General features: G+C 73.9%; 39 protein-coding genes, 1 tRNA gene and 4 pseudogenes. 21 read left to right on the plus strand and 23 right to left on the minus strand.

Annotation, left to right across the window (positions count from 1 at the left end; translation table 11 throughout):
* Both V6U82_RS28285 and V6U82_RS28290 read right to left on the minus strand, forming a co-directional pair.
* Positions 1–204 (minus strand): annotated as a pseudogene (locus V6U82_RS28285) (glycosyltransferase family 4 protein); the annotation flags it as partial.
* Positions 205–259: 55 nt separating this feature from the next.
* The gene (locus V6U82_RS28290) at positions 260–2203 is read right to left on the minus strand and encodes an amylo-alpha-1,6-glucosidase (protein ID WP_334466508.1); all 1944 of its coding nucleotides are present in this window, start codon (positions 2201–2203) and stop codon (positions 260–262) included.
* 42 nt (positions 2204–2245) lie between these two features.
* Between V6U82_RS28290 and V6U82_RS28295 the strand changes: the two genes are divergently transcribed.
* Entirely contained in the window at positions 2246–4966 is a 2721-nt protein-coding gene (locus tag V6U82_RS28295) for an MGH1-like glycoside hydrolase domain-containing protein (protein ID WP_334466511.1), read from the plus strand.
* Positions 4967–5066: 100 nt separating this feature from the next.
* On the opposite strand, the gene V6U82_RS28300 is transcribed toward V6U82_RS28295, so the two are convergent.
* The gene (locus tag V6U82_RS28300) at positions 5067–6392 is read right to left on the minus strand and encodes a hypothetical protein (protein ID WP_334466514.1); all 1326 of its coding nucleotides are present in this window, start codon (positions 6390–6392) and stop codon (positions 5067–5069) included.
* A gap of 138 nt (positions 6393–6530) precedes the next feature.
* Here V6U82_RS28300 and V6U82_RS28305 point away from each other — a divergent pair, with 138 nt between their 5' ends.
* The 3 genes from V6U82_RS28305 (at position 6531) to V6U82_RS28315 (ending at position 9127) form a co-directional block, all read left to right on the plus strand.
* The gene (locus tag V6U82_RS28305; RefSeq protein WP_334466516.1) at positions 6531–7229 is read left to right on the plus strand and encodes an HAD family hydrolase; all 699 of its coding nucleotides are present in this window, start codon (positions 6531–6533) and stop codon (positions 7227–7229) included.
* Positions 7230–7251: 22 nt separating this feature from the next.
* Positions 7252–8037, plus strand: coding sequence for a DUF4184 family protein (locus V6U82_RS28310; RefSeq protein ID WP_121685279.1), 786 nt, complete (start codon positions 7252–7254; stop codon positions 8035–8037).
* 388 nt (positions 8038–8425) lie between these two features.
* The gene (locus V6U82_RS28315; protein ID WP_334466521.1) at positions 8426–9127 is read left to right on the plus strand and encodes an AMIN-like domain-containing (lipo)protein; all 702 of its coding nucleotides are present in this window, start codon (positions 8426–8428) and stop codon (positions 9125–9127) included.
* 12 nt (positions 9128–9139) lie between these two features.
* Here V6U82_RS28315 and V6U82_RS28320 read toward each other — a convergent pair whose 3' ends face one another.
* The 3 genes from V6U82_RS28320 to V6U82_RS28330 form a co-directional block, all read right to left on the minus strand.
* Complete coding sequence (locus tag V6U82_RS28320; protein WP_258544981.1) at positions 9140–9421, minus strand: SCO0607 family lipoprotein; 282 nt, start codon at positions 9419–9421, stop codon at positions 9140–9142.
* A 70-nt stretch (positions 9422–9491) separates the two neighbouring features.
* Positions 9492–9767: a hypothetical protein gene (locus V6U82_RS28325; protein ID WP_013287312.1), complete on the minus strand. Its 276-nt coding sequence runs from the start codon at positions 9765–9767 to the stop codon at positions 9492–9494.
* A gap of 47 nt (positions 9768–9814) precedes the next feature.
* Positions 9815–10246 carry a hypothetical protein gene (locus tag V6U82_RS28330; protein WP_128137538.1) on the minus strand — a complete coding sequence of 144 codons (432 nt, stop codon included), beginning with the start codon at positions 10244–10246 and terminating at the stop codon, positions 9815–9817.
* A gap of 396 nt (positions 10247–10642) precedes the next feature.
* Here V6U82_RS28330 and V6U82_RS28335 point away from each other — a divergent pair, with 396 nt between their 5' ends.
* From V6U82_RS28335 to V6U82_RS28350, 4 genes are read left to right on the plus strand one after another with little or no spacing between them, the layout of a single operon-like run.
* Positions 10643–11926 (plus strand): ABC transporter substrate-binding protein, encoded by a 1284-nt coding sequence (locus V6U82_RS28335; RefSeq protein WP_128137537.1) that lies wholly within the window; start codon positions 10643–10645, stop codon positions 11924–11926.
* Positions 11923–12912, plus strand: a complete 990-nt coding sequence (locus tag V6U82_RS28340; RefSeq protein ID WP_334466532.1) for a carbohydrate ABC transporter permease — start codon at positions 11923–11925, stop codon at positions 12910–12912. The genes V6U82_RS28335 and V6U82_RS28340 overlap by 4 nt, the downstream gene beginning before the upstream one ends.
* Position 12913: 1 nt before the next feature.
* Positions 12914–13750, plus strand: coding sequence for a carbohydrate ABC transporter permease (locus V6U82_RS28345; RefSeq protein ID WP_026268483.1), 837 nt, complete (start codon positions 12914–12916; stop codon positions 13748–13750).
* Between the two features lie 9 nt (positions 13751–13759).
* On the plus strand, positions 13760–14968 hold the full coding sequence (locus V6U82_RS28350) for an ABC transporter ATP-binding protein (RefSeq protein ID WP_128137879.1): 1209 nt from the start codon (positions 13760–13762) through the stop codon (positions 14966–14968).
* A gap of 603 nt (positions 14969–15571) precedes the next feature.
* Here V6U82_RS28350 and V6U82_RS28355 read toward each other — a convergent pair.
* On the minus strand, positions 15572–16675 hold the full coding sequence (locus V6U82_RS28355; protein ID WP_334466537.1) for a winged helix DNA-binding domain-containing protein: 1104 nt from the start codon (positions 16673–16675) through the stop codon (positions 15572–15574).
* Positions 16676–16877: 202 nt separating this feature from the next.
* Complete coding sequence (locus V6U82_RS28360) at positions 16878–17369, minus strand: GNAT family N-acetyltransferase (RefSeq protein WP_334466540.1); 492 nt, start codon at positions 17367–17369, stop codon at positions 16878–16880.
* Positions 17370–17454: 85 nt separating this feature from the next.
* Here V6U82_RS28360 and wrbA point away from each other — a divergent pair, with 85 nt between their 5' ends.
* Positions 17455–18072, plus strand: coding sequence for an NAD(P)H:quinone oxidoreductase (wrbA, locus tag V6U82_RS28365; RefSeq protein ID WP_120569050.1), 618 nt, complete (start codon positions 17455–17457; stop codon positions 18070–18072).
* Positions 18073–18138: 66 nt separating this feature from the next.
* Here the strand turns inward: wrbA and V6U82_RS28370 are convergent, their stop codons facing one another.
* Positions 18139–20058 carry a chorismate-binding protein gene (locus tag V6U82_RS28370; RefSeq protein ID WP_334466545.1) on the minus strand — a complete coding sequence of 640 codons (1920 nt, stop codon included), beginning with the start codon at positions 20056–20058 and terminating at the stop codon, positions 18139–18141.
* A gap of 259 nt (positions 20059–20317) precedes the next feature.
* Here V6U82_RS28370 and V6U82_RS28375 point away from each other — a divergent pair, with 259 nt between their 5' ends.
* The 3 genes from V6U82_RS28375 to V6U82_RS28385 are packed head-to-tail and all read left to right on the plus strand — an operon-like array spanning position 20318 to position 24799.
* On the plus strand, positions 20318–21688 hold the full coding sequence (locus tag V6U82_RS28375) for an FGGY family carbohydrate kinase (RefSeq protein WP_334466548.1): 1371 nt from the start codon (positions 20318–20320) through the stop codon (positions 21686–21688).
* A gap of 31 nt (positions 21689–21719) precedes the next feature.
* On the plus strand, positions 21720–24380 hold the full coding sequence (locus V6U82_RS28380) for a nitrate- and nitrite sensing domain-containing protein (protein WP_436836972.1): 2661 nt from the start codon (positions 21720–21722) through the stop codon (positions 24378–24380).
* Positions 24377–24799: a roadblock/LC7 domain-containing protein gene (locus V6U82_RS28385; RefSeq protein WP_013287300.1), complete on the plus strand. Its 423-nt coding sequence runs from the start codon at positions 24377–24379 to the stop codon at positions 24797–24799. Before V6U82_RS28380 ends, V6U82_RS28385 begins: the two co-directional genes overlap by 4 nt.
* 51 nt (positions 24800–24850) lie before the next feature.
* On the opposite strand, the gene V6U82_RS28390 is transcribed toward V6U82_RS28385, so the two are convergent.
* Positions 24851–26344, minus strand: a complete 1494-nt coding sequence (locus V6U82_RS28390) for a GH1 family beta-glucosidase (protein WP_334466554.1) — start codon at positions 26342–26344, stop codon at positions 24851–24853.
* Positions 26345–27198: 854 nt separating this feature from the next.
* Between V6U82_RS28390 and V6U82_RS28395 the strand changes: the two genes are divergently transcribed.
* Entirely contained in the window at positions 27199–30096 is a 2898-nt protein-coding gene (locus tag V6U82_RS28395; protein WP_334466603.1) for a glycoside hydrolase family 48 protein, read from the plus strand.
* Positions 30097–30384: 288 nt separating this feature from the next.
* On the opposite strand, the gene V6U82_RS28400 is transcribed toward V6U82_RS28395, so the two are convergent.
* Positions 30385–31074 carry a DUF3159 domain-containing protein gene (locus V6U82_RS28400; protein ID WP_334466559.1) on the minus strand — a complete coding sequence of 230 codons (690 nt, stop codon included), beginning with the start codon at positions 31072–31074 and terminating at the stop codon, positions 30385–30387.
* Between the two features lie 93 nt (positions 31075–31167).
* Here V6U82_RS28400 and V6U82_RS28405 point away from each other — a divergent pair, with 93 nt between their 5' ends.
* Complete coding sequence (locus V6U82_RS28405) at positions 31168–32049, plus strand: phosphatase PAP2 family protein (protein WP_128139263.1); 882 nt, start codon at positions 31168–31170, stop codon at positions 32047–32049.
* A gap of 6 nt (positions 32050–32055) precedes the next feature.
* A complete protein-coding gene (locus tag V6U82_RS28410; protein WP_334466568.1) occupies positions 32056–32727 on the plus strand; it encodes a maleylpyruvate isomerase N-terminal domain-containing protein in 672 nt (223 codons plus the stop codon).
* Between the two features lie 7 nt (positions 32728–32734).
* On the opposite strand, the gene V6U82_RS28415 is transcribed toward V6U82_RS28410, so the two are convergent.
* Positions 32735–33574, minus strand: a complete 840-nt coding sequence (locus V6U82_RS28415; RefSeq protein ID WP_334466570.1) for a DUF1028 domain-containing protein — start codon at positions 33572–33574, stop codon at positions 32735–32737.
* Positions 33575–33620: 46 nt separating this feature from the next.
* The gene (locus V6U82_RS28420; protein WP_334466572.1) at positions 33621–34832 is read right to left on the minus strand and encodes a low temperature requirement protein A; all 1212 of its coding nucleotides are present in this window, start codon (positions 34830–34832) and stop codon (positions 33621–33623) included.
* A gap of 144 nt (positions 34833–34976) precedes the next feature.
* On the opposite strand from V6U82_RS28420, the gene V6U82_RS28425 reads away from it, so the two are divergent.
* Complete coding sequence (locus V6U82_RS28425) at positions 34977–35951, plus strand: LLM class F420-dependent oxidoreductase (RefSeq protein WP_334466606.1); 975 nt, start codon at positions 34977–34979, stop codon at positions 35949–35951.
* A 1-nt stretch (position 35952) separates the two neighbouring features.
* On the plus strand, positions 35953–36753 hold the full coding sequence (locus V6U82_RS28430; RefSeq protein ID WP_334466575.1) for an SDR family oxidoreductase: 801 nt from the start codon (positions 35953–35955) through the stop codon (positions 36751–36753).
* Between the two features lie 74 nt (positions 36754–36827).
* On the opposite strand, the gene V6U82_RS28435 is transcribed toward V6U82_RS28430, so the two are convergent.
* From V6U82_RS28435 to V6U82_RS31645, 6 genes and pseudogenes are all read right to left on the minus strand, one after another.
* Entirely contained in the window at positions 36828–39149 is a 2322-nt protein-coding gene (locus tag V6U82_RS28435; RefSeq protein ID WP_442933477.1) for a transglutaminaseTgpA domain-containing protein, read from the minus strand.
* Positions 39143–40297, minus strand: coding sequence for a DUF58 domain-containing protein (locus V6U82_RS28440; protein WP_334466577.1), 1155 nt, complete (start codon positions 40295–40297; stop codon positions 39143–39145). The genes V6U82_RS28435 and V6U82_RS28440 overlap by 7 nt, the downstream gene beginning before the upstream one ends.
* Positions 40298–40299: 2 nt before the next feature.
* A complete protein-coding gene (locus V6U82_RS28445) occupies positions 40300–41295 on the minus strand; it encodes an AAA family ATPase (protein WP_128138459.1) in 996 nt (331 codons plus the stop codon).
* 21 nt (positions 41296–41316) lie between these two features.
* On the minus strand, positions 41317–43881 hold the full coding sequence (locus V6U82_RS28450) for a fibronectin type III domain-containing protein (RefSeq protein ID WP_334466611.1): 2565 nt from the start codon (positions 43879–43881) through the stop codon (positions 41317–41319).
* Between the two features lie 199 nt (positions 43882–44080).
* Positions 44081–44917, minus strand: a complete 837-nt coding sequence (locus V6U82_RS28455; RefSeq protein WP_334466613.1) for a hypothetical protein — start codon at positions 44915–44917, stop codon at positions 44081–44083.
* 2757 nt (positions 44918–47674) lie between these two features.
* Positions 47675–47890, minus strand: a pseudogene (locus V6U82_RS31645) (hypothetical protein); the annotation flags it as partial.
* A 158-nt stretch (positions 47891–48048) separates the two neighbouring features.
* Between V6U82_RS31645 and V6U82_RS28465 the strand changes: the two are divergent.
* Positions 48049–48135, plus strand: a tRNA-Leu gene (locus V6U82_RS28465).
* A gap of 196 nt (positions 48136–48331) precedes the next feature.
* On the opposite strand, the gene V6U82_RS28470 is transcribed toward V6U82_RS28465, so the two are convergent.
* Positions 48332–49339: a Fic family protein gene (locus V6U82_RS28470; RefSeq protein ID WP_334466580.1), complete on the minus strand. Its 1008-nt coding sequence runs from the start codon at positions 49337–49339 to the stop codon at positions 48332–48334.
* Here V6U82_RS28470 and V6U82_RS28475 point away from each other — a divergent pair.
* Positions 49280–49504: pseudogene (locus tag V6U82_RS28475) on the plus strand (hypothetical protein); the annotation flags it as partial. The gene V6U82_RS28470 and the pseudogene V6U82_RS28475 sit on opposite strands and share 60 nt — an antisense overlap.
* A 743-nt stretch (positions 49505–50247) precedes the next feature.
* On the opposite strand, the gene V6U82_RS28480 reads toward V6U82_RS28475, so the two are convergent.
* Positions 50248–51042 carry a hypothetical protein gene (locus tag V6U82_RS28480; protein WP_013476112.1) on the minus strand — a complete coding sequence of 265 codons (795 nt, stop codon included), beginning with the start codon at positions 51040–51042 and terminating at the stop codon, positions 50248–50250.
* Between the two features lie 141 nt (positions 51043–51183).
* Here V6U82_RS28480 and V6U82_RS28485 point away from each other — a divergent pair, with 141 nt between their 5' ends.
* Together V6U82_RS28485 and V6U82_RS28490 are read left to right on the plus strand one after the other, a co-directional pair.
* Positions 51184–52455 (plus strand): sensor histidine kinase, encoded by a 1272-nt coding sequence (locus tag V6U82_RS28485; protein WP_334466586.1) that lies wholly within the window; start codon positions 51184–51186, stop codon positions 52453–52455.
* A gap of 9 nt (positions 52456–52464) precedes the next feature.
* Complete coding sequence (locus V6U82_RS28490) at positions 52465–53112, plus strand: response regulator (protein WP_030275359.1); 648 nt, start codon at positions 52465–52467, stop codon at positions 53110–53112.
* 155 nt (positions 53113–53267) lie between these two features.
* On the opposite strand, the pseudogene V6U82_RS28495 reads toward V6U82_RS28490, so the two are convergent.
* Both V6U82_RS28495 and V6U82_RS28500 read right to left on the minus strand, forming a co-directional pair.
* A pseudogene (locus tag V6U82_RS28495) lies at positions 53268–53345 on the minus strand (type B 50S ribosomal protein L31); the annotation flags it as partial.
* A 153-nt stretch (positions 53346–53498) separates the two neighbouring features.
* A complete protein-coding gene (locus tag V6U82_RS28500) occupies positions 53499–54494 on the minus strand; it encodes an alpha/beta hydrolase (RefSeq protein ID WP_334466596.1) in 996 nt (331 codons plus the stop codon).
* Positions 54495–54575: the final 81 nt, after the last annotated feature.

Below are 54575 nucleotides of genomic sequence, written 5' to 3' on the forward strand. Positions count from 1 at the left end.
GGCGACCGACAGCGCGTGGACGTGGCGGCCGAGGCCACCGACGAGCACCGGCGGGTACTCCCAGGAGAGCAGCAGCACCCGCAGGCGCCGGGCGGGCTGGATGTCGATCACTTCGGCGTCAGCTGACACGCGGCCCCCTTTGAGTTGTGGCGTCCCCACCCCGGCGGCGGCGTCGCCGCGGTGTCCGGTGGGGTCGGCACCCATCCTGCCGAGGGGTCGATAACCGGCGGCGACACGCCGGTTGCCGGTCTGTAACGCGTTACCGGCGCATCCGCCGCGCGCGCAGCAGCTCGGCCACCGACCACGCCTGGAACGGGCAGCCCGTGGCCCCGTGCGGCGGCGCGCCGTCGGCGGTCTCGCTCACCGAGCCCAGACCGTCCTCGGCGAGATGGCCCACGAGACCCACCAGCAGGTCGTCGGCGGGCAGCCCGGCCCGGCGGTACGCGTCCAGCAGCGGTCCGGTCAGCCACGGCCAGACGGTGCCCTGGTGGTAGGCGGAGTCCCGCTCGGCGGGTCCGCCCCGGTGCCGCCCGGTGAAGCCGGGGGAGTCCGGGGCGAGGCTGCGCGGCCCGAGCGGGGTGAACAGCGCCTCGGTGATCCGGCGCAGCGTGGCCTCGTCCGGCTCCAGCGGCGCGTGCGGCAGGGACCAGGCGAGCAGCTGGTTGGGGCGCAGCAGGTCGTCGTCGTGGTGCGCGGCCCCGCCCAGCGGGTACGCGGGCGCGGGGGCGTCGACCACGTCGTGGAGCCAGCCGGCCGGGGCGGGGAAGCGCTCCCGGAACGCGGTGCCGGCCCGGTGGTGCAGGTCGTGCAGCGCGGTGGCGTCGCGTCCGGCCAGCTCGGTCAGCTCGGCGAGCCCGGCCAGCCCGTTGATCCACAGCGCGTTGACCTCGACCGGTTTGCCGGTACGCGGGGTCACCGGCACCCCGTACACCCGGGCGTCCATCCAGGTGAGCGCCACGTCCGGTGGGCCGCCCTGGGCCAGCAGTCCGTCGGCCGGGTCGACGCCGATGCCGTACCGGGTGCCCGCCACGTGCGCCTCGACCACGCGGTGCAGCGAGGGCAGCAGCTCGTCGCCCAGGTCGGTGTCGCCGGTGACGGTGACGTGCCGGTGCACCGCGTGCAGGAACCACAGCGTCGCGTCGACGGTGTTGTACTCGACCCGGCCGGTGTCGGCCGTGTTCGCCAGCATGCCCTCGTTCAGCGTGGCCGCGTACGCCCGCAGCAGGTCCCGGCCCTCGTCGGCCCGGTTCGTGCACAGGAACAGGCCCTCGTAGGAGATCATCGTGTCCCGCGACCAGGCCCCGAACCACGGGTAGCCGGCGACCACGTCCGGGCCGGTGGTGGTGCGTACCACGAACGCGTCGGCGGCCAGCGCCAGCGTCGCCTCGACCGCGTCGCCGGGTTTCGCCGCGGCCACCACGGCCCGGCTGCGCCGCCGGGCCGCCTCGACCACGGCGGTCGCCGGTGGCGGCTCCTCGGCCAGGTCGTCCGCCCAGGCCAGCACCGACACGGTCGCGCCCGGCTCGTCGAGCGCGCCGGTGAACCGGCCCGCGTACCAGAGGTCCTCGTCCGGATGCAGGCCGCGCTCGGCCTCCGTGCGGTGGCGGACCCCGTGCCACCACTGCCCCTCCGGGGTCCAGTCCGGCCCGGCCAGGCGGTACGCGCCGTCGACCACGGCGCCGCCGGCCGCCGGTTCCAGCCGGGGCGCGGGGCCGTCGGCGCGCCGTTCGCCGTGCGCGTCGCGCCAGGTGCAGGCCGCGGCCAGGTCCAGCCGCACCGGGCCGCCGGAGATCAGCCGGTGCACCACCGCCACGCAGGAGCGGCCGTACGTCATGGCGATCTCCCGCTCGATCACCACGTCGCCGATGCGCCACCGCCAGCGCGGCACCCCGTCGGCGAGGTCGAAGTGCTCCAGCAGCTCGAAGCCGCGCGGGTCGACCACGCCGGAGGACCACTCGTGTGCGCCCAGACGGACCTGCCGCCCCGAGGGCAGCGTCACCGCCGGGTCGAGGCTCACCAGTCCCACCTTGCGGGACGCCGGCGTGTCAGCGGCCACCACGAGCAGCCCGTGGTACCGGCGGGTCCGCAGTCCGGCTACGGTGCCCATCGCGTACCCGCCGCGCCCGTCCGTGACCAGCCATTCCCGCGTGGCGGCGGCGGACAGCTCGCCGCAGACCTGCGGCCCGAAACGGATGTCGATCAACTTTCCTCCACCGGCAGCGAGGTGTGACATGCCACGGCGACAATGGCCGCTGTGGAGAAGTACCCCGGCGGCGTCGAAGATGTGCCAGTGATCACCGACCGGTCGACCTCCGCGTCCCCCGACCCCGAGCGGCACCGGCTCGCCCAGGCCGACGCCGGGGAGCAGGACTGGCGCGCATGGGGCCCCTATCTGTCCGAGCGGGCGTGGGGGACGGTACGGGAGGACTACAGCGAACACGGCACGGCGTGGGACTACTTCCCCCACGACCACGCGCGGTCCCGAGCGTACCGGTGGAACGAGGACGGCATGGCGGGCGTCTGCGACGACCGGCAGACGTTCTGCTTCGCGCTCGCGCTGTGGAACGGGCGCGACCCGATCCTCAAGGAGCGGATGTTCGGCCTCGGCGGCGACGGCGGCAACCACGGGGAGGACGTCAAGGAGTACTGGTGGTACCTCGACAGCACCCCGACGCACTCCTTCATGCGCTGGCGCTACCACTACCCGCAGGCCGCGTTCCCGTACGACGAGCTGGTCGCGGTGAACGCGCTGCGCGGCCGGGACGACACCGAGTACGAGCTGGTCGACACCGGCATCTTCGACGACGACAGGTACTGGGCGGTCACCGTCGACTACGCCAAGGCGTCCCCGACGGACATGTGCGTGCTGGTCACCGTGGCGAACCGGGGCGACGAGGACGCGACGCTGCACGTGCTGCCCACGCTGTGGTTCCGCAACACCTGGGCGTGGGGGCTGCCCGGCACCGACCGGATGCCGAAGCTGACCGGCGAGACGGCCGGGGAGCGGGCGGGCGCCCGGCTCGTCGGTGAGCACTGGGTGCTCGGCCAGCTCCTGCTGGAGGGCGACGGCGACCCGGTGCCGCTGCTGTGCGACAACGAGACCAACGCCGAGCGGCTGTGGGGGCTGCCCGGGCGGTCCCCGTACCCGAAGGACGGCATCAACGACCACGTCGTGGCCGGCGCGGCCACCGTCAACCCGGACCGCACCGGCACCAAGGGCGCGCTGCACTACGTGCTGGACGTGCCGGCCGGTGAGCAGCGGCAGATCCGGCTGCGGCTGACGCGTACCGCGCCGCCGCCGACCGCCGCGCCGCCAGCGCCGGCCGACCTGGGCGACGGGTTCGACACGGTGCTGTGGGCGCGCCGGGCCGAGGCGAACCGGTTCTTCGACAGCGTCATCCCGGCCGCCGCCACCGCCGACGAGGCCCTGGTCGCCCGCCAGGCCATCGCCGGGCTGATGTGGGGCAAGCAGTTCTACCACTTCGACGTCGAGCGCTGGCTGGCCGGCGACCCCGGCTCCGCGCCGCCGCCGGCCGGCCGCCGGCACGGGCGCAACAGCGCCTGGTGGCACATGAACAGCTTCGACGTGATCTCCATGCCGGACCCGTGGGAATACCCCTGGTACGCCGCCTGGGACCTGGCCTTCCACTGCGTCACCATCGCCCGGGTCGACCCGGGCTTCGCCAAGGAACAGATCCTGCTGCTGCTGCGCGAGTGGTACCTGCACCCCAACGGGCAGATCCCGGCGTACGAGTGGGCGTTCGGCGACGTGAACCCGCCGGTGCACGCCTGGGCGGCGCTGAAGGTCTTCGAGATCGACGGCGCCCGCGACCACGAGTTCCTCGCCCGGGTGATGCACAAGCTGCTGCTCAACTTCACCTGGTGGGTCAACCGCAAGGACACCGGCGGCAACAACGTCTTCGAGGGCGGCTTCCTCGGGCTGGACAACGTCGGCCCGTTCGACCGCTCGGCCGCGCTGCCGGTCGCCGGGACGCTGGAGCAGTCCGACGGCACCGGCTGGATGGCCATGTACGCGCTCAACCTGCTCGACATGGCGATCGTGCTGGCCGAGCACGACCGCGCGTACGTGGACACCGCCACCAAGTTCTTCGAGCACTTCGCGTACATCGCCGCGGCGGCGTACCACCAGGGGCTCTGGGACGCCGAGGACGCGTTCTTCTACGACGTGCTGCGGCTGGCCGACGGCACGAAGGTGCCGCTGAAGGTCCGCTCGGTGGTCGGGCTGCTGCCGCTGGCGGCGGTCACCCGGCTGACCGCCCGGACCATGCGCCGCCTGCCCGAGCTGGGCGCGCGGCTGCGGTGGTTCCTCACCAACCGCCCCGAGTACGCGGAGGTGATCGGCGCCCGCCGGCTCGGGCCGGACGGCCGCCAGCAGCGGTTGCTGTCGATGGTCGCCCCGGACCAGGTGGTGCGGCTGCTGGCGCGGATGCTCGACACCGACGAGTTCCTCTCCGAGTACGGGCTGCGTACGCTGTCCCGGGCCCACCTGGACAAGCCGTTCACGGTCACCCTCGGCGGGCAGGAGTTCAGCGTCGGCTACGAGCCGGCCGAGTCGACCAGCGGCCTGTTCGGCGGCAACTCCAACTGGCGCGGCCCGATCTGGATGCCGACGAACTTCCTGCTGATCAGCGCGCTGCGGGACTACGCCGCGTTCTTCGGCGACGACCTCCAGGTCGAGTACCCGACCCGGTCCGGGGTGAAGCGCACGCTCGACGAGATCGCCGACGACCTGTCCGCGCGGCTGATCTCCCTGTTCACCCGCGACGGCTGGGGGCGGCGGCCCATCTACGGGGCGGCGCAGCTGTTCCAGACCCACCCGGACTGGCGCGACCTGATCTGTTTCCCGGAGTACTTCCACGGCGACAACGGCGCCGGCCTGGGCGCCTGGCACCAGACCGGCTGGACCGCGCTGGTCGCCGACCTGATCCTCACCTTGCGTCGCTGACGCGGCCGATCCTCACCTTGCGTCGCTGACGCGGCCGATCCTCACCTTGCGTCGCTGACGGGCGCGGGGCGCGGCGGGAGAACCGCCGCGCCCCGCACGCTCACGGCAGCGGCAGGAACGCCAGCCGGGCGTGGTACTCCCCGGCCACCGTCACGGTGTCGCTGCCGACCCACAGGCCAGTGTCGGTGGCGTACAGCTCCTGGGTGCCGACACCCCGGTCCTTGGTCGGGTTCCAGGGCAGCGCCTTGCCCGTGGCCGGGTGGATCGCCCCGACGCCCGGCCGGGACACCGCGCCCGGACCGGCCGAGTTCCGGCCCTGCGGGTTGTCCAGCCAGCGCTGGTGGCCCCCGACGTAGACCGCCGCGCCGGTCACCGCCACCGACAGCAGCGTGTCGCCGCCGGTGTAGTTGGCCCAGGCCGGCTGCTTGCCGCCGGTGGCAGTGCCGAACTCGAAACGCGCCGCGGTGTCGCAGAGCGTGCCCGGGAACGGGCCGCCGGTGGTGACCACCGCGAACCAGGTGCCGTCCGGCGAGATGTCGACGCCGCGCATGTAGACGGGCATCGTCCTCGCGCACTGCGGCTGGTAGCGGTCGGTGGCCCAGCCGGAGAGCGTGGCGCCGGCCGCGCTCAGGTCGGCGACGGCGATCTGGTGCCGCGCCACGCCCGCGACGCTGCTGAAGCCGCCCACGAACACCAGCCGCCGGCCGTCGGCGGATACGTCCAGCGCCTCGACCTTCACCGGCGCGGTGGCGCCGGAGGTGGTCTTGCGCGGACCGGCCAGGTTCAGGCTGACCGACGCGTCGGCCGCACCGGTGGTGGCGTTCACCGCCGCCAGCCCGCGCCGGGTCACCCCGCCGACGGTCTGGAACGCGCCGCCGACGATCAGCCGGTTGCCGACCAGGCGTACGTCGTTGACCTGGTTGTTCAGCGCCGGCGTGGTGAACCCGGCGACCCGGGCGCCGGTGGCCGCGTCGATCCGGGCCAGCCGGGACGCCGCCGTGCCGTTGACAGTGGTGAACGCGCCGCCGATGTAGAGCGAGCGGCCGTCCGGCGCGGCGGCGAGCGCCTTGACCGCGCCGTTGACCTGCGGCCGGAACGTGGTGTCGATCCGTCCGGTTGTCGCGTCGAGAGCCACCAGGCGGGGCATCGCCAGCTGGGCCGACTGACCGGCGTTGCGCACCTTGGTGAACGTGCCGGCCACGTACACGCGGTTGCCGATCTGGAGGATGCGGTGGACGGTGCCGTCCAGCGCGTGCGGCGTCCAGTCGACCGGGTTCGTGCCGACCACTGTGGTGTGTGCGGCGTTGACCGCGAGCGCCGGGGATCCCGGCAGCGCCGCGCCCCCGACGGCGAGCGTCGCGGCCACCGCGACGGCCGCGCGGCGCCGGCCCCGGCGCCCGGGTGGGTGATCGGGTGAGATCGTCATGGCGGAAGCATGCCGTCCCACCAGGGATTCCGCAGTCGGGTAGGCGCCGGTAACCGCCCGCCGACCGGATAATCCGCGTGGCCCGTCCGGCGACCGGGCAGTACGGTGTGCGAGGTCCGCGAGGGGGAGGGGGACGCGATGCCGTGGCGCCGGGACGCCGCCGTGCTGGTCTTCGACGCCGACGACACGCTCTGGGAGAACAACGTCCTGTTCGAGCGCGTCATCGACGACTTCCTCACCTGGCTCGACCACCCCACGCTGGACCGGGCCCGGATCCGTGCGGTGCTCGACGACATCGAGCGCGCGAACGCCGTCGCGCACGGCTACGGCAGCAAGGTCTTCCTGCGCAGCCTCGGCGAGTGCCTGGAGAAGCTGCGCGAGCGTCCGGCCACCGTGCGGGAGCGCGCCGAGATCGAGCAGCTCGCCGCCGCGCTGGTCGGCCACCAGGTCGAGCTGATGCCGGGCGTGGCCGAGACGCTCGACGACCTGGCCGGGCGGCACGAACTGCTGCTGCTGACCAAGGGCGAGCGCGAGGAACAGCAGCGCAAGCTGGACGCGTGCGGGCTGCTGCACCACTTCCGCGCCGCGCACATCGTGCCGGAGAAGGACGCGGACACGTACCGCTGGCTGGCCCGCGAGCACGCCTTCGACCCGGCCGCCGCCTGGATGATCGGCAACTCGCCGCGCTCGGACATCCTGCCCGCGCGGGCCGCCGGGATGAACGCGGTCTTCATCCCGAACGAGAACACCTGGGTCCTGGAGCACGACGAGCTGGACCCGTCCGACCAGCGGGTGATCCGGCTGGCCGCGTTCCCCGACCTGGTCCAGCACTTCTGACCGGGCCGGTAACGTCCGGGACGTGCCGCTGACCTTCCCGTCGCACCTGGCTCCGGTGCTGCCGCTGAAGCGGTGGCGGCCGGACTGGTTCGACGGGGTGGCGCTGTGCACCGGCGCGGTCGCGCCGGACGTCGGGTACCTGGTCACCGGCACGCCGCTGGCACTGAACCTGCGGACGCACACGCTCGGCGGGCTGCTCTGGTGGTGCCTGCCGGTCGCCCTCGTGTACGCCTGGGTCGTACGCCGCGTGGTCGCCGGCATCGCGGTGCACCTGCCCGCGCAGCGGTTGTTCGGCTGGCCCTGGTACGCGACGCTGGCCCGGGTCCGTCATCCCTGGCAGGTCACCGTCTGCTCGGCGCTCATCGGCGCGTTCAGCCACGTGGCGTGGGACCGGATCAGCCACAGCGAGCGGCTGCCCCGGCTGCTCGGCGTCTCCGACTTCCACGCCGTGACCGGCGTGTACTGGTACCAGTTCGCAGACCTGGTGGCCGGGATCGGCGGCGCGCTGCTGGTGGCCGTCCTGGCCGTGCACGAGGCCCGCCGCGGGCTGCGGACCGACGGCGTACGCGAACCGGCGCCGGAGGCGAACCCGAACGTGTTCTGGCGGGTGGCGCTGGCGGTCACCGGGCTCGGTGCGTTGCTGATGCCCGCGCTGCCGGCCGCCGGTGTGCCCGCCCCGGCGGGCGTACGGGCGCTGCACGTGGCCGCGCTGGCGCTCGTCGCCGGGGCCGTCGCGGCCCGGACCGTGCCGCAGCGGCCCGCCGGGCGCAGTCCGCGTCTCGAAGTCGAACAGCGCGAAACCGGCTGACCCCGTTACGCCGACATGCCGCAATTCCGCATAGACATCAATCACAACCGCAGCCGCCGGTCGTCGCTTGTCCGGCCTGCGCGGACGCGCCTAACCTGAGCCGGCGTCCACGCCTCGTCGGGGTGAGACGGGGGCGCACCGGAGTCCGGTGGTAAGAGCACCGTGGAGCTGAGTGCGGGCAGACCGGCTCGCCGTGCGGAACCCGGCGAAAGGCGTCGTGCCACGCCTGCCGGTTCCCGCGGCGCAGACCGCTACCCAACCGGACGGCCGGGGTCAGGACCGGGGAGTTGCGGACCCGGTCCTGACCCGTCCGGCACCCCTCCACCGCCCGACGGATTCCGGTGGGACGCCTCTGGTGCGCGGGCCGGTCACGGAGCGACACTGAGTCATGACACCTCAGCGCGTACCGCTGCTCGCCGGCCTGGTCGTGCTGCTCGCGGTGGGCTGCACGGCGACCGGCCACGACGGCGCTTCCCCGGCGCCCACCCCGACGGCCGCGGCGGCGTCCGCGCCGGCCGCGAGCGAGGCGCCGGAGGCAACGCCCACCCCGCCCGTGCCGACGGAGGCCGTGTCGACCGCCGGATCCTGGCGCGTCACCTGGGGCTGGGCGGTGCCCGGCGGGCCGGTCCGGGTGACCCACCGGGTACGGGTGCCGGTCACCCCGCCGCCCGGGGAACCGCTGCCCGTCCTGGTGGCGGTCGACGTCGGCGACCATCCGGCGGAGGGGTTCAGCCGGATCACGTTCGCCTTCCGCGGACCCACCCCGTCCTACGAGGTCGCGTACGTGCCGCAGGTGGTGACCGAGGGGCGGGGTGCGCCGGTCACGCTGCCCGGCACGGCGTACCTGTCGGTGCGGTTCGACCCGGCCCAGGCGCACGACGCCCGCGGCGGCGGGACGGCGGACCTGCCGCCGGCGGCGATCCGTTTCCCGACGCTGCGTGGATGGGCCGTGGCCGGCGACTTCGAGGGCCACCTCGGCTTCGGGCTCGGCCTGCGGCCGCCCGAGGGCGGCCGGCTGCCGGTGCGGCTGGGGGAGGGCGACCGCCCCGACGGCACCCACGTCGTCTCGGTCGACGTCCGGCGGAGCTGACGCGGCCCCGCCTCAGCGGTCGATGATGTCGTTGTTCTCGTCGATGCCGTGGGTACGCCAGTAGACGTCCCACTCGTCGTCGACGTGCTTCGGCTCCTTGCCCTCCGGGTAGCGCACGTACGGCGGCATCGGTTCCTCCCCGTCCGGCACGCAGGAGCTGCCGCCCTGCGGGCCGACCGCGATCACCGGGTACTCGCCACCACCACAGATGCTCTGCCGCAGGGAACAACCGGTGGTCGCCATCAGCCCGGCCAGCCCGAGCACGGCAAGAACGATCATGATTCGAGTTCGCACGGGAGAATTCTCGCCGCCGCGGGCGGACCCGCCATCGGTACGCGTACTCAAATCCTGTGCCGCCGCCGGCTCAGGTCAGCTCGCCCCGCACGATCGCCACCGCCACCCGGCAGAACTCGTCCATGTCCGGCTGGAACCCGGCCGCGATGTCCGGGTGCAGGCCGGAGCGGGTCTCGTCGAGCAACCGACGGCAGACGTCCTCCACCGGCTCGCCCGCGTAGCCGGCGCGAACCCGGTCGGCGGCCGCCTGCAGGGCCGAGGTCAGCTGATCCTCCAGCGGGCCGCGCAGCTTCTGCTGCACAGGGTCGAGCCCGCTCGGATCGAGCGTGACATGTGGCTCCGACATCGGCACTCCCTTCCTCGGCGTCCGCGGTACCCCACCGCGGACGCCGGTCAAACCATCGTCGGTACGGCCGACACCCGGACCAGATACGAGAACTCCTCCGCCGGCTCCTCGACGTACGACAGCCGGCGGATCTGCCGGTCGTCGGCCCAGAGCGCGACGTCGACCAGCACCCCGAGGTGGGCGAGACCGATGGTGGAGACCCGCTTCTTGTCCTGGAGCACCGCGCACACGCCGCCCAGCAGCGTGCTGGCGTCGGAGGTGCGGTGCCCGGGCGGACAGCGCAGGGTCAGGTCCACCTCGACCGGCCCGGTCAGCGGGGTCCACCCGGTGCGCTGAGCCGCCGTGCAGGCGGCCTGGAGCAGGGTACGGACCCTCGTCGCCTGCCGGTGCCCGGCGGCGAAGATGGACAGGGCCTCGGTCTTGACCGGGGGCAGGCCGCTCACCTCGAACGTCAGGGCGATAGCGCGGGTGTCCTGCACGACGGCACCTCCTCGGGGGAATCCTGCCCAACCGGGGAACGCGCGCACGGCGCTTCCCGTCAGAACCAACCGATCGGGCGGGCGATGGGGGACGGCCGGAGGCGCATCGGCGTCGACGGCGACGCGCCGGCTACGGAGCCAGCCTCACGCTAGTGCAGACCGCTGACGCTGGGTAGCCTCGCCGTTTCACTACGTGGGACGACGTGTCGACGTCCAGGCCCGGTTCGTGCCGTCGCCGTCACATGTCCGTGATGTTTCGCTCCGTCGCAGGTCGGGCACGTTCAGCCGCACGACACGCCCGGGGCGTCGGGCGATCGGGCCGATGCCCCGGTCGTCTCGCCGTGCGCCGGGGCGCGGGTCACTCCCCGGTTCTTCGCCGAAGAGAGGGGGAGGGTGATGACGACAGTCCCCGACACGGCCGCACGGCGGCCGGCCGGACGCGCGGCGGCAGCGGCCGCCGCGCTCGCATTGGTGGCCCCGCTGGCCGCCTGCGGATCCGGCGGCGACGGCGGCGTCCCCACGATCAACCTGTACTACCCGCCCGAGCAGAACCTGCAGAAGGTCGTCGACACCTGCAACACGCAGGCGCAGGGGCGGTACCGGATCGACTACCGGGTGCTGCCGCGCGAGGCCGACGAGCAGCGGGTGCAGATGGTGCGCCGGCTCGCCGCGCAGGACAGCGGGATGGACGTGCTCGGCCTGGACGTCACCTGGACGCAGGAGTTCGCCAGCGCGAAGTGGATCCGGGAGTGGACCGGCCAGGACAAGGCCGAGGTCGAGCAGGGCACGCTGGCCGGCCCGCTGGACACCGCCCGGTACGAGGACAAGCTCTACGCGGCGCCCAAGAACACCAACGTGCAGCTGCTGTGGTACCGGTCCGACCTGGTGTCGCAGGCGCCGAAGACCTGGGACGAGATGATCTCCGCGGCCCAGCAGCTCAAGGAGCAGGGCAAGCCGTACCAGGTGCTCACCATGGGCGCCCAGTACGAGGGCCTCGTGGTCCTCTACAACACGCTCGCCGAGAGCGCCGGCGGCAAGATCCTCAGTGACGACGGCAAGAAGGCGGAGATGGACGCCGGCGCGGTGCGCGCGCTCGACCAGCTCAAGAAGTTCGCCACGTCCGGCGTGACCTCGCCGTCGTTCAGCAACGCGCTGGAGGACCCGGTACGGCTGGAGTTCCAGTCCGGCAAGGGCGCGTTCCAGGTGAACTGGCCGTTCGTGTATCCGGCGCTCCAGGAGGCCAACCCCGAACTGGCGAAGAACGTGAAGTGGGCCCGGGTGCCCGGCATCGACCCGGACACCCCCAGCAAGGTCACCATCGGCGGGGTCAACCTGGCGGTCAGCACCTACTCGAAGCACCCGGAGGAGGCGTTCGAGGTGGCCCGCTGCCTGCGCAACGCCGAGAACCAGAAGTTCTCCGCCGTCAACGACGGTGTACCGCCCACCATCGAGGCCGTCTACGACGACCCGGAGATGACCGAGGCGTACCCGATGAAGGAGACCATCCTGGAGGAGCTGAAGGAGCCGGCGGTCCGGCCGCTGACCCCGGCGTACCAGAGCATCTCCACGGTGATGTCGGCGATCCTGTCGCCGCCGTCGGCGATCCGGCCCGAGCAGACCGCTGACGAGCTGCGCAAGGCGATCTCCGACGCGCTGGAGTCCAAGGGAGTTCTGCCATGAGCGTGAACGCCACGCCGGCCGGCGCGCAGGCCGCCGCCGAGCAGCCCGGCGGCCGGCACGCCGCCGTACCGGAACAGCGGTCCCGGCGCGGCTCCCGTGCCCCGCTGAGCGAGAACAAGCGCGCCGAGCGGCGCCTCGGCTGGCTGCTGTGCGCACCGGCCGCGCTGGTCATGGTGCTGGTCACCGCGTATCCGATCCTGTACTCGGTCTGGTTGTCGCTGCAGCGCTTCGACCTGCGCTTCCCCGACGAGCGGCAGTTCGTCGGCCTGGAGAACTACGTCACCGTACTGACGAACGACTTCTGGTGGACCGCGTTCGGGGTGACCGCGCTGATCACCGTGGTGACCGTCGCGGTCGAGCTGGTGCTCGGCATGGGCCTGGCCATGATCATGCACCGGACGCTCGTCGGCCGGGGGATCGTGCGCACCGCGGCGCTCATCCCGTACGGCATCGTCACCGTGGTCGCGGCGTTCTCCTGGCGGTACGCCTGGACGCCGGGCACCGGCTACCTGGCGAACCTGTTCGACGGCAGCGCCCCGCTGACCGAGCGGGCCAGCTCGCTGGCGATCATCATGCTGGCGGAGATCTGGAAGACCACCCCGTTCATGGCGCTGCTGCTGATGGCCGGGCTGGCGCTGGTGCCGGAGGACCTGCTCAAGGCGGCCTCCACCGACGGCGCGACGGCGTGGCAGCGGTTCACCAAGGTGATGCTGCCGGTGATGAAGCCGGCCATCCTGGTCGCGCTGCTGTTCCGCACGCTCGACGCGTTCCGGGTCTTCGACAACATCTTCGTGCTCACCAACGGCGGCAACGAGACGTCGTCGGTGTCGATGCTCGCCTACAACAACCTGATCCGGGGCCTGAACCTCGGCATCGGCTCCACGATGTCGGTGCTGATCTTCATCACCGTGGCGATCATCGCCTTCGTGTTCGTGAAGCTGTTCGGCACCGCTGCCCCGGGCAGCGACGATGGGGAGAGGCGCTGACATGGCAGTGGAAACCACCACGCGGGCGAAGGTGCGCTGGGGCCTGCTGGACGTCGTGGTCGTCGTCTTCGCGCTGGTCCCCGTGCTCTGGATCGCCTCGCTGTCGTTCAAGACCCCGGCCACGCTCACCGACGGCAAGTTCTGGCCGCGGGAGTGGACGCTCGACAACTACCGGACGATCTTCGACACCGACCAGTTCGTCCGCGCCCTGGTCAACTCCATCGGCATCGCGCTGATCGCCACCACGATCGCCGTGGTGCTCGGGGCGATGGCCGCGTACGCGATCTCCCGCCTCGACTTCCCCGGCAAGAAGCTGCTGGTCGGCGTCTCGCTGCTGATCGCGATGTTCCCGCAGGTGTCGCTGGTGTCGCCGCTGTTCGAGATCGAGCGGCAGCTCGGCCTGTTCGACACCTGGCCCGGACTGATCCTGCCGTACATCACGTTCGCGTTGCCGCTGGCGATCTACACGCTGTCGGCGTTCTTCAAGCAGATCCCGTGGGACCTGGAGAAGGCGGCGAAGATGGACGGCGCCACCCAGGCACAGGCGTTCCGGCGGGTGATCGCGCCGCTGGCCGCGCCGGGCGTGTTCACCACGGCCATCCTGGTCTTCATCTTCTGCTGGAACGACTTCCTGTTCGCGATCACGCTCACCTCGACCGAGCGGTCCCGCACGGTCCCGGTGGCGCTGCAGTTCTTCACCGGCGAGTCGCAGTTCGAGGACCCGACCGGGGCGATCTGCGCCGCCGCCGTGGTGATCACCGTGCCGATCATCCTGTTCGTGCTCTTCTTCCAGCGCCGCATCGTCTCCGGTCTGACCTCCGGCGCAGTCAAGGGATAGGTGGTAGCAATGGCCGACATCGTGCTGGACAAGGTGAGCAAGCGGTTCCCGGACGGGACCACCGCGGTGCGGGACGTCGACCTGGAGATCGCCGACGGCGAGTTCGTGATCCTGGTCGGTCCGTCCGGCTGCGGGAAGTCCACCACGCTCAACATGATCGCCGGGCTGGAGGACATCAGCTCCGGTGAGCTGCGCATCGGCGGCGAGCGGGTCAACGACAAGGCGCCCCGGGACCGCGACATCGCGATGGTCTTCCAGTCGTACGCGCTCTACCCGAACATGACCGTGCGGGAGAACATGGCGTTCCCGCTGCGGCTGGCGAAGATGGACAAGGAGACCATCAACCAGAAGGTCGACGAGGCGGCGAAGGTGCTGGAGCTGACCGCGCTGCTGGACCGCAGGCCGGCCAACCTGTCCGGCGGCCAGCGGCAGCGGGTGGCGATGGGGCGGGCGATCGTCCGTCAGCCCAAGGCGTTCCTGATGGACGAGCCGCTGTCGAACCTGGACGCCAAGCTGCGGGTGCAGATGCGTACGGTGGTGTCCCGCCTCCAGAAGCAGCTCGGCACCACCACCGTCTACGTCACCCACGACCAGACGGAGGCGATGACGCTCGGCGACCGGGTGGTCATCATGCGCGGTGGCGCGGTGCAGCAGGTCGGGCCGCCGCAGGAGCTGTACGACCACCCGCGCAACCTGTTCGTCGCCGGGTTCATCGGCTCGCCCTCGATGAACTTCGTGCACGCCGTCGTGGAGGACGGCCGGCTGCGGACCGCGCTCGGTGACGTGCCGGTCGGCGACCGGATCCGCCGCGAGCTGGAAGGCGGCGACGCGCCCCGGGAGCTGATCCTGGGCATCCGCCCGGAGCACTTCGAGGACGCGGCGCTGATCGACGACGAGACCCGCCGCCGGGGCATGGAGTTCGAGGCGCCGGTGGACATCGTCGAGTCGATGGGCTCGGACAAGTACGTCTACTTCACCGTCGAGGGGGAGCGGGCCACCGCCGCCGAGCTGGAGGAGCTGGCCGCCGACGCGGGCGCCGCGGACTTCGCCGGCGCCGGGTCGAACCTGGTCACCCGGCTGTCGGCGGAGTCGCCGGTACGCGAGGGCGAGTCGCGCCGGGTGTGGTTCAACCTGGAGAAGATCCACCTGTTCGACCCGGGCAGCGGCCGCAACCTGACGCTGCACGAGGGCCGGTCGGCCGGAGCGCTCGCCGACTGACCCTGGGAGGAGCGCGAAGGGCCGGTGGCGGTGCACGCCGCCGGCCCTTCGGCCTTGACACGCTTTGCTCTGCAGCCTTCGGCGCAACGCTGACGCTCGGTGCTCTGCTGCCTCCGGGGCTGCAGAGCAAAGCGGGGGTGAGGCGGCTGCCCCTACCGGCGGACAGGCCAGCGCTGCTCGTCACGAGAGGGGGGTCGAGCCGCACCACGGCGAAGTGTCAGCTCCTGTCTCCACGCGCCGGGCGCCGCCACTCTCCCTTCCCCGCCGCCCGGCCGGACCGGTGAGTGGAACGCCATGGGTGCCTCGGCGCCGTTTTGACACCCATGGCGTTCCACCCGACACGGACGCGGGGTGACTTCTCGCCGACCTCGGGGATCGGCCGGCGGTGCGCCGGCGCCGACCCGGAGTGTCAGCCGCGGGAGAACGCCCCACCGCCTTGCTCTGCACCCACCGACGCGGCGGTCACGCGAACCGATGCGTCAACGGCTGCAGAGCAAAGGGGCGCAAGAGCAACAGGAGCAGCAGGGAAAAGGAGCAGCGGAGCAAGAGCGAGCCGGGCAGCACCAGAGAAAAGAAGAGAAGAGGTACGGCGGGAGCCTCCGCTCACCAGGAGTGGCGCAACTCCAGCCCGAGGAAGCGGGCATACCCGGTCAGGGCGGCCCCCACCCGCTCACGCAGCGCAGCGTCGAACGGCACGAGCTGATGCACCTTCACGGTCACCGCCTTCGCGCCCAGCGTCCGCGTCCAGGTGCCGGCCACGCGCCCGCCCCGCACTACAGTCGACCGGAACACCCCGTTGTTGCCGGGAACCACCGCTGCGGCGTGCGCCGGGTCGAGCATCAACGACCGGTCCTTGAAGCCGAGCAGGTATTCGTCGAAGCCGGGCAGCGTGTGCAGGTCGTCGACCGGCGCGCGGGGTGCGTCGAGCAGCGCGGCGTCGACCACGGCCGGCTCGCCGTCGACCTCGACCGGGGCGAGCAGGTCACCGGCCAGCGTGATCGCCCGGGTCGCGTCGGTGACGGTCAGGCCGGTCCACCGGGCCAGTTCGTGCCGGGTCACCGGGCCGTGGCCGCGCACGTACCGGTGCGCCAGCATCGCCAGCGCCTCGTCGCGCTCCGGGCGGTGCGGGTCGGGCGCCCACTCGTCGAGCAGGGCGAACGTCTGCTCGGTGCCGACGTGCGGGGCGATGCAGGTGACGCCGCGCTGGCTGGCGTACCAGAGCAGGTGGTAGCCGCGCTGACCGTCCGTGTCCAGCCCGGCGGCGCGCAGCGCCGCCACGCACTCGGTGCGGGCGAGCCGGCCGCCGCCGGTCAGCGCCGCGCCCAGCACCTCACAGGCCCGTTCGCCGTCGGCGACGGTCAGCCCGATCTGCCGCCACCGCCCGGCGATGCCGGCCAGCGTCCGTACCCCCGTCAGGTCCAGCATCCACCGCGCGTCACGCGCCGGGACCAGGTGCACGGTGCCGCGCATCGGCCAGGTGCGCAGGGCCTCGCGTCGCTCCAGCGCCGCGCGGACGTCGTCCTGGGTGGCGCCGGGAAGGCGTACGCCGAGCGACCACAGCCCGCTCGCCGCGTCCTGCGCCTGCATGGCGCCGAACCACTCGACCACGTCGGCGACACCCCGCGGGCGGGCGGTGGGGTGCGGGCGCAGCAGCAGGCCGGTCATCCGCAGCGCGAGCGCCTCGGCGCGGTTGAGGCGTACGGTCACGGGCGTCAGCGTAGGCCCGGGGTACGACAAGCGGCCCCTGATCGCGCTGCGCCGGCGGCGCTGCCGACACCAGCGCGATCCCCCGTTCAGGATCCCGGCGCGGGGGCGGCCGCTGCGGCCGGCGCCGGTTCCACCAGCATCCCGTGCGAGCTGGGCGAGACGAGCGGTTGCCGGCGGAACTTGCGCAAATCTTGAGCCACGCTCAGTCCAGGCGCCGGTGCATGACCAGCAGATCGACGTACCCCCGGGCCGGGTGCCGGAAGCCCTCCGGCACCCGGCCGATCACCTCGAAGCCCAGCGACCGCCACAGCTCGACGGCCCGGGTGTTGGTGGCCACCACGGCGTTGAACTGCATGGCCCGGTAGCCGTCGGCCCGGGCCGCGTCGAGCACGTGCGCGGCGAGCGCCCGGCCGACGCCGCGCCCGGCGGCGGCCGGGGCGACCATGAACGAGGCGTTCGCCACGTGGTCGCCGGGGCCGCCCTGGTTGGGTGCCAGCTTGGCCGAGCCGAGCACCGCGCCGTCCGGCGCCACCGCGACCACCGTCCGCGCCGGCGCCGGCGGCATCCAGAGCCTGCGGGCCTGTTCCTCGGTGACGTCGCGGGGCCAGGTGTACGTCTCGCCGGCCGCGACGATCTCGCGCAGGAACGGCCAGATCAGCGGCCAGTCGGCGGGCGTGGCGGTGCGGATCTCCACCCGGAGAGCATGCCACGCCCGGCGTTTGACGGAACAAGTAACGGGTAGTCGCCGGAGCTGACCCGAAACGAGGAGGGAACGTCTGATGGATGGCCAGGTCAAGGTCGCGGTGATCTACTACAGCGCGACCGGCATCACCTACCAGATGGCGCAGGCGGCGGTCGAGGCGGCGGGGGAGGCCGGCGCCGAGGTGCGTCTGCGCAAGGTACGTGAGCTGGCGCCCGACGAGGCGATCCGCTCCAACTCCGGGTGGCAGGCGCACCGGCTGGAGACCCAGGACGTGATGGAGGCACAGCCGGACGACCTGTCCTGGGCCGACGTGATCATCATGGGCTCGCCGACCCGGTACGGCATGATCGCCGCCCAGCTCAAGCAGTTCATCGACACCACCGGTCCGCTCTGGGCCGCGGGTGCGCTCGCGGACAAGGTCTACAGCGGCTTCACCTCGACCGCCACGTCCCACGGCGGCCAGGAGGCGACGCTGCTGTCGCTGTACACGGTCTTCTACCACTGGGGCGGCATCGTGGTGACCCCCGGCTACACCGACCCGAGCCAGTTCGTCGCCGGCAACCCGTACGGCGCGTCGCACACCAGCAACAACGGTGAGGTCGCCCCGGACCACGTGGCACTGGCCGCCACGGCGCTCACCGCCAAGCGGGCCGTGCTCATGGGGGCCGCGCTGAAGCGGGGCATGGCCGGCTGACCCGGCTGGCGACCGGTGGCCGGACGGGGGCTCTCGAACCCGTCCGGACCACCGGTCGCCAGTGCCCTACCCGCGATCGGCGGCTCCATGCGCGCTCAGCGCCGGCCGGTCGAGCAGATGCCCGAGCAGGTCCGCCAGGACCCTCGTGCCGTCCTGGCTCAGCACCGACTCCGGGTGGAACTGCACCCCGGCGAAGCCCGCGCCGCGCAGCGCGTGCACCGCGCCGTCGGCCGGGTCGCGGGACACCTCGACCGGGCCGTACGGGCCGGGCACCCGGTCGGCGTCGGCAAGCGCGGTGAAGCTGGCGTAGAACCCGACCCGGCGGGTCGTCCCGAACACCGGCACGTCCCGCGGCAACCCCTGGTACGGCGCGTCCCGGCGGTGCAGCGGCAGGCCCAGCAGCCCGGCGAGCAACTGGTGGCCCAGGCAGACGGCGAGCGTCGGCCGGCCGGACGCGAGCAGCTCGGTCAGCAGCGCCCGCAGCGCCACCATCTTCGGCGCGGTCGCGTCCCGCGGGTCACCCGGGCCGGGGCCGACCACCACCAGGTCGTAGCCGTCCAGCGGGCCCGGGTCCGGCCAGTCCCGCCGGGTCACCGCCAGGCCCAGCGCGCCGAGCTGGTGGGCCAGCATGCCGGTGAACGTGTCCTCGCCGTCGACGATCAGCGCCCGGCGCCCGGCCAGCCCGCACAGCGCGATCGCGCCCGGCTCCCGCTGCTCCAGCCAGAACCGGGCCAGCGGGGCGTTCCGGGCGGCAAGCGCGGCGCGTATCTCGGGGTCGTCGGCGTACCGGACGGCCGGCTCGGTGGCGGAGCGCGGCGCGTCCGGGCCGAGACCCAGCGCGGCCAGCACCCCGGCGGCCTTGGCGTGCGTCTCGGCCACCTCGCCGGCGGTGGTCGAGTGCCGGACCAGCGTCGCGCCGACCGGCACCCGCAGCGCACCCTCGGGCGAGATCTCGGCGGTACGGATCAGGATCGGCGCGTCCAGCGTCTGCCGGCCCTGCTCGTCGCGGCCCAGCAGGGCGAGCACCCCGGCGTAGTAGCGCCGGCCGGTGCGCTCGTGCCGGGCGATCACCCGGCAGGCGTTCTCCATCGGGCTGCCGGTGACGGTGGGCGCGAACATGGTCTCCCGCAGCACGTCGCGCACGTCCCGGGAGCAGCGACCGGCCAGCAGGTACTCGGTGTGCGCCAGGTGCGCCATCTCCTTCAGGTACGGCCCGACCACCTGGCCGCCGTGCTCGGCGACCACGGCCATCATCTTCAGCTCCTCGTCCAGCACCATGTACAGCTCCTCCACCTCCTTCGGGTCGTGCAGGAAGCGCAGCAGCTCGGCCCGGTCGACGGTCTCGCCCCGGTGCCGGAACGTGCCGCTGATCGGGTTCATCTCGACCAGCCCGTCGGCGACGCTGACGTGCCGCTCCGGGCTGGCGCCGACCAGGATCCGGGTGCCGGTGTGCACCAGGAACGTCCAGTACGCGCCCCGCTCGCGCAGCAGCAGCCGGCGCAGCGCGGCCAGGGCCGCGGCCAGCGGGTCGCCCTGCACCGTGGCGCGCATGGTGCGGTGGATGACGAAGTTCGCCCCCTCGCCCCGGCCGATCTCGTCGGCCAGCACCCGTTCCACGATCGCCGCGTACTCGTCGTCGGCGATGTCGAAGCCGGCGTCACGGGTGCGCACCTCGGCGTCGGGCAGGTCGTCGAGCAGGTCGGCCAGCGGTATCCGCCGGTGCGCCTCGACCGCCAGGAACTCCAGCGGCAGCCCGTCGTCGACGCACTCGAAACCGCGTTCGGTGACCTGCCGGAACGGCACCAGGGCCAGCGTGTGCGGACCGGCACCGTCCTCGGGCAGCGGCAGGTCGGCGAGCTCGCCGGCGGTGCGTACCGGGCCGGTGAACAGGTCGACGTGGTCGGCGCCCTCGCGGCGGACGAGCGCGAACGGGCCGGGGTCGCGGCCGGCCGCGACGGCGGCGAGCGGGTCGGACAGGCGGGTCATCGGGTCTCCTCGGTGGGCCGGTGGCCGCCGGTGAAGGCGACCCGGGATGCCGGGGAGGACCGGCGGCCGCCTCGTCGGGCGGCCGCGTGGGGAAGCTACGCGCGGGGGTGGGCCGCCGGGTCGGCGGGCCACCAGCAGGACAGGTGCGCGGGCATGACGGTCACTGTACGCGATGGACCGGCGCCGTGGAACCCGATCACGCGTCACCGGGTGCGGATCTTGGCGTGGCCGCCGGTCCCGCCGGGTAGGTTGACCGGCGATGGACATTCTCGCTCTGGATCTGGGCACCTCCTCGGTGCGCGGCCTGGTGCTCGACGCGGACGCCGTGCCGCGCCCGGGCGCGCTGGCCCGGCGCCGGGTGCACCTGGTCACCCGGGACGACGGCAGCGGGACGCTCGACGGCCCGGCCTACCTGGCGTGCCTGGTGGAGTGCCTGGACGAGCTGGCCGCCGGTGGGCACCTGCGGGACGTGGGCCTCGTGGCCACCTCCGCGCAGTGGCACTCGGTGCTGCCGCTCGCGCCCGACGGCACACCGTCGGGGCCGGTGCTGACCTGGCTGGACACCCGGCCGGAGCCGCCGGCCGGGGCGACCGGGCCGGCCGACCCGGTGGACTTCCACCGGCGTACCGGCACCTGGTGGCACCGCTGCTACTGGTCGGTGCGGCTGCCCTGGCTGCGCGAGCGCGTCGACCGGTGCGCACGCTTCACCGGGCTCACCGAGTACGCGCTCGGCACGCTGCTCGACGACGCGCCGATGTCGATCTCGCTGGCCTCCGGCACCGGGCTGCTCGACCTGCGCCGCATGGACTGGGATCCGGAGGCGTGCGAGCTGGCCGGCGTACGCCCGGACGGGTTGCTGCCGCTGGCCCCGGACGACTGGCAAGGCCGGCTGAACGCGGCGTACGCGCGGCGCTGGCCGCAGCTGGCCGGCGCGCGGTGGGCGCCGCCGGTGGGCGACGGCGCGGCGGCCAACGTCGGCTCGGGATGCGTCGACCCGACCCGCGCGGCGGTGACCGTCGGCACCTCCGCGGCGGTCCGCATGATCCAGGCCGTGCCGGCCGGCACGGAGCCGCCGCCGCTGCACGAGCAGCTCTGGCGGTACCGGGTCGACCACAACCACGTGGTGACCGGCGCGGCGTACTCCAGCGGCGGCAACCTGTTCGCCTGGGCGGCACGCGAGCTGCGGCTGCCGGAGGGTTCGGAGCTGGAGGCGGCGCTCGACCGCGTCGCCGGTTCGGTACGGGCGAATCCCCGCTTCGGCGGCGACCGGCCGCCGGGTGTCGCCCCGGCGGGCTCGGGGGAGCTGCGCGGGCTCAGCTTCGGCACCACCGCCGTGGACATCCTGGCCGGGCTGATGAGCGGACTGTGCCGGCTCGTCGCCGACGACCTGACGCTGCTGGAGGCCGGTATCGGCGAGCCGATGGAGGTGGTCCTCGGCGGTGGGGCGCTGACCGCCTCGCCGTGGTGGCGCGGGGCGTTCCTCGACGTGCTCGCGCCCCGCCGGGTGTGCTGGCAACGCAACCCGGAGATCGGTGCGACCGGCGCCGCGCTCGTCGCGCTCGGCCGGCTCGCGGAGGCGGAGGAGATCGCCGGGATCGGCCGGACGGACGAGGCCGCCTCGCACGCGTGACCGTCCACCCGAGGCGCTGACCGTCCTGGTCATGCCGTCCGGGCGGCCGTTGACACCGACCGACGGCCTGGTTGGATGGACTCCGCTCCCCGACGTGGTGGGGCGGGACGAGGAGGCAACCGTGGGCGCAGGTCCCGACCCGGTTCGCGGCGCGGCCCCTCAGCCGCACCGGCGGCGTTCCGGGTTCCGGCTGCGGGACTGGCGGATGGGCACCAAGCTCGCCACGGTGCTGGTGATCCCCTCACTGGCGTTCCTCGTCCTGGCCGGCATCCAGACCCGGGGGCTGGTCGGGCAGACCACCACGCTGAGCGCCTTCGCCGAGCAGGTGGGCATCGGGCGGCAGATCTCCACCACCGTCGACCGGCTCCAGCAGGAGCGGGACCGCACGGCGGGCGAGCTGGCCGCGCTGCGCCGGGCCGGCACCGGCGCCGACCGGGACGCCGCGGTCGCCGCGCTCAAACCGCTCCAGGAGGCCACCGACCGGGCGATGGCCGAGTTGCGCGCCGCGGCCGCGCCGCTGGCCGACGCCGACGCCGCCTGGCGGGTCTCCTACTCCGAGGCGCTCGAGGCGTACGACCAGGTGGTGAACATCCGGGCGGCGGTGGCGCCGGCGGTGCTCTCCAGCGACACCGTGCTGAGCAACTACCACCGGTCGATCGCGGCGCTGCTGAGCCTGCTGGCCGAGCCGTCGCCCGGCGGCGGCCGGCAGGAGCTGACCGAGGCGGTGCTGCGGTACGCGCAGCTGTCCCGGGTCAAGGAGCTGTCCTCGCGCATCCGCGCGGAGCTCTACGCCGCCGCCCGGTCCGGCCGGTACGAGCCCGACGACCAGGTGACGCTCAGCGACCTGCGGGCCCAGCAGCTCACCGCGCTCGGCGCGTTCCGGGTCGCGGCGACCGCCGACCAGATCCGCCGCTACGACCGCACCTCCGTCGATCCGGCCTTCGTCGCCGCCACCCGGATGGAGGAGCGGACGCTGCCCGGCGGCGGCGAGGCGAAGCCGGCCGTGCTCGACGCGACCCAGTGGTGGGCGGCCAGCGAGCAACGGCAGGAGCTGTTCCGCCAGATGGAGAGCGAGATCGTCGCCGACGCGGTACGCCAGGCCGACGACGCCAGCGCCCGCCAGCTGCGCGACACGCTGCTGGTGGCCGGCGCGATCGCCACGGTGCTCCTGGTCGCGGTGCTGATCTCGCTGCTGGTCGGCCGGTCGGTGGCCCGCGCCATGCGGCAGCTGCGCGGCCAGGCGCTGCGGATCGCGCAGGTGGACCTGCCGCTGACGCTGCAACGGCTGCGCAGTGTGGACCGTCCGATCGGCGCGATCGACGTACCGCCGTCGGTGATCGACTCGCAGGACGAGATCGGTGAGCTGGCGGAGGCGTTCGTGGCGGTGCACCGCAGCGCCGTCGACGTGGCGGTCGAGCAGGCGATGATGCGGCGCAACGTCAACGCCATGTTCGTCAACCTGGCCCGGCGCAGCCAGGTGCTCGTCGAGCGGCAGCTGGAGCTGCTCGACGAGCTCGAACGCGAGGAGAGCGATCCGGAGCAGCTGGAGAACCTGTTCAAGCTCGACCACCTCGCCGCCCGGATGCGCCGCAACGACGAGAGCCTGCTGGTGCTGGCCGGCACCGAGTCGACCCGGCGGTGGAACCGCCCGGTGGGTCTGGGCGCGGTGCTGCTGGCCGCGAGCGCGGAGATCGAGCAGTACCAGCGGGTGCGCCACGAGAACCGGACGGACCTGCACGTCGTCGGGCACGCGGTGGGCGACCTGGTGCACCTGTTCGCGGAGCTGCTGGAGAACGCCACCGCCTTCTCCCGCCCGGACACCGCGGTGCGGGTGGTCGTCGAGCCGGACGGCCGGGGCGCGCTCGTGCAGATCGTGGACGAGGGGCTGGGCATGAGCCCGTCGGCGCTCGCCGAGGCGAACGAGGTGCTCGCCGAGCCGCCGGCTGCCGACGTGTCGGCCTCGGAACGGATGGGCCTGTTCGTGGTGAGCCACCTCAGCGCCCGGCACGGCGTACGGGTGCGGTTGAGCCCTGGCCGGGAGGGCCTGGTGGCCCGGGTGCGGATTCCGGTCGAGCTGCTGGCCGAGGCGCCCGCGCCGGAGGTGGGCCGGCCGGCGCCGGACCGGCTCGTGCGCGGGCCGGCGCAGCCGATGCTCACGGGCCCGGTCACCGCGTCGGGTGCGCTCGCCGCGGCGACCGCCGAACTGCCGGTGGCCGGATGGCGTCCGGCGCCGGGCCAGCCCGCGGCGCTGCCGGTGTCCCCGCTGACCGGCCGGCCGCTGGGTGACGGGACGGAGACCGGGGCGGGTGCGCCGGCGCCGGCTGCCGCGCCGGTGACCGCGCCGCGTCCCCGTCCGGGACGGGCCGAGGACGTGCTCACGCCGGCCGCCGGCGCGGCGGGCGGCGGGTGGTTCAGCCGGCAGGGGCCGGCCCCGTCGGCCCCGGGTGTGACGCCGGTGCCGGCGGCGACGCCGGTGACCGGAGGGACGAACGAGCGGGGCCTGCCGGTACGCGTGCCGATGGCCCAGCTCACCTCGGCCGCCCCGGCCGACCGCCCGGTGGTGCGGCACGAGCCGGACCCGGAGGCGGTCGGCGGCATGCTGTCGCGTCTCTACAGCGGGGTACGGCGGGCCGAGGCCGAGGAGACCACCGAGATGTACCTGCCGCGCGATGAAGGAGGACGACGACAGTGACGACGTTGAGCCAGGAGGCACGCGACCTGAGCTGGCTGGTGAACGCGTTCGCGGAGCGTGTTCCCGGGGTGGCGCACGCGGTGGTGGTGTCCTCCGACGGGCTCCTGGTGGCGATCTCGGCGCACCTGCCGCGCGACCACGCGGACAAGCTCGCCGCGGTGACCTCCGGCCTGATGAGCATCACCGCCGGTGCGGCCCAGATGTTCGACGGTGACGTCGTCAAGCAGACGGTGGTCGAGATGGGGCGCGGCTACTTCCTGGTGATGCAGATCCGGGACGGCTCGATCCTGGCCACGCTGGCCGGGGCGGACGCCGACATCGGCGTGGTCGGCTACGAGATGGCGCGGCTGGCCAAGCAGGCGGGCGAGATGCTCACCCCGGCGTTGCGCGCCGAACTCCAGCAGGCGCTGCCGCGCTGATCCAGCCGACGGACGCGCCCGGCCGGCACACCGCCGGCCGGGCGCACCAGTTCACAGGCCGTTGCGGCGGATCACGTCGCGGTACCAGTGGGCGCTGCGCTTGAGCACCCGCCGCTGGCTGGCGTAGTCCACGTACACCAGGCCCCAGCGCTGCTCGTACCCCTCGGCCCACTCGAAGTTGTCCAGCAGCGACCAGACGTGGTAGCTCTCCAGCGGCACCCCGTCGCCGACGGCCCGGTGGGCGGCGGCGAAGTGGTCGCGCAGGAAGGCGACCCGGCCGGCGTCGTCGACGTTGCCGTCCGCGCCGGGCACGTCCGGGCACGGCAGGCCGTTCTCGGTGACGGTGATCGGCACCCGGCCGTAGTCGCGGGTGACCCGGGTCAGGATGTCGTACATCCCCTCCGGGTAGATCTGCTGCCACTCCGCCTCGGAGGTGGGCCACTTGCGGACCGTGCCGCCGTCGCCGGTGACGTAGATCGGCGTGTAGTACTGCACGGCGAGCAGGTCGACCGGGCTGGAGATGATCTTCAGGTCGCCGTCGCGGACGCCGCGGACCATCCGGCTGCTCGGACCGAGGTCGTCCAGCACGTCCTCCGGGTACTCGCCCTTGAAGATCGAGTCGAGGTAGAGGCGGTTCTCGTAGCCGTCGAAGAGGCGGGTCGCGGCGGCCGACTCGGCGGAGTCGTCGGCCGGGTAACAGGGGTGCAGGTTGAGCGCCGGGCCGATCCGGCCGGTGACACCGGAGGCGCGCAGCGCCTGCACGGCGAGGCCGTGGCCGAGCTGGAGGTGGTGGGCGACCAGGTAGGCCGCGTCCTCGTCGCGGATGCCCGGTGCGTGGTGGCCCCAGATGTAGCCGTTCTGCACCACCGTCTTCGGCTCGTTGACGGTCAGCCAGACCGGCACCCGGTCGCCGAGGGCGCGGAACACCAGGTCGGCGTACTCGGCGAAGCGCTCGGCGGTGTCCCGGTTCTCCCAGCCGCCGGCGTCCTGGAGGGCCTGGGGGAGATCCCAGTGGAACAGCGTGGCCATCGGCGCGATGCCGCGCTCGTGCAGCCCGTCCAGCAGGCGGCGGTAGAAGTCGAGGCCGCGCTGGTTGGGGCGGCCGGAGCCGTCGGCCTGGATGCGGGGCCAGGAGATGGAGAACCGGTAGCTGCGCAGCCCCAGGTCGCGCATCAGGTCCAGGTCCTGCGCGTACCGGTGGTAGTGGTCGGCCGCGACGTCGCCGGTGTCGCCGTTGCGGATCCGGCCCGGCGTGTGGCTGAAGGTGTCCCAGACGGACTCACCCCGCCCGTCCTCCTTGGCGGCCCCCTCGATCTGGTACGCCGAGGTCGCCGCCCCCCAGGCGAAGCCGTCCGGGAAACGCAGCCCGCGGTCCGGCTCCGGGTCGGTGGTGCGCTCGGGCGGGCTGTCGCAGCCGCCGAGCGCGACGGTCGACGCGGCGATCCCGGCCGCGGTGGCGCCGGCGAGCCCGGTCCGGGCCGCGCCGGCCGCGGTCGCGGACAGGGCGGCGCGGCGGAGCAGGCGCCGTCGGGTGAGTAACGACATGAGGTTTCTCCTCGGAGTGACGGGCCGCCCTGGGCCGGGAGCGCTCCCATCATAGCCAGGGAGCGGCCGGCCCGATCCGGCGGTCGCGGCGAGGTGCGGCGCGGCCGCCGGGCGGCCGGAATGTGGGTGGGCGGGGGCGTCGCTCGGGAACGTCGCTCGCGGCGGCGTGAGCGGCGAGGGGTGGGGCAGATAGCGAGAAAGGCCGTCCGGGTGGCGTGTCACGCCTGTCCCGTCGGCCTCTTTTGCCGTCGACAACGGGGGTTTAGTGTGGGGACGGGGGAGGGCAACCCCCGTCCCCACCGATGGTGCACACACGCACGAAGTGGAATTGGCGTCCGTCGTGCGCGTCGCGCGGGAGCCGGGCCACGCGAGTGGCTCTGGTTCCACCTCCCTCCGTCTGGCGGGTGACGGCCGGCGGCGGCGTCCGGGCTGGTCCGCCGTCGGCCTCTGGGCCGACGCGCCGGGCACGGGTGTACCCGGCGATCCAGTACTTGCATCTCCGTCGATGGAAGCGCTCCCATCGGCGATGCTGCGACTGTAACGCCCGTCACGGGTTTGGAAAAGCCCCTAAACGAGATCGAAACATGGAAGCGCGTATCTGCGCTGGCCGTTGTGGTGGGAGCGCTTCCATGTCACACTCTCGTCACGCCACGCGGAGCCAGTGAACGCGAGCGCGGGCCGCCGAGGGCACCCGGTGACGAACCGGTGCGGCGCCCCGATCCCCGGCACGGCCGGGACGACCACCTTTCCGGACGCCTCCGTCCCCCCGCGTACGCCCCGTCGGCGCGTGGAGGCGCCCCGCCGGGGCCCACGGTCCCGGCCCGGTCCGAGGAGACACCGCCCACATGAGACTTCTGGCCAGACGTCGCCGCACGGCGATGGTCGCCGCCACCGCCCTCGTCATAGGCGGGGTGGCCCTGCCCGCGGGCGCCGCCCAGGCCGCGCCCGCCTGCGACGTGACCTATGCGACGAGCGACTGGAACAACGGGTTCACCGCCACCGTCACCATCAAGAACCTGGGTGACGCGCTGAACAACTGGTCGCTGAAGTTCGCCTTCCCGAACAGCAGCCAGCGCGTGGTTCAAGGCTGGTCGGCCCGGTGGAGCCAGTCCGGCAGCGAGGTCACCGCGACGAACGAGTCGTGGAACGGCAGCCTGCCCACCGGCGCGTCCACCAGCATCGGCTTCAACGGCAGCTACAGCGGCAGCAACCCGAAGCCCACCGCGTTCACCCTCAACGGGGTCGCCTGCAACGGCGCGCAGACCAACCAGCCGCCGACGGTCTCCCTGAGCGTGCCGTCCGGCCCGTTCGAGGCACCGGCGGACGTGCAGCTGACCGCGACCGCCGGCGACGCCGACGGCACCATCAGCAAGGTCGAGTTCTACCGCAACGGCCTGCTGGTCAACACCGACACCACCGCGCCGTACGGCTACGACCTGCTCGACCTGCCGGCCGGCAGCTACACGGTGCAGGCCAAGGCGTACGACAACGCGGGCGGCACGGCCGTATCGGAGAAGTCGTTCACCGTGACCGCGGCGAGCGGGCCGAAGCTGGTCGCCAGCCCGTCGGCGGTCACCGTGTCCGAGGGCGGCAGCGCCACGGTCCGGTACACGCTCAGCGCCGCGCCCACTGCCAACGTGCCGGTGAGCCTCGCCGTCACCGGTGACAGCGACATCACCGTCTCGCCGGCCTCGCTGACGCTCACCTCGAGCAACTGGAGCACCGGCGTCACCGCCACGGTGTCGGCCGCGGAGGACTCCGACACGGTCGGCGGCACCGCCACGATCACCGCGTCGGCCACCGGCTACGCCCCGATCTCCGTCGTCGCCACCGAGGCGGACAACGACTCCCCGGGCGGCGACAACGCCTACATCACGAAGTTCCTCGACCAGTACGGCAAGATCAAGAACTCGGGCTACTTCAGCCCCGAGGGCGTGCCGTACCACTCGATCGAGACGCTGATCGTCGAGGCGCCCGACCACGGCCACGAGACCACCTCGGAGGCGTTCAGCTTCTGGCTCTGGCTGGAGGCGCAGTACGGCCGGGTCACCCAGAACTGGGCGCCGTTCAACAACGCCTGGACGGTGATGGAGAAGTACATCATCCCGTCGCACGCCGACCAGGCCACGGCCGGCTCGCCCGGCACCCCGCAGTACGCCGCCGAGCACAACCTGCCCAGCCAGTACCCGTCGACGCTGGACGCCAACGTCCCGGTCGGCCAGGACCCGCTGCGCTCGGAGCTGCAGTCCACCTACGGCACCGGTGACATCTACGGCATGCACTGGCTGCTCGACGTGGACAACACCTACGGCTACGGCCGCTGCGGCGACGGCACCACCCGGCCCGCGTACATCAACACCTTCCAGCGGGGCACCCAGGAGTCGGTGTGGGAGACCGTGCCGCAGCCGTCCTGCGACACGTTCAAGCACGGCGGCCCGAACGGCTACCTGGACCTGTTCGTCAAGGAGTCCAGCGCCCCGGCCAAGCAGTGGAAGTACACCAACGCCCCGGACGCCGACGCGCGTGCCGTCCAGGCCGCCTACTGGGCGCTGACCTGGGCCAAGGCGCAGGGCAAGCAGGCCGACGTGGCGGCCACCGTGGCCAAGGCCGCCAAGATGGGCGACTACCTGCGCTACGCGCTGTTCGACAAGTACTTCAAGAAGATCGGCAACTGCGTCGGGGCGTCCACCTGCCCGGCCGCCAGCGGCCGTGACTCGGCGCACTACCTGCTGTCCTGGTACTACGCCTGGGGCGGCGCGTACGACGCCTCGCAGAACTGGTCGTGGCGGATCGGCTCCAGCCACAGCCACTTCGGCTACCAGAACCCGTTCGCGGCCTGGGCCATGACCAACGTCGCGGAGCTGAAGCCGAAGTCGCCGACCGCGGTCTCCGACTGGCAGAAGAGCCTCGACCGGCAGCTGGAGTTCTACACCTGGCTCCAGTCCGCCGAGGGCGGCATCGCCGGTGGCGCCACCAACAGCTGGGACGGCAGCTACGCCCAGCCGCCGGCCGGCACCGCCACCTTCTACGGCATGTTCTACGACGTCGACCCGGTCTACAACGACCCGCCGTCGAACCAGTGGTTCGGCATGCAGGCCTGGTCGATGCAGCGCATCGCCGAGCTGTACCTGGAGACCGGCAACGCGAAGGCCAAGGCGCTGCTGGACAAGTGGGTGCCGTGGGCGATCGCCAACACCACGGTCGGCACCAACTGGTCGATCCCGTCGGACATGAAGTGGACGGGCCAGCCGGCCAACTGGAACCCGAGCAGCCCGCAGCCGAACACCAACCTGCACGTCGAGGTGACGGTCAAGGGCCAGGACGTCGGCGTCGCCGGCGCCTACGCCCGCACGCTCATCGCGTACGCGGCCAAGTCCGGCAACACCGCGGCGAAGAACACCGCCAAGGGCCTGCTGGACGCGCTCTCGGCGTCCGCCGACAGCAAGGGCGTCTCGACGCCGGAGAAGCGCGGCGACTACAAGCGCTTCGACGACGTCTACAACGCCGCCGACGGCCAGGGTCTCTACGTCCCCAACGGCTGGACCGGGAAGATGCCCAACGGCGACGTGATCGCCCCGGGCAAGAGCTTCCTGGACATCCGGTCGTTCTACAAGAACGACCCGGACTGGCCGAAGGTGCAGGCGTACCTGGACGGCGGTCCCGAGCCGGTCTTCAACTACCACCGGTTCTGGGCGCAGGCGGACATCGCCATGGCGTACGCCGACTACGGCACCTACTTCCCGCAAGGGTGAGGTGACCCCTCCTCCGCGGGCGGGTGAGAGCCCGCCCGCGGAGGAGGCCGACCCGGCCGATGGGGGAACGGAGCGGCCGGGTCGGCGAACGGCCTGACGCCCACGGTCAGGCCGGGTGGGCCGGCCGTCCGGCCGACGCAGCGGACCGGCCGGCCCACCACTCCGCCCGGCGACGACCCATGGCGCGAAAAGGCACGGAAAATTCAGCGGTCCACGGGATCACATCCGGGCCCTGGACGGAGTAACGTATTTGACGGAGAGGCCGCTCCCCCCGTGGCGGCCTCTCCATTATTCTGTGCGCGCCGCCACACCGTCCGCGCCCGCCGGTTCCACCGGGTGCCGCAGCCCCGGATGACCGGCCGGCAGCGAGCGCCGGATCACCAGCCAGCTCCCCGCCAGCGCCGCCGCGATCACCGGCCAGGTCAGTGCCGCCCGCGCCACGGTCAGCGCGACCACCTGCCCGTACAGCCACAGCGGGACGAACACCGCGACCCGCAGCACGTAGGTGGCGGCCCACACCCAGCTGGCCCGGCCGTACGCCCGCAGCAGCGCCGGATCGCGCCGCCACCGGGTCCGCTGGCCCAGCGCCGTGCCGACCACCACACCCAGCAGCGGCCACCGCACCACGATGCTCACCGTCCAGGCCAGCGCGCTCGCCGTGTTCGCGGCGATCTGGAGCAGGAAGAAGTCGGCCGCCCGGCCGGTGCGCAACGCGATGAGCGCCGCAACGCAGACCGCGAGCAGCCCGACCAGCACCGAGCGGGGCCGGTCGCCGCGCCGCCACCGCCAGCCGGCCACCGCCGTGCCGGTCAGCACCGCCGCGAGCACGCCGCCGCCCAGGCCGCCGAGCACCCAGCCGAGCCCGAACGCCAGCGGGGGAAGCGTCGCGTCCACCGCCCCGCGCCGGCCGCCGAGCAGGTCGGCCAGCGACTCCGGTCGCGGCCCGTCCTCCGGTTGCCGCTGCGGCGTGCCGGTCACGCGCCACCTCCTCGAAATCGCCCGCCTCACCGTACGCCGCCGCCGATGGCGCTCCGCCGCGCGCCGGAGCGTGCCTACCGCTAAGTTGTCCGGGTGCGGGAGACGGCGAGGGGTTGGACGGCGGTCTGGTTGGTCGTACTGGCCCTGATCCAGACAGCCGCGTTCGGGCTGGTGTGGCGCTTCGCCGTACACACCGAACTGGGCCAGTGGCTGGACACGGTGGCGCTCACCGGCAACCGGATCGGCCAGGACCGCATCGACGGTCCGGTGAACACGATCCTCAACGCCATGTCGGTGGTGTCGCTGCTGGCCGCCACCGCGGTGATCGGCTTCATCGCGCTGATCCGGGGGCGCAAGGCGCTCGCCGTCACCGCGACGCTGCTGATCGCCGGGGCCAACGTGACCACGCAACTGCTCAAGCACTATCTGGTCCGTCCCGACTTCGGTATCGACCCGGAACGGGCCGCCGCCGGCAACAGCCTGCCCAGCGGGCACACCACGGTGGCCGCCTCGGTCGCGGTCGCGCTGATCCTGGTGCTGCCGCGCAAGCTGCGGGTCGCCGGGGCGTTCCTCGGCGCCGGGTACGCCGCCGTCGCGGGCGTCGCCACGCTCTCCGCCGGCTGGCACCGGCCCAGCGACGCGGTCGCCGCGTACCTGGTGGTCGGCGCGTGGGCCGCGGTGGCCGGGCTGGTGCTGCTGTTCTTCCAGCGCGAGCAGGCGGTGGTGGAGCCGGGCGACGCGCACCGGGTGGCCGGCGCCGTGCTCGGCGGCGCCGGCGTGGTGGCCCTGCTGGCCTCCGCGGTGGCGCTGTCCTGGCTCGTCGACCGCTCCACAGTCCCCGTCGAGGCGCTCGGCCGCCGTCCGCTGTTCATCGGGTACGCGGGCAGCGCGGCCGGCATAGCCGGCACGACCGCCGTGGTGGCCGCGCTGGTGCTGGTCGTGGTGCACCGGCTGGTGCCCCGCTGGAAGGGCTGACCGCCGGTGCAGACCGTACGGGCGGCGTTCCGGGCCGAGTGCGAACGCCTGGAACGGGTGCTGCGCGACCTGGACGACGCGGCGCTGGACCGGCCCACCCCGTGCCCGCCGTGGCGGGTGCGCGACCTGATCGCGCACGTGAGCACCGGAGCCGGACGCCTGGCCCTGATGCTCGCCGAACCCGCGCCGCCCCGGGCCGAGGTCGACGCGGCCGCCTACTTCGGCGCGGCCAAGTTCAGCCCGCCGGTCGACCGGGACCGCGTCGACTCCGCCCGGCGGGCCGCCCGGGAGCACCCGGGCGCGGCCGAGGTGGCGGGGGAGTTCGGCCGGGCCTGGCGCGCCACCGACGAGGCGGTCGCCGCCGCGCCGCCCGGCCGGGTGGTGCGTACCCGGCACGGTGACGCGATGGCGCTGCGGGAGTTCCTGCGTACCCGCGTGGTGGAGGTCGCGGTGCACGGCCTGGACCTGGCCGACGCGCTGGACCGGCCGCCGTGGCTGACCCCGCCCGCGGCGGCCGTGGCGGCCGGCGTGCTCACCGGCGGCGCGCCGGTGCCGCCGGGCCTGCGCTGGGACGCGCTCACCGTGCTGCGCAAGGCCACCGGGCGGCTGCCGCTGACCGGCGACGAGCAGGCCGAGCTGGCCCGTGCCGGCATCGGCCGGCTCGCGTTCGGCGGCTGATCTCCGCTCAGCGCCCGGCACACCGCCGCAGGTGATCCAGCACGATCGGGTCGATCCGGCCGGGCACGAAGCGTTCCTCCAGGTTCTCCAGGCCGGTCCAGGCCGCCAGCGCGTCGTCCAGGCCGGCCGGGCCGACCGGGTGACCGGTGGCGGCGAGCAGCTCCGCCACCTCTGCCGCGAGCGGACCGGTGAGATCCCGCAGCGTGGCCGGGTCGGGGCGGCCGAACAGCATGTGGTGGATGCCGAGCAGGCGGCGCAGCTCGGCGACCGGGTCGTCGTGGTCGTCCACGCGCAGGTCCACCAGTTCGTCGCCGGTGCCGGCGTAGCCGCCGTGGCGCTGCACCACGAGTATCGCGGCGCTCTGCCGGCCGCGCCGGTCACCGCCGGCCGCGTCACCGGCGGTGAGCGCCGCCAGCATGCGCTGCGGGAACGGCAGGTCGTCGCGGGCCAGCCAGGCGTCGCGCAGCGCGTCGATCACCTGCGGGCCGGTCAGGATGTTGCCCTGCGCGGCCCAGCCGTAGCCGGCCTGCCCACCCGCCCAGGGGTGGCAGCGCGGCCCGGTCCAGGTCGCCCCGTCGCCGGTCGCCCCCACCACGGCGAGCTGCCGGTCGTCGCGGCCGGGATCGGCGGCCACCAGCCCGGCCACCGCGTCGGTGGCGCTGACGCCGGTACGCAGCATCGCGAGCGCCTGCGCCCGGTAGGCGAGGTTGGCGTGCGCCTGGGTGGCGACCGCGCCCACCAGTGCCTCGGCGGCCGGCACCAGCGCCCCGGCGGCGAGGAACCGGCTGGCCACCGCCACCCCGTACAGGCGCCCGTCGGCGGAGCGGGCGACGAGCGAGAAGGTCACGCGCGGATCGTAGCCCGGGCGCGGTGTGCCGCACCGGCGTCGCCGCTCAGAACGGCGTCGCCGCCTCCTCGGGCGGGCGGCCCCAGGCGCGGCGCGCGTCGGCCACCGCCACCGCCGTGAGGACCACCGCGGCGAGGATCGCCGCGACGAGTGGCGCTACGCGCACCAGCAGCGGTACGGGCAGCAGCAGCGCGGCGATCCCCACCAGCCGGGACGGGGAGACGCGGCCGAACACCTCGTACTCGAAGCGGGCCCGGCCGGCCAGGAACACGGCCGGCCCGCCGAGGATCATGGCCAGCCAGGGCAGCTCGTTGTGCCCGGCCGGGTGCTCGATGACCAGCTCGTAGCCGATCGCGGTGGCGACCACCCCGATCACCATGACCAGGTGGGTGTCGGCGGCGGACCGGCCGACGGTGGCCGGATGGGCGGCCCGGGTCACCGCCTCGCCCAGGATCTGCCCGGCCCGCTGCACGTAGATCCGCCACAGCAGTACCGAGGTCGCGAGCGCGACGGCGAACGCGGCGACCATGCCCGGGCTGGTGGGGGAGCGGGTGAAGGCCAGGCCGGCGAGCAGGATCGTCTCACCGAGCGCGACCAGGAAGATCTGCTGGTAGCGCTCGGCCAGGTGCTCGCCGTGGATGTCCCACCGGGAGACGGTCGAGCGGCCCAGACCGGGCATCGGCCAGCCGAACCGGGCGGCGAGGTACTCCAGCAGCAGTGCCGTGGTCCAGAGCACCACCCGGGCGCTGCCCGGCAGCAGCGCGCCGGCCAGCCAGAGCACACCCGTGGCGCAGAATGTGATCAGCATGCGCAGCTTGAGCCGGCGGTACTGCTGCCTGTGCAGCACCAGCACGAGGATCGCCGGCCGGCTCACCTGGGCCACCACGTACGCGGCGGCGAACATCAGGCCGCTGTGGCTGAACGCGCGCGGGATCGCCACCCCCATCACCATCGCCGAGATCAACGCGGTGATCACGATGACCTGCAACCACAGGTGGTGCGGGTCGTAGCGGCTGGTGGTCCACGCCGTGCCCTGCCAGACCGCCCAGAGCGCGAGCAGCAACAGCAGTGTCTTGCCGCCGCCGGTCACCGCCGTCCAGCCGGTCTGCCCGCCCTCCAGCACCAGGTCCTCGAAGGCGCGCGCCGAGATCCGGGTCAGCGCGAACACGTACACGAGGTCGAAGAAGAGTTCCAGGAACGTGGCCCGGTCGGGTCCGCCGCCGGAGCTGCGCAGCGCGGCCGGCTCGGCGGTCCTCACCGCCGGGCCCCGTCCCCGGTCCGACTCATGCGGCAGTCGTAACACTCTTTCCCGGCAACTCGGAGCGGATCACCCATATCTGCCTGGATCTTGCTCCGGGCGCTGCCGGACGGGCACCATCGACGGGTGACGAACCGATGGGGAATGACCGTGCCGTTGGGCGGAATTCCGCTCGCCGACCACGCCGCTGTCTACGCGGCCCTGGACGACGCCGGGTTCACCGACGTCTGGTCGTCGGAGGTGGCCGGCGCCGACGCGTTCACCCCGCTGGCCCTGGCCGCCGCGTGGGCGCCACGGCTGCGCCTCGGCACCGCGATCACGCCGGTGTTCACCAGAGGGCCCGGACTGCTCGCGATGAGCGCCGCCGCGCTGGCCGAGGCCGCGCCGGGCCGCTTCGCGCTCGGCGTCGGCTCCTCCTCGCCGGTGCTGGTACGCGACTGGAACGCGATCGCGTTCGACGAGCCGTTCAAGCGCACCCGGGACGTGCTGCGGTTCCTGCGGGCCGCGTTGCGCGGCGAGACCGTCGACGGGGCGTTCGACACGTTCGCCGTCCGGCGGTTCACGCTGGAGCGCCCGCCCAGCGTGCCGCCGCCGGTCCTGCTGGCCGCGCTGCGCCCCGGCATGCTGCGCCTGGCCGCCGCCGAGGCCGACGGGGTGATCCTCAACTGGCTGGCCGCCGACGACGTGCCGACCGCGCTCGCCGAGGTGGGGGAGCGCCGGCCCGGCTTCGACGTCGCCGCCCGCATCTTCGTCTGCCCCACCGAGGACGCCGCCTACGCCCGCGCACTGGGCCGCCGCATGATCACCGGCTACCTGACCGTGCCCGCGTACGCCGCCTTCCACAGGTGGCTGGGCCGCGAGGACTCGCTCGGCCCGATGTGGGAGGCCTGGGCCGCCGGGGACCGGCGGGGCGCCTCCGCCGCCGTACCGGACGAGGTGGTCGACGCGCTGGTGCTGCACGGCTCGCCCGAGCAGTGCGTGGCATCCGTCCGCCGGTACGCCGACAACGGCGTCGACGTGCCGGTCATCGCGGTGCTGCCCACGCCGGAGATCACCGAGGGCGGCGCGGCGGCCTGGATGGACCTGCTGCCCCGGCTCGGCCCCGGAAAGGTGGCCTGAGATGAACCTGACCGACCGGGTGGTGGTGATCACCGGCGGGGCCGGTGGGATCGGCGCGGCGCTGGGCCGCCGGTTCGCCGCCGAGGGCGCCGCCGCGATCGTTCTGGCCGACCTGGCCGCCGACGCGGCCCGCGCGGCGGCCGACGCGATCGGCCCGGTCGCGAGCGGCGTCGGGCTGGACGTCACCGACGAAGCGGCGGTGCACGCGCTGGTCGAGGAGACCGAGCGCCGTCACGGCCGGATCGACCTGTTCTGCGCCAACGCCGGCGTGGCCACCGGCGGTGGCATCGACGCGCCCGACGCCGACTGGGACCGGGCCTGGAAGGTGAACGTGCTCGGGCACCTGCACAGCGCCCGCGCCGTGCTGCCCGGGATGCTCAGCCGGGGCCAGGGACACCTGCTGCTCACCTGCTCGGCGGCCGGCCTGCTGACCGCCGTCGGCGACGCCCCGTACACCGCCACCAAGCACGCCGCCGTGGGTCTCGCCGAGTGGCTGGCGATCACCTACCGGGACGCCGGTATCCGGGTCAGCGCGCTGTGCCCGCAGGGCGTGGACACCCCGATGCTCGCCGACGGCCTCGCCGAGGGACACCTGGGCGCCCGGGTGATCGCCGCGTCCGGGACGATCCTCACCCCGGACCAGGTCGCCGACGCGGTCGTCGCCGGGCTGGCCGAGGAGCGGTTCCTGATCCTGCCGCACCCCGAGGTGGCCGACTACGCCCGCCGCCGGGCGGAGGACCCGGACGGCTGGCAGGCCGGGCTGCGCAAGCTCGTCCGGAAGCTGCGCGCCGCCGACCGCTGAGCGCGGCGCGTCGCGGCAGCTTCCTCCGGACCTGGCCGCCAGCGGGCCGCGCGCCGACGCCCCGGCCCTTCCGGTCAGCGGCGCCAGCGCAGCGGCCCCGGGTGGACCGTCCACAACAACCGGCCCCACCGGGAGCGGGCCGAGCGCAGCGCGTCGCCGAAGCCCTGGCTCAGCCGCGCGGCCCGCTCCGCCTGTGCCGGCGTGACACTGCCCGGCGCGAATCCCGCCTGGTTGAGCAGAGCGGCCAGCTCGTCGACCGCCGCCTCGTCCGGGCCGCCGGCCGCACCCTCCCCGGCCCGCTCCGTGGGCCCGGCCGCGCCCTCCCCGGACCGCGCCGCGCGGGCCTCGGCGAGCGTGCGGCGGGCCCGCTCGGCCACCTCCGCCGCCGCCAGGTCCGGCCCGGCCGAGTGCCCGGCCAGCCGCAGCGCGTCGGTCAGCTCCCGCCACGCGCCCGCGACCCGCTCGCCCGGGTCGGCGGCGTCCAGACGGGAGCGGGTCAACCGGCGGCGCGCCGCGTACAGGGCCGCCAGCACGGCGCCGACCAGCAACGCCAGCCCGCCGACGCCGCCACCGACCAGCACCGGCGTCCCGAGCCCGCCCTCGGCCCGGCCTGGTGCGGGGGCGGCGGCCGGGGGAGTGGCGCTCGGCTCCTCGGTGGGCGCCGGCACCTCCGACGGCGGCGGATCCTCCGGCTGCGGCCGGAAGTCCTCCTCCACCGGGCGGGGCTCGGAGTCCGGACGTGGCATCGGGTCGAACGGCACCCAGCCGACACCGTCGAACAGCACCTCCGGCCAGGCGTACGCGTCGGCCGCCCGCACCGGACCGTCGCCCTTCGGCTCGAACCCGACCACCACCCGGGTCGGCAGGCCGGCGAGGCGGCCGAGCACCGCGAACGCGGCGGCGAACTGCTCCGAGGTGCCCCGCTGCCCACCGCCGTTGCGCGGTCCGAACAGGAAGAACGCCAGGTTCGGGTACGCGTGCCCGCTGGGCGCGTCGGCGGTCACCCGGTAGTGCTCGGCGAGGAACGTGGCGATCGCGTCGGCGCGCGCGTACGGGGCGCCGTTCGACTCGGCGAGCTGGGTGGCGAGCCTCCGCAACGGTTCCGGCGCGCCGTCGGCCACCCGCAGCACCCGGGCCACCTCGTCCCCGGCGGGCACGTTCGCCGTGGGCAGCAGGTTCGCGTCCGGGCGCTCCCGCACCGAGAACACCTCGTACCGCAGGCCCGGCGCGAGCCCCTCCGGGCGGATCAGCGTCCCGGTCGCCGGGTCGTACGCCACCCGCGCCCCGGTCACCTCACGCGGCGTGGGCATCGCCGGCAGCAGCCGCCCGGTCAGGTCGCCGACCGTGATCTCCTGGCGCACCTCGTCGGTGGGCGCGCCCGGGGCCGGCTCGGCGGCGGGCAGGATCCGCCCCGCGTTGCGGTACGTGGCGCCGACCCGCCAGGTCACCCCGTCGTAGTCGCTGAGCACCGCCAGCCGGATCCGCGGCGACCCGCCATCACCGGCGCCCGCGACGGTGCGTACGTCGAGCAGTCGCTGGTCCGGGTTCAGCGCCCACCCGGAGATCCGGATCAGCGGGTTCTCGTCCAGCGACTCCACCCGGGGCGGCTCGACGTAGCGGCGCGGGTCGACCGGGCGCTCGTCGACCTGGGCGGCCACCACCGGGGCGAGCAGCGCCGCCAGCGCCACCACCACCGCCAGCCCGGCCGCGCTCGCCGCCGCCAGCCGCAGCCGCACCGCCGCGCGTACCGCCGGGGTGAGACCGGCGACCGGATCGGGCGCCGGGCCGTCGCGGCGCCCGGGCGTCGCCAGGCCGGCCGCCGCGACGGCCGCGAACAGCACGGTCGGGCCGACCGCCGGATCCGCGTTCGGCCCCACCACGTAGAGCGCGCCCGCGTAGAGCAGCGCCGGCGGCAGGTAGCCCAGCAGCACCCGCCCGGCGCGCAGCGCCACCTCGGCGGCGGTCAGCCCGGCCAGCCACGCCGCGACCACCGGGACCAGCACCGTGTCCGGGGCCGGCTCGACCGGGATCATCGCGGTGAGCAGCCGGGGGATCGCGTTGCGGGCGGCGTCGGCGGCCACCTCGGCGAGCCCGCCGGGCATCGCCGCGTGCGCGGCGGCCAGCCGCAGCGACAGCAGCGTCCACCCGGCCAGCGCGGCCATCGACAGCGGCGCGACCAGCCAGGACGGCAGCCGCCGGGCGGCCACGCCGACCAGCACCGACCCGGCCGCCGCGCCGGCCATGAGCCGGGTCAGCAGCGGATCCGCGTACACCCGGCCCAGCACCACGCCGGAGAGCGCGACCAGCACGACCAGCGCGGCCGGGACGGGCGCGGCCCGCAGCAACCGGGCCACGCGCCCGTCCGCCGCCGCCTCGGTCCGCGGCGGCGTCACCACCGGCGGACCCCGTCCCACTCTGCGGCGAACGCCGCGCCGTCCGCCGCGTCCAGCACCGTGAGCCCCGCCGCGCCGGCCGGCGTCGGACCGTCCGCGCCGAACATCCCGACCACCACCGACGGGTACGCGCCGCGCAGCGCGCCGACGTGCCCCAGGTCGTCGCGGCCACCCGGCCCGGTCAGGAAGACGAGGGTGTCGCCGAGCCGGTCCCGGCGCAGCCTGCCCGTCGCGGCGGGCAGCACGCCCGGCCCGGCGTCCGTCAGCTCCACCGCGGCCAGCCGGTCCAGCGGCCCGGCCGCGCCCGCGGGCTCCACCTCGGCCGGTACGACGAGCAGCAGCTGCACCGGCAGGTCCTCCCGCACGGCGGCGGCCACCACCGATGCCGCCGCCTCGCACGCCGCCTCGAACGACTCCGCGACACCACCGGCCCGGTCCGGGTGCGCGGGCGCGCGGTTGTCCAGCACCACCACCAGGCGCGGCAGGCTGGTGTCCACGTTCTCCCGCACCATCAGCTCACCCACCCGGGCGCTGGTGCGCCAGTGCACGCGACGCAGCTCGTCGCCCACCACGTACTCCCGCAACGAGTCGAACGTGATCGACCCGTGCGGCACGCTGTCGGTGCGCCCGTCCAGGCTGCGCCCGGCGCCGGTGGGCACCGCGGAGAGCGGGTGGATACGCGGGTGCACCCACACCGGCACCGTGCCGCCGTAGCCGCGCGCCAGCGCCACCAGCCCCAGCGGATCCCGGCGCACCACCCGCAGCGGTCCCACCGGCACCACCCCACGCCGCTGCGTCGGCACCTCGTACCGCGCCACCGTGTCCCGTCCCGGGCGCAACCGCAGCAGCGGCACCGGCACCAGCGCGCCGGCGCAGCGGTCCTCGGCCACCAGGTTCGCCGCCCGCAGCCGGCCGGTGTTGCGCACCGTCAGCTCCATCGCCGCCGGCTCACCCCGGGCCACCCGGTCCGGGTCGGCCCGCCGCTCCACGCTCAGCCGGGGCCGCCAGGCCGCGTTCACCACGGCGTAGCCGACCGCCACGCCGGCCGCCGCGCCGAGCACTGTCAGCTCCGGGTACGCGTACCGGAACCCCGCGCCGAGCAGCACCAGGGCGGCGACGAGCAACCCGATACCACGGGCGGTGATCCCCACGCTCAGCCGTGCACCGCTGTGGCCTGGCCCGACGGCAGCGGCACCGGCACCGACGCGACCGCCTGGCGCAGCACCTCGGCGGGCGTCACACCCCGCACCTGCGCGTCGGGGGTGAGCAGCAGCCGGTGCGCGAACACCGGCTCGACGAGCGCCTTCAGGTCCTCCGGCATGATCCAGCCCCGGCCGTCGATCAGCGCGTACGCGCACGCCGCCCGGGTCAGCGCGATCACCCCGCGCGGGCTCACCCCGACCCGCACCTGCGGATGGGTACGCGTCGCCGCGGCGAGCCGCACCGCGTACGCGTAGAGCGGCTCGGCGATGTGCACCCGCCGGGCCATCTTCACCATCTCGCCCACGGTGGCGGTGTCGGTGACGGCCGTCAGCGAGTCGGGGGAGCGGACCGTGGCGCCGCGCAGCACCTCCACCTCGACCGCCTCGTCCGGGTAGCCGACCGACAGCTTCACCAGGAACCGGTCGAGCTGGGCCTCGGGCAACCGGTAGGTGCCGTCCATCTCCACCGGGTTCTGCGTGGCCACCACCAGGAACGGCTGCGGCACCGGGTGCCGTACGCCGTCCACGGTGACGGTCCGCTCCTCCATCACCTCCAGCAGCGCCGACTGCGTCTTCGGCGACGCCCGGTTGATCTCGTCGGCGATCACGATGTTGGCGAACACCGGCCCCGGGTGGAACTCGAAGCCCCGGTCGGCCTGGTTGAAGATGGTCACCCCGGACACGTCGGAGGGGAGCAGGTCCGGCGTGAACTGGATCCGCCGCCACTGCCCCTTCACGGTGGCCGCGACGGCCCGCGCCAGCGTGGTCTTGCCGACGCCCGGTACGTCCTCCAGCAGCACGTGCCCCTGCGCGAACAGCGCGGTGAGCGCGAGCCGCACCACCTGCGGCTTGCCCAGCACGACCGCGTTGACGTTGTCGGCCAGCCGGGCGGCCAGGGCGGCGAAGCCCTGCACCTCCGGCTGGCTCAGCGGTTCGTGCGTGTTCACGGATGCGCCTCTCGGGTGCGGTCAGCAGGCGGGCAGGACGTTGAGGTCGTCGCCGCCCTCCAGGTTGAGCCAGGCCCACGGGATGTACGTCTTGCCCTTGTACTCCACCTGGATCCACCAGGTGCTCTGCTTGTTGTTGTTGTAGATCCAGGCGTCCACGTCCTCGCCCTTGACCTTGCAGTACGTGCGCAGCCGCCGGCCGTCCGGCACCCAGCCGGCCTGACGGTCGTTGTCCTGCCGCGGGACCTCGAAGATCTCGTTGCCGTTGCGGCCCGGCACGTCCTTGTCGCAGTACGTCCGCTGGTCGCCGTCCGGCCCGTTCTTGCACGTGGCGATGCCGTACACCGGATCGGTGGTCTGCGCCCGGGACGCGGTGCCCCTACCGGCGGCGTTGGACGCGGTCAGCGTCACCGTGTACGCGGTGCCCGGCGTCAGCCCGGTCACCCGCAGGCTGGAACAACTGCCGCTCGCCGTCTTCCCGCCGGTCGCCGCCGTGCAGGTGGCCCGCCCGCCACCCGCGTCCACAGTGAACGTCACGGTCACCGACGTGGCGTCCGCCGACGAGCCGGTCACCGTGATCCGCGGCTCGGCCACCGTTCGCGCGGTGGTGCTCGCCTCCGGTCCCGGCCCGGCCTCGTTCACGGCCTTGACCTTCACCGTCACGTTCTGGCCGTTGCCCAGCCCGCCGACGGTGGCCTGCACGTCGGTCACCTCGACGGACTTCCCGGCGGCCTCCACGACGTACTTCGTCACCGGGCGGCCGTTGTCCACCGCCGGGGACCACTGCACCGCGATCGTGCCCGGCTTGTCGGCGACGGTGGACGCGCGCAGCTCGGTCGGCGCCTTCGGCGTGGTGAACGGCACCACCGTGTTGCTCACCGGCGACGCCTTCGACCCGGCGCCCTGGTCGCTCACCGCGGTCACCGTGAACGCGTACTGGGTGCCGTACTCCAGTTGCCCGGCCGGCACCACCAGCTCCGTCTTCGCCGACTCACCTGCCGGGGCGCTCGCACCGGCCGAGGTCGCCGTCACCGCGTACTTCGCGATCTTGTTGCCCTGACCGTCGGCCTCGGGCCAGCTCACCCGCACCGTGCCGTCCGGCCGCGCCTCGGCGGTCACCGACGCCGGCGGGTCCGGCACCTCGGCGGTCGGCACCACCGGGTTGCTGCGCCGCGCCGGCCCCTCACCCTTGGCGTTCACCGCGTGCACCGAGAACGTGTACGTCTCACCGTTGGTCAGACCGGTGATCTCCAGCGCGCGCTGGTTCGCGCCGACCTGGTGGGTCTGACCGGCGCCCTCCACCACGTACCGGGTGATCTCGGCGCCGTTGGACGCGGCGGCCTGCCAGCTCACCCGCGCCGACGCGTCACCGGCGGCGGCCGTGACCGACTTCGGCGCGCCCGGCTTGGACACCTTCGGCTTCTTCGGCGGGGGCGGCGGCGGAGCCACCGGCGGCGGGTCGCCGCCGAGCACGTCGTTCGCGTACTTGTCGACCTCACGCACCTGGTTGCGGTCGTCGACCACCTGCGCGGTGGACGAGTCCGGCGGGTTGATGAACAGATGGTTCTCGCGCACCTCCAGCTCGACCGGGCCGGGCCGGCCGGAGCCCTTGACGGTCTGCACGAGCTGCCCCTCGGTGTCGAAGGCGTACACCGTGCCGGTGTTCTCGTCGGCGCAGTAGAACCGGCCCGCCCACGCCACCGCCGGGCTCAGCCGGGCGCCCGTGCCGGGCACCGTGAACCGCTTCACCTCGCGGCTGTCCCGCACCACGTGCACCGACCGGTCACCGGGGACCGTGACCGGCACCTGCGGCCCGCTGGTCCGCGTCGGCAGGTTCCCCGGCGCGGTCATGCTCAGCTCCGCCCGCTGCGTCTGCCCGCCGACCACGGTCACCAGCGACGCCGAGGTGCGGTCCAGCACCGCGACACCCTCGTCCAGCGTGGATACCACCAGCTCGTGCGCCGGCTCGGCCACGTCGTACGTCCCGACCCGCTTCGGGCTGAGCCCGGCCGGCGGCGCGTCACCGGGCGTCTCCGGCAGCTCGGCGGCCGTGACCGCCGAGACGGTGCCCTCACTCGGCACCGCGATCCACAGCTTGCCGGCGCCGTCGAACGTGCCGCCGGTGATGCCCGGCGGGTAGCGGACCGGCTCGCCCACCGGCGTCAGCGCCCGCGGGTCGAGCTGCCGGACGATGCCCTGCACCGCGTCCACCACGAACGCCGCGTCCTCGTGCAGCGCCACACTCACCCCGAGGCCGGGCGCGGTCGGCGTGGTGGCGGTGATCTGCAACGTCGCCAGGTCCAGCGAGCTGACCCGGCCGGTGTTGAGGTCGCGCAGGATCAGCAGCCGGTCGGTCTGGGCGACCTGCATCTGGTGCCGCCGCCCACCCGGCACCTCCATCCGGGTGTCCACCCGGGCGGTGACGCCGTTGACCCGGGCCAGCTCGCTGCGGGTGGTGCTCCACAACCAGGAGGACGCGTCGAAGCTCGCCACCGCGTTGTCGGCCGCGCCCAGCCCGAGCACGGTCAAGCCCATCGCGGCCAGCAGCGCGGCCACCGTGCCGATGGTCACCAGCCCGCCGCGCATCCGCGACCGTGGACGGGCCGGCTCCGGCCCGGTGCCCGTGACGTCCTCGATGGTGGTCACTGCCGGCTGCCTCCCCGTGTCGGTGCGGGGAGCGTCGCCGAGCGCGGCCGACCCTCCCCAGAGCCGGGAGCCATCATAGGTGCCGTCGGGAGCCGGTGAAACCCGCACCGTCCCTCTGTGGACACCGAGCGTGTCGTCCTCAGTTCGGCGTGCCGCCGCCCTCCCGGTCCGTGCAGACCTGACCCGAGGTGGCGTACGAGTCGGTCGAGTAGACAGCCAGCACCGTGAAGCAGTAGTCCAGCTTCGCGCTCAGCCCGTTCACCGTGTAGCGGGTCTGCCCGGCGTCCACAGTCGCCATCACCCCGAGCTTCTGCCCGGCCCGGCCACCCGCCACCACGAACGGCACCCCGCCGTTGGTCGGATCGGTCCAGGTCACCGTCACGGTCGTGGTGTCGTCGCGCAGCTTCAGGTCACCCGGCGGCGGGCCCGCTACCTTCGGCGACGCGGAGCCGGACGCGGGCGCCGGAGCCGGCGGCGGCGCCGCCTCCCGGTTCAGCCACACCGCGCCGGCACCGACGACGGCCACCACGGCGAGCACCGCACCCCCGGCCACCAGGGCCAGCACCGTCCGGTTGCGGCCCGGGCGCTCCGGCTCCATCGGGTACGCGCCCTGCTGCTGCTCGACCGGCTGCTGGTGGAACATCGGCGGGGTCGCCGGCCAAGCGCTCTGCTCGGGTTGGGCCGGCGGCTCCGGTCGCGTGGACTCGGGGAAGTCCAGCAGATCCTCGTAGATCGTCATCGGCCGGTTCGGCTCCGGCGCGTCCGGCTCCGGCTCCGGTTCGCCTGGTCCGTCGGCCGATGCCGGCTCGTCCGTGTCCGGCTCAGGATCGGGGTCGGCGGGCCGGTCGACCGGCTGGGACGGGGCGGCGCTGCTCCACGGCGGCGCGACCATGCCCCAGGGCGGCACGGAGGAACCGCTGACCGGCGCGGCACTGACCGGCGCGGCGCTGACCGGTGCCGCGGGCGGTCCGCTCACGGGCGGCGGATAGGCGCCGGGGGGACCGCTCACCGGCGGGTATCCACCGGGCGGTCCGCTGACCGGCGGCGGGTAGCCGGATCCGGGCGTCCCGCTGACGGACGGCGGGTAGCCGGGTCCGGGGGTTCCGCTGACGGGCGGTGGGTAGCCGGGTCCGGGCGTTCCGCTGACGGGCGGTGGATGGCCCACGGCCGGTGCGGCGCTGACCGGTGCGGCGGGCGGTCCACTGACCGGCGGCGGGTAACCGCTCACCGGGATCCCGCTGACCGGGTAGCCTGCCGGGCCGCTGACCGGCTGCCCGGGAGGGCCGCTGACCGGGTGTGTGGGGGGCGCGCTGACCGGAGACGCCGAGGGCGTGCCGGTGGACGGCGCGCTGACGGGTGGTGCGCTTGTGGGTGCTGCATCTCCGGGCGCGGCGCTGGTGGGTGGCGCGCCGATGCGGGGTGCGGGGGGCAGCGGTGCTCCGCCTGCCGGAGGCGCACCGGCGCCGGACGCGTCGAGGGCGCCCGACGCGCCTGCCGAGGTAGCGGCCGGCGCCGGTGCGCTCGCGGCAGCGTCGCGTTCACTCGTACCCGAGCCCACCGGCGGCCCGCTGACCGGAGACGTGCTCATCGGCGGTGCGCCTGCTGCGGGGGTGATCATCCCGGGCGAGCCGGCCGGCGATGGGCTGACGGGTGGTGCGCTGACCGGGGGTTCGCCCGCGGAGCGGGCCGCTGCGGGCTTCGCCGAAGCGTCGCGAGCCGCCTGCGCGGCGTTGCGCTCCGCCTCCTCTTCCAGCAGCGGGCCGATCTGCTGCACCTGGATCGTCGGCTTGTCCCAGCCAGGTCCACCGGGGACGGGCGGCGTGGCGGTGATGCCGGGCCTGCTCGTTTCGGTATCGGCCGCCCGGTCCGCGCCGGGCTGCGGGACGGCGGGGGTGGCCTCAGCAGCCGGTGCCACCTGCTGGGCGGGCGCCGGTCCGGGCGGCACGGAGGCCGACGCCGGTGCGGGGGCAGCGGTCGGCGTCGATTCCGTCACCGGCCGGGACGCGGGCGCCGGGGACGTCATCGAGCCCGCGGTGGCGACCGGGTGCGGGACAGACGGGTTCGACGCAGGCGGGGCGACCGTGACGGCGGGCGGAGGTGGCAGGACACCGCTCGCCGGGCCCGGGGCCGGGGCCGGGAGGCGCGGTGCCGGCGGTAGGACGGCCGGAGGAGGCGGTGGTGGCAGGTCTCCCGCCGATGGCGCCCGCGACGCCGGCGAGGTGCCTCCGGTGGAGGGCGGCGCCGCTACGACCGGCGTTGCGGGCGGGGGCAGGATGACCGGCGGAGGCGGCAACGGGGATGTACCGGCGGTGCCGGGCATCGGTGGGGGCGGCAGCGGCGTACCCGCCGTGGCCGGCGTCTGCGAGGGCGGAAGCGGGGCGCCGACAGTGCCAGGCGTTTGCGGAGACCGGAGCGGCGTACCGGCGGTGTTCGGCACCGGCGGAGGCGGGACCGGAGGCGCGCCGGCCGCGCTCGGCGCCGGTGGTGGCGGGACCGGACCTGCGGGGGCGGACGGCGCTGAGACGGGCGCGACATGCGCTGCGGCGGTCGAGGACGCCGGGGCCGGCATCGGAGGCACCGTCGGCATCGCGGGTACCGGCGTCCCGGCCGTCGGTGCCGTCGTCGGCGTTACCGCCGGGGCTCCGGGTGCCGGCGCGGGCACGGACGTGCCGGAGGTCGACGGGGGTGGGGGCGCGGCAACCGGCGCGCGGGGCGGCACCGGCGTCACGCCGGGAGCGGCGGCCGGCCGGCCGTACGTTCCCGGCGGAAGCGGGGTAGCACCTTGGGCCGGCGGAACCGCGGTCATGCCCTGAGCCGGCGAGACCGGGGTGACACCGTGGGCCGGGGGCACCGGGCGGACACCGGGAATCCGCGGGGCGGCCCCGGCAGTCGGCGGCGTCGCTGGTGCGGTCGGTTCGACGGGAGCTACCGGGAACCGGGCGGTGGCCTCCTCCGCGATCGGCGCGAACCGGGTCGTCGCCTCCGCGGACGGTGGCGAGGGCGGCGCCCACGGACTCGCGGGCCCGGCGGCGGGAGGGTGGTACGGCGGGGCGGGCGCGACCGGAGGAACGGCCCGTGGGTTCGGCATCGGCTGAGGCGTCTGCCCGGCGTGGGGCGGCTGCGGAGCCGGACCCGGGCGGGCAGCCCACTGTGAACCGGGTACCGGCGGATTCGCGGCGGGCGTTCCCGGCGCGACGGGTCCAGGTGGCGCGGGCGGGCGCGGCGGTGTGATCGCCCGCAGCGACACGGTGGGCTCGGACACCCCGTGCCCGGGGTACCCGGAGGAGGCGGGACCGGGTTGACCGGGCCGGGCCGGGCCAGGGCTCCCGGGCGGTGCCGGGTCGGCATGTCCGGGCGGGGGCGGATCGGAGTGCCCGGGCCGGCCCGGACCCGGGTAGCCGGGCAGGGGCGGAGCGGGGTGCGTTCCGGCAGCGGCGGCGGAGCCGCCGGGGGAGGGGCCATAGCCCGCGGGAGCGGCGGCGGAGCCGCCGAGGTACTGGCGGGCTGCGCGTACCGCGGGGTGGTCGGGACCGAGCACAGCGGCCCCGGCGGTCGCGACGCGGCTGTAGTTGCGGCGGGCCTCGTGCCGGTTGCCCAGCTCCTCGGCCACCCCGGCGAGGTCGAAGCTGAGCGCGAGCATCAGCGGGTCGGCCTCACCGCGGCGGCGCTCGCCGGCCGCGTAGGCCTCTTCGAGTACGCGCCGGGCGGCGGCCGGGTCGTCGGCCTCGCGGTGCAGCCGGGCCAGCAGGTGGCCGGTGGCCAGGACGTCCTGGTGGTCCTCGCCGTACGCCGGGCGGGCCGCGATGATCGCGTCGGCGAGCAGGCGGCGGGCGCTTGTCAGGTCACCCGCGGCGCGCAGCGCGAGGGCCTGGTGTTGAGTGGCGATCAACGGGGAGGGGTGGGACACGTGAGCAATGCTGCCCGGAATCGCCTGTTGCGCGCTACCCACCCGATCTTTGTGGCCGTTGACCTGCGCAAACGTGCCGCGCTGGAGCTGATGTGCATGATCGTTCCGGGCCGTGTACAGTAATGCCCCGTGCGGCCCGCCAGGCCCGACCGATGCGCTGAGTAGCTCACATTGGTCGACCGGGTAGGCTCGCAGTGCAGGTCCGGGTGGCGGAATGGCAGACGCGCTAGCTTGAGGTGCTAGTGCCCGTATAGGGCGTGGGGGTTCAAGTCCCCCCTCGGACACCAAATTTCGTGGAAATCATGATAAATGGGACAGAATGGCTGTCCTATTTGGGCTTACTTAGAACCAAATGTTGTAAATCTTGGAAGCGGCTGCCTGGCTATGATTGGCCGCATCTCTCCAATTCGGTGGCAGGAAACGGCGTCTCTCCCGCGCGCTGACGTCACAGATTCACGGTGGTGAGCATGCCGGGTCTGCGCCTCAGCGTCGGTACGGGTCAATGATCTCCTTGGGGCGCAGCGCGGGGGCGGCGAGGTCGCGCAGCGTCGGCGAGGTGAGGTAAAACCTGCCTCGGGTCTCGCCGTGCTGCTCGAGCATGCCTGCCCGGACGAGGGCGCGAAGGTCACGGGTTGCTTGGTCATCGGTGAGGCCCTCATCGCGCTGATAGACAATGCGGCGCACTCGACCGCCGGTGGCGGCCAGGTAGAGGGCGCTGACCACCCGCTCGGGTAGCGCCGCGCGTCGGACCCAGGTGTCGAGCAGTTCCCAGAGCTGCGCGGCCTGATCGAGGCGTTGTCGGACCAGTTGGGCTTGTTGGTGGTGGGCGCTCAGGCAGAAGCGGATCCACCTGCTGGTGTCGTTGTCAGGCTGCCAGGTCGGACCGCCCGCCTCGCCGAGCGCGTCGTAGTAGGCATAGGTGTTCCGGCCGACGCCGAGCCACTCCTCAATGGAGGAGAACTCCGGGGCGAGGACACCGTCGCGGGCGAGTACGAGGGTGTGGAGAAAGCGCGCCATCCGTCCATTCCCGTCTCGCCAGGGATGGATCTTGACCAGGTTCAGGTGGGCCATGGAGGCCCGCACGAGCAGCGGGGTCTCCGGTTCGCCGTCGGCCAGCCAGTCGATCAGCTCGGAGATCAGCGACGGAACGTCGTCGGCGTCAGGCCCCGTGTAGACGCGTCGGCCGGTGTGCGCCTCGTCGATATGTATGTCACCCGGACGGTAGCGGCCCGGCCACTTGCCGAGCTCATGCCGGAGCATCATGAAGTGCAGTGCATTGAGCAGCATGTGCTGCCAGGTGAACTCGCGTGAGCGGGCGAGTTGCTGCACGTAGATCAGGGCGTCCCGGTAGCCGGTGATGACATCCCAGGTTTGCGGGTTCGTCTCCACCGGCTCGTCGCCGGCGACGGCCGCGGCGGCGTCGTCCAGGGACTGGCCGACCCCGTGAGCAGGGCCTACTACGACCGCAAACGCGCCGAAGGCAAACGCCACAACGCCGCCCTCATCTGCCTCGCCCGCCGTCGCTGCGACGTCCTATACGCCATGCTCCGCGACAAGATCCCCTACCAACCCCGCCCACGACGCCGATCGCCGCTTGACGAACCCATAGGGACACCCCCCGGGACTCGAGCCGACAGATCAAACTCAAGGCACTGAAGGCCGGCCGTAACGCGAGTCAGACCCGAGCACCGGGCAGCACCCGATCATCCTCACAGTCGAGTCGGCATGACACACGTTGGACAGGCGCGAGCGGGGAGCCGAGCAGGCAGAGCGGCCCACGGCCGCGGACGATCAGAAGACGACGAGCGTGGGCACGCCGTCGAGCCGGGTGAGGCCAACCGGCCCCGGCAGGCCGGCGCGACAACGGCGGGCCGTACCACGGGCGGTACCACCGGGCTGCCCGCGACCGGCCTGCTGCTGGTGGCGCCGGCGAACCCGTGGTGACCCCCGGCCGGACCTGCCCCGTCCGGCCGGGACGCGCCGGCCGTGCGGTGCGGTCACGACACCCAGACCGGTGGCGAACGCCGCCGGTTCGAGGGCAGCGCGTACCCGGAGCGCTCCAGTTCTCCTCGACTCCCCAGTCGGATAGGGTGCTCGTGCATCGATGATCGGGCTCACATCGGGGGGTTGTTGCCGTCTGGCGACGCCATCGTTCGCAGGCCAGAGCATGAGCACCGGCTCGACCAACCGCCCTCGCCCTCGCCCGGCCCGCAACGGTGCTGGCGCTCGTCGATCGCAGGGTGTCCCGGAAGGATGCCAGATGGGTACGGCGCGACCAGGGTACGCAGGTGGCCGTTCCGGGCCCCCGCAGCTGACGCCACCGACGGTTGCCCTTCACCGCCCCGGTTCGTCGTCGAAGCCCGTCGGACGGGAACGTGCCGGCCGCCGGAAGGGTCGTCCTATCGACGATGGACCGTGCTGACGGTGACCCGGTCGTCCGTAGCCTCGATGGTGCCGGTCCACTCACCGTCGTCCTTCTCGAACGTGATGATGGTGGTCCCGCCGGTCGTGCGGTCGCCCGTGACGTCGAAGAATCCCTGGGGCAGGGCGGTGCGGTAGAACGCGAGTACCCGCTGAGGGTCGGGCTCGACCAGGGTGAGCCGGGCGCCGGCGGCGGTGTCGGAGAGGTCGCGCACCTGGCTGCCCGGCGGGAACCGGAAGTTGAACGGCAGGTTCGTCACGCCCAGATCCCGGCCGGTCAGCGCCGGCTCCTCCGCCTGTGGCGGCGCGGTCGACTGCTCGGCCGGCCGGTTGCGGGCGAACGTGACTGTGGTGTCGCGCGAGGTGGCGATGACCTCGACGGTCCACCCGCGTCCGTCGAGGTGCAGAGTCTGACCGGTGTCGGTGCCCACCGGGTATCCGGCCGGCGGGCCCGCCTGGCGGTAGTGGGCGAGCACCTGCTCGGGCGGAGGAGCGGTGAGGATCACCGTGGCCGAGCCAGGGTCGCCGAACGCGGTGTCGACCTTGCTGCCGGCGGGGAACCCGAGCCCCGGTGCCACCCCGGCGACAGTCCGGCCGTCCACCTCGACCCGGTCGCCCTGGTCGCTGCCCGGCAGGCTCGCCGGGGCAGCCGTGCTCGTGGGGGTGGCGCTGTCCGGTCCGCTCACCGGCACGGCCGGGTTGCCGCAACCGGGCGCCGCGATCAGCAGCGCGATCCCGGCCAGCGCGGGTAGCTTCCGCTGGAGACATCTCATCTGCCTGTCCTTCCGGTCGTACCAGGATTCGGTGGAGCCGTCCCGATCATGCCTGGTGCGGTCGCACCCCCGCACGACGGACGAACTGCTGTCGGCAGTCCTGCCGACAGCGGTCCGGCCCGGTCCGGCATGCTGAGTGCCATGACTGCCACGGCCGCCGTCGCTCCGCCCGCTTCCCGCTCCGGTCCCGGCCCTTCCCCGGCGATTCCGCTGACCACCGGCCTGATCGGGCTGTTCGTCGTGGTGCGGATCTGCCAGGTCGCCGCCTGGCCGGTCGCGGTCCTCACCGGCGGCACGGCCGGACTGCGGTCGGTGCCGGCGGCGGTGACGGTGTACGCGGTCCAGACTCTCGCGGTGGTCGGCGTGCTGGTGTGCGTCCACGGACAGGGCGCGGTGGGCCGGGGGGTCGCCGGGCTGGACGCGACGGTGGCGCTGGTCGCCCTCGTGGCCGGCGGCCTGCTCACCCGGCCGGGCCACGGCACCGGGTTCAGCCATCCGGCCCTGCCGGCCGCGATCGGCGCGGGCCTGACCGTCGCGCTGGCACTGTCGCGTCGTCAGGCCCTCGCCTGGTACGCCGCGCTGGCGGTCGGCTACCTGCTCGGGGTGCACGCCACGGTCTCCCTGGGTCCGGCGGCGCTGTCCGGGGCGGCGGGGAACCTGCTGGCACTGGTGGGTGTGCCGGCGGCCGCCGGCCTGGTGGTGGGTGCCCTGCGGCAGGCCGCACTGCGCGCCGACCGGGCGACCGTACGGGCGGTGAAGGCGGAGGCGGCGTTGGCCGAGGCGGGGCAGCGGATCGCGGCGCACGCCGCCTACGCCTCGGAGGTGGCACAGCAGCACCGCATGTTGCACGACACCGTGCTGTCCACGCTGGACGCGGTCGCCCGTGGCGCGGTCGACACCGGTGATCCGGTGGTGCGGCGTCGACTCGCCGCTGACGCCGACCATCTGCGTGGCCTGATCGCGTCCGCCGGTTCCGCGGTCGGGATGCGGCTGGTCGGCGAGCTCACCACGGTCATCCGGGAGTTGGCGCCGACCGGCCTGCGGGTGCACCTGCGGGTCACCGACGTCCCGCCGGACGTGCCGCCGGCCGTGGTGCGAGCGCTCACCGGCGCGGTCCGGGAGGCGCTCAACAACGTGATCCGGCACAGCGGCACCTCGACCGCCTTGGTGACGGTGGCCGGCCCGGCGGCGGGGACGGACGACCCGGACCCGGCGAGGCTGCGGGTCACGGTGGCGGACCGCGGGCGCGGCTTCGACCCGGACCGGATCCGGCCAGGGCTAGGGTTGTCCCGGTCGGTGCGCGCGCGGATCGGTGAGGCCGGCGGCGAGGTGCTGGTGGACAGCGGAGCAGGTCAGGGCACCACCGTCGAGATGAGCTGGCCGCCCGGCGCGTGGACGTCGGCGGCTGGGTGAGAGGGCCGGATGATCACTGTCGCCGCGATCGACGACGACCGGATGCTGCTCGACGGGCTGCGTACCTGGCTGGCACCGGTCGAGGACGTCCGCCTGGTGCAGGTCGCCGCCACGGTCGACGGCTATCTCGACGGACTCGGCGGTGCGGACGCGCCCCGGGTGGTCCTGCTCGATCTCAACCTGCGCGACGGATCCGACCCGGCGGACAACGTGGCGCGTGTCCGGGCCGGCGGCGGGCGGGTGCTGGTCGTCTCGGCGGTCCCCGACGCCGACGGCGTGCTGGCCACGATCGGTGCCGGGGCGGCCGGCTACCTCACCAAGAGCCATCCCCTGGACGTGCTGGTGGAGGCGATCCGCGAGGTGGCGTCCGGCGGGTCGGCGATCAGTCCGGAACTCGCGTTCGTACTCAGCCGCGACGCCCGCGCCGACCGGCCGCGGCTGTCCCCGCAGGAGCGCGCGGTGCTCACCGCGTACGCCTCCGGGGCCACCCTGGCGGCCGCCGCGCGCCGCGCGGGCGTGGCCTACGGGACCGCGCGCGAGTATCTGGAACGGGTCAAACGCAAGTATGCCGAGGTGGGCCGCCCGACCCGGACGAAGTTGGAGTTGGCCGACCGGGTGCGCGAGGACCGGCTCGACCTGGGTGGTCCCGGCCGCTGAGCCCGCACCTGGGCAGTATCCAGCCGGCGTCGCGTCAGCCGCGACCACGTACCAGGGGCGGGGATACCTCTCCACGATCTCGACCAGCAACCTCGTCGTGGACGGACGGACGCCGCGCATCGCGTACCCGGCGCGCAGCAGCATGCGCGCCTCGGTCAGCGCGGCTCCCGGGGCTCGCGACGGGCGTACTTGGCGCGGAACTTCTCGACCCGGCCCGCCGTGTCGAGAAGGCGTGTTGAGCGGTCGGTAGCCTCGGCGCGGTGGCGGAGGATGACTTCATGATCGGGCTGAGCCCCCTTGGACGCGCGGCGTGCGGTCCGCCGACCGGGCGTGGCAGGCCGTCGCCGGATTGGTGGCGGCCTGCCACGCGCCGCAGGTCCGGTGGGTCAGCCGGCGCGGCGCAGCCGGCCGAGCATGCCGGCGAGGTCCTGGACGAACAGTTCGTGGCGGAAGTAGTGCCCGCCTGGCACCTCGCGCCACTCGTGCGGGATGCCAGCCCGGCTGAGCGCTCCCCGGAACTCGCGCTGGCCCGCCAGTACCTGGCCCTCGTTGACCGAGTCGAACCAGTTGACCGGGTCGGGTGACGTGCCGGCGGCCAGGAAGATCCGCTTGTTGCGGTAGCTCTCGATGCGCTCCATCGGGTTGTCCGCGCTGACCCGTGCCTCGTCCCACAGGGGCGCGCCGTAGACGGTGCCGCCGCCGAGGTCGAGCGCGGCCGAGGTGATGTTCGCCCAGTGGACGACCAGGCCGAAGTCGCGGCGCAGGCTGGCTGGCCCGGAGTGGGAGCTGACCGAGCAGAAGTGGCCGTAGTACTTCGCCGTGTACTTGAGGGCCCCGAAGCCGCCCATCGAGAAGCCGGCCACGGCGCGGCCGTTGTACTCGGGGAATGTGCGGAAGTTGGCCTCGATCCAGGGGAGCAACTGGGCGATGTGGAACGTCTCCCAGTTGCGCGGCCCGGTGTTGCTGGTGACCGGGTTGCTGTACCAGCCGGTGGAGGCGTCCGGCATGACGACGATGATCTCGCGGCCCGCGGTGAGGTTGATGATGTTGTCCTGGAGGTGGAACGTGCGGAAGTCCGCGTTGCCGCCGTGGAGCAGGTACAACACCGGGTAACGCTTGCGGCTGGTGTGGTAGCCGTCGGGCAGCAGCACGTTCACCGCCGGATCCCACTCGATCGCGTCGGTGGCGAAACGGTAGTACTGCAACCGGCCGCCGTTCTCGTTGCGGTCGACGATGCGCAGGCCGTACCCGTTGACGGCGGCAGCGGCCGCGGACGGCGCGGTGAAGGCACCGGCGAGGGCGCCGGTCGCCGCGACCGCGGCGGCGCCGGTGAGCAGCCGCCGGCGGCTCACCGTGGGGGAGACGTTCCGGTCGTGCGACATGGGGGTTCCTCCTGGGGGTCAGAGTGTGGTTTCGCTGGTGAGGCCGAAGTAGTCGTGCCATTTGGTGCTGGGGGCGAAGGT

The sequence above is a fragment of the Micromonospora sp. CPCC 205554 genome (assembly GCF_036902745.1).
GTDB classification, from domain to species: Bacteria; Actinomycetota; Actinomycetes; order Mycobacteriales; family Micromonosporaceae; genus Micromonospora; species Micromonospora tulbaghiae.

Bases quoted from the DNA above. Each gene is read 5' to 3' on its own strand.
- V6U82_RS28295 (WP_334466511.1), top strand. From the start codon at position 2,246: ATGGCCGCTGTGGAGAAGTACCCCGGCGGCGTCGAAGATGTGCCAGTG.
- V6U82_RS28300 (WP_334466514.1), bottom strand. From the start codon at position 6,392: ATGACGATCTCACCCGATCACCCACCCGGGCGCCGGGGCCGGCGCCGC.
- V6U82_RS28305 (WP_334466516.1), top strand. From the start codon at position 6,531: ATGCCGTGGCGCCGGGACGCCGCCGTGCTGGTCTTCGACGCCGACGAC.
- V6U82_RS28315 (WP_334466521.1), top strand. From the start codon at position 8,426: ATGACACCTCAGCGCGTACCGCTGCTCGCCGGCCTGGTCGTGCTGCTC.
- V6U82_RS28325 (WP_013287312.1), bottom strand. From the start codon at position 9,767: ATGTCGGAGCCACATGTCACGCTCGATCCGAGCGGGCTCGACCCTGTG.
- V6U82_RS28335 (WP_128137537.1), top strand. From the start codon at position 10,643: ATGACGACAGTCCCCGACACGGCCGCACGGCGGCCGGCCGGACGCGCG.
- V6U82_RS28340 (WP_334466532.1), top strand. From the start codon at position 11,923: ATGAGCGTGAACGCCACGCCGGCCGGCGCGCAGGCCGCCGCCGAGCAG.
- V6U82_RS28345 (WP_026268483.1), top strand. From the start codon at position 12,914: ATGGCAGTGGAAACCACCACGCGGGCGAAGGTGCGCTGGGGCCTGCTG.
- V6U82_RS28350 (WP_128137879.1), top strand. From the start codon at position 13,760: ATGGCCGACATCGTGCTGGACAAGGTGAGCAAGCGGTTCCCGGACGGG.
- wrbA (WP_120569050.1), top strand. From the start codon at position 17,455: ATGGATGGCCAGGTCAAGGTCGCGGTGATCTACTACAGCGCGACCGGC.
- V6U82_RS28370 (WP_334466545.1), bottom strand. From the start codon at position 20,058: ATGACCCGCCTGTCCGACCCGCTCGCCGCCGTCGCGGCCGGCCGCGAC.
- V6U82_RS28375 (WP_334466548.1), top strand. From the start codon at position 20,318: ATGGACATTCTCGCTCTGGATCTGGGCACCTCCTCGGTGCGCGGCCTG.
- V6U82_RS28380 (WP_436836972.1), top strand. From the start codon at position 21,720: ATGCCGTCCGGGCGGCCGTTGACACCGACCGACGGCCTGGTTGGATGG.
- V6U82_RS28390 (WP_334466554.1), bottom strand. From the start codon at position 26,344: ATGTCGTTACTCACCCGACGGCGCCTGCTCCGCCGCGCCGCCCTGTCC.
- V6U82_RS28425 (WP_334466606.1), top strand. From the start codon at position 34,977: ATGACCGTGCCGTTGGGCGGAATTCCGCTCGCCGACCACGCCGCTGTC.
- V6U82_RS28430 (WP_334466575.1), top strand. From the start codon at position 35,953: ATGAACCTGACCGACCGGGTGGTGGTGATCACCGGCGGGGCCGGTGGG.
- V6U82_RS28450 (WP_334466611.1), bottom strand. From the start codon at position 43,881: ATGCGCGGCGGGCTGGTGACCATCGGCACGGTGGCCGCGCTGCTGGCC.
- V6U82_RS28480 (WP_013476112.1), bottom strand. From the start codon at position 51,042: ATGAGATGTCTCCAGCGGAAGCTACCCGCGCTGGCCGGGATCGCGCTG.
- V6U82_RS28485 (WP_334466586.1), top strand. From the start codon at position 51,184: ATGACTGCCACGGCCGCCGTCGCTCCGCCCGCTTCCCGCTCCGGTCCC.
- V6U82_RS28490 (WP_030275359.1), top strand. From the start codon at position 52,465: ATGATCACTGTCGCCGCGATCGACGACGACCGGATGCTGCTCGACGGG.
- V6U82_RS28500 (WP_334466596.1), bottom strand. From the start codon at position 54,494: ATGTCGCACGACCGGAACGTCTCCCCCACGGTGAGCCGCCGGCGGCTG.